Below are 54,486 nucleotides of genomic sequence, written 5' to 3'. Positions count from 1 at the left end.
CAGAAGTTCGCCAACCCGATCGTGCGGCGTGCACTCGGCATGCTCTACGACTTCGAATGGGCCAACAAGAACCTGTTCGGCGGCAAATACGCGCGCGCGATGAGTTACTGGCAGAATTCCGAGCTTTCGGCGCTCGGTCATCCGGCAGACGACAGGGAAAAGGCGCTTCTGGCGCCCTACCCCGGCCGCGTCCCGGCCGATGTCATGGACGGCACGTACCGGCCTCCGGTCACCGATGGTTCGGGGCAGGATCGCAAGGTGCTGAAAGCGGCCTTCGATCTCCTGAAAAGCATCGGTTATCACGTGCAGGACGGGACAATGCTTGATCCCGATGGCCAGCCCTTCGGCTTCGAGATCCTGGTTGCTTCGCAGGATGAGGAGCGCCTCGCCGGCATCTATCAGCGCACGCTGGAGAAGATCGGCATCGACGTCACCATTCGCAGCCTTGACGGCGACCAGATCCAGTCGCGCAAGCAGCGCTTCGATTTCGAGGCTCTGATCGGATCGAGCGGCTTCAACAATTCGTTGTCGCCCGGCATCGAACAGCTTGGACGCTGGGGATCCGAAGCGGCCAAGGCCGAAGGCTCGTTCAATCTCGCCGGGGTCGCCGATCCGGCGGTGGACGCGGCGATCGACGCGATGTTGCGCGCCCGGTCGAAGGAAGACTATGTCGCTGCCGTCAGGGTTCTCGACCGGCTGTTGATCTCCGGCAACTACATGGTGCCGACGCAGTACAACACGCAGCAATGGATTGCCTACTGGAACTACCTGGAACATCCGCAAAAGACGCCCATATTTGGGTATCAACTGCCAAGCTGGTGGCGCAAACCGAACTAAAGGTTCAGGAGATCGAGATGAGCGAGCTGAACGCCATCACCGTCGATGTGGTGTCCGACGTCGTCTGCCCATGGTGCTTCATCGGCCAGAAGCGGCTCGACAAGGCGATATCAGCTGTCGGCGACACCGAGGTGCATGTCCGCTGGCGCCCGTTCCAGCTTGATCCGACCATTCCGCCGCAGGGCAAGGATCGCCATGAGTATATGCTGGCCAAGTTCGGCAGCGACGAACGCATCCACGAGATTCATGCCCGCATCGAACCGCTGGGCGAAGCCGAAGGTATTTCCTTCGCGTTCGGCGCCATTAAGGTGGCGGCGAACACATTGGATGCACACCGCCTGATCCGATGGGCGGGTGCTACCGGCGAAGCCGTGCAGAACCGGCTGGTGCGCCGCCTGTTCCAGTTGAATTTCGAGGAAGGCGCCGATATCGGCGACCATACCGTGCTGGTCGAGGCCGCGCGCGAGGCCGGCATGGACGCATCCGTGGTTGCCACGCTTTTGCCGACCGGGGCCGATGTCGAGGCGGTTCGCACCGAGATCGCCACCGCGTCGCGCATGGGCATATCAGGCGTGCCGTGCTTCCTGATCGAGGGCAAATACGCGGTCATGGGCGCTCAGGATGCGGATACCTTGGCCGATGCCATCCGCCAGGTGGCGGCTGCCAAGGCGCGCGGCGAACTGGAAGCGGTCGGCTGAGAGCAACCACTCCTTCCGCATGCGGAAGGAGCAGGCGTCACTTCACTGTCACCTTGGCCTTGCTGATAAAAAATCCATGGCCGTTTGTCGCCGTGCAGGTCAGCCCCTTGGTTGACGACTGGCACGAGAACGGCCCTGCGCTCCAGCTGTTGCCGTAGGCGAGCCTGGTGACATCGCTGCAGCAGGGTTGCTCGCCGGGGTTCTTGATCAGCGTTGCCGGCCCCTTGGGACCCAGGATGATGGTGACATAGCTCGGCTCGACCCGTGAGCAGCTCAGTTCCGGGCCGCCGTCCTGTGGCTCATAGGTGCTGGTGCCGCCCTTCGCCGTGTAGATGCAGCCAATGTTGCCGGACGGCGTGTTGAACTCGATCTGACCCTCAGCGCCCGCCGGGATGTTCTGCTCGGCGGCATGCGCCAGGGGCAGCCCGGCGAACAGGGACAGGATTGCGGCTGCGCGTACAAGCATTGGGAAGCTTCCTTGTTGGAGAACCGGACATGCATGGGTGCCGACAGTACCCGGCAAGGTTCAATCCCGATCGAAGGAATTGTCAAACGCGGTTCCTGATCTGACCCAACGAGGCAGGATGGCGCCGCCCGACGAAGTGGTGATCGACAGCTACGACGCTGCCGCAAAGACCATTTCCGGTCACTTCTCGGTCTCCGGCAAGGACGATGACGGCAAGCCGGTGAGCTCACGAACGGCACATTTTCAGGCGTTCAGATCGGTCCGCGGTAAGAAAATGGGCCGGCCCATACGATTTCAAGCTCACAAAACTGTGTAAAAAGATTCCCTTGGGGAAACTTCGTCGACAACCCCGTTCGCGCCGACAACGGTTTGAAATCAATGGCGATATTCTGATTTTTTCGATCGATCCGACGGCGGTTCCGTCCTGCGATCTGTTGCTTCACCGCAACGGCCGCCAGGCTAATCCGTTTGGCCAGCTTTAAAAATTAATAGAAAATGATCAATTGGTGTTACCATCCGTAACAAAACGAAAAAGGTTTGGGCGGGATCGTGATTCGGATCGGCAGACGATCGCAGGAGTCAGTACCGGATAGACTACACCGCGGCGCCGCAGCGCCGTCGCATTTGACGCCGGTATCCTCGATGCGCAGTTTCTGGGGGCTGATGAAGGCCTACTGGTTCTCTGAGCGCTGGAAGGAAGCCTGGACGCTTACTATCGTCATCGCTCTGCTGACGGCGCTTTCCAGCAAGGCCGGCGTCTGGTTTGCCCTGGCATTGGGCGAGTTGGGCAATTCGATTGCCTTCTTCCACGATGCAGCCAACACCAGCCCGCTGCAGGCAATTCTGACCAATGCCGGCATATTGGTTCTGTTGGTCGTGCTCAAGGATGCCGGCTTCACCGGCGTGCGTGGTCTTGTCTCGGCAACCCTGCACCGAAAGTGGCGTGGCTGGCTGAATAGCCAGTTCAACAAGGCTCTGCTCGACGGCAATCATACCCACTTCCATGCTCAGCATGGTTCAGCGGCCGGCGGTATCGTCGCGCCCGACAACATCGACCAGCGCATCCAGGAATCGATCAAGGACATGACGGGCGGGGCGATCGGTCTCGCCATGGGCGTTCTGGGTGTCGCGACCTCGCTCTATTTTATCGGCGAAAATCTGATCGGATCCTCGGTTGAGGTCAAAGGACTAGAGTTCCTCGGCGGTTATGGCAGCGCAGTGCTGGCCTTCCTCGCCGTCGCCATTTACGTGCCGCTGAACACTTGGATTGCGGTCAAGCTTGGCCGCTTGCTCGAGCGGCTCAATATCCGCATGCAGCAGGCCGAGGGCAGCTACCGCAGTGAACTGACGACGTTCCTGCGCCGCAGCTTCCATGTCGCCGCCTCGCATGGCGAAGATGTGCAAAAGTCGATGCACGACAAGCTCTACGTCGATATCGACAAGACTTGGGGCAAGCTCAATGTCGTCAACAGTAGCTACACGTCGTTCGAGCTGATCTACAACTTCCTCGGCGCCCGGATCGTCGCCTATGGTCCCGGTTTGGTGTCGTTCATACACAATCGCTTGGACTACAAGGGCTACATAACCGGCTCTGAAATGGTCGCCCAGCTGATCAGCCAGTGCTCGTGGTTCATCCATGTCATGCCCGCCATCGCCACGCTGCGCGCCAACAGCCAGCGTGTGACGGAACTGGCGAACGCGATCGAGAACGTCCAGCATCCGCAGGCGTTCTACAGCCAGACCGGTCAGTCCGACTTCCATTATGCCAGCCAGAACCCGGTTTTCGGCCTCACCATCCAAAAGCTCGAACTGGCGCATCAGGGCGAGGACGCCACGCCGTTCCTCAGTGCTGCCAATTTGCGCTTCCGGCGCGGCGAGTGGACGTTCCTGAAAGGCGAATCGGGTTGCGGCAAGACTTCGCTGATCAAGGCGATCAACGGCCTGTGGCCCTATGGCCATGGCACCATCGTCTTCCCCGAGGGGGTGAAGAGTTTCTATGCCGCCCAGGAGGTCAAGCTGCAGCAGGTGACGCTGAAACAGCTGGTCTGCCTGCCGGGCTCCGAGCACGACCATAATGATGCGCAGGTCGCGGCGGCGCTGTACAAGGCCGGGCTTGGCGACTTCATCTCGCATATGGCCGACGAAAGCCGCGAAGGCAAAAGCTGGGACCAGGTTCTGTCGGGCGGCCAGAAACAGAAGCTGGTGGTGGCTCGCATCGTGCTGCAGCAGCCGGGGCTGCTGTTCCTCGACGAGGCGACCGGCGCGCTCGACCCGGAGGGCAAGATTGCCTTCCACCAGGCCATCAAGGACAACTGCCCCGATGTCACGGTGATCAGCGTCATGCACGAGGCGGTGGCGCCGAGATCGCTGACCGGCAGCGAATTCTATCACAGCATCGTCGCGATCGCCGACGGCGTCGCCACCAAGAAGCCCCTGGTTCCGACCCTGCCTGTCGAACTCACCACCATTCTCGCCCAGCCAAGGCCGCCCGTAGAGGACAAATGGCTGCGCTTCCCGCGCCGGCTGAAGCAGAAGTAGCGACGCCTGAATCTCGGCCAGCCGCGTCATGCGGCGGCCGCTGATCACAGTCTCGCGATCAAAGCCATTCGGCACTCTTTTCCCGCCTCACTGCGATTGACTCGGCAAGGCGCGCTCCTATGTTGCGCCGGCTTGCAGACAGTCAAACGCGAACCCGCAAGCGGAAAGGTCACCGCGCCATGCCTGGCGATAGTCACAGTCGAACGCAACCGCCGTCCGCCTAGACGTGACCTCTGATGGTTCATGTCCTGCCGGACGGCAAGGAGTGAGCCATGAACGAATTTACCCCCGTAGCGAGCGACGAGGCCGTCGCGATCGCCCGTATCCTAGCCAACGATCACGTCGCCGACATTGTCGAGGCCCTGAACAGGGAGCCGCGAGAAGCCGCGACGGAACTGCTCTGTGAAGTCACCTTCGAGCGGCTGGTCGAGATCTTCGACCAGCCTGAACTCGACGGCGCCTCCGAACTCATGGAGGCGCTGCCGCGCGCCAAGGCGGACAGGCTGCTCGCCGCCATGTCGGTCGACCGCGCCGCCGACATCCTGCGTGAGCTGGAGGAGCCGGCCCGGTCCGAGCTGCTCGGCGGGCTTGCGCCGCCGCTCCGCGTCACGCTGCTTGCCATTCTGGGCTATCCCGAAGGCAGTGCCGCGTCGATCATGACGACGGAGTTCGTCAGCGTGCCCTCGGACTGGACCGTTGGCCGCACGCTCGACTACATCCGCAAGGTCGAGCGGACGCGCGAAACCGTCTACGCGATTTACATCGTCGATCCGCAAACGCACCTCCTGGTGCGGTCGACCGGCCTGCGCCGGCTGATCACCGGCGAGCCTGAGGACTCGATCATGACGGTGGCGCCGGACCGTGCGCCGGTGACGGTCACCCCGCTGACCGATCGCGAAACCCTGGCGCAGACGATCTCGAAATACGATCTGCTTGCCGTCCCGGTCGTCGACCACGGCAAGATCCTCGGCATCGTCACCATCGACGACATCATCGACGCGATGGTCGAGGAGACGACCGAGGACGTGCATCGTTTCGGCGGCATGGAGGCCCTCGACGAGCCGTACATGAAGATGAGCTTCCTCGCCATGATCAACAAGCGCGGCGGCTGGCTGTGCGCGCTGTTCCTCAGCGAGATGCTGACGGCCAACGCCATGCAGAGCTATGAGGGCGAACTGGAGAAGGCGATCGTGCTGACGCTGTTCATCCCGCTGATCATGAGCTCGGGCGGCAATTCCGGTTCGCAGGCGACCTCGCTGGTCATCCGGGCGCTGGCGTTGCGCGAGATCGGTCTTGGCGACTGGTGGCGGGTGGCGCTGCGCGAACTGCCCACCGGCCTGGTGCTCGGCGCCATGCTCGGTGTGGTCGGAATCGGCCGCATCGCGCTCTGGCAGTATATGGGCTTCTACGACTATGGGCCGCATTGGCCGCTGATCGCCACCACGGTCGGCGCGGCATTGGTCGGCATCGTCACCTTCGGCTCGCTGTCGGGCTCGATGCTGCCGTTCGCCTTGAAACGCATCGGCTTCGATCCGGCCAGCGCATCGGCCCCGTTCGTCGCCACGCTGGTCGATGTCACCGGGCTGGTGATCTATTTCTCGGTGGCGCGGGTGATCCTGCGCGGCACGCTGCTGTAGCAAACCCAAGATATCCGCCGTGGCAAGGGCCTTGCCGCGGCGGAGACCCGCAGTCCGGTATCTGCCCGTCAATCCAGGCGCCGGCCGTCCTTCACGCGATAGGTCGGCTTGTACATGGTGACCAGTTCTTCCGCCGCTGTCGGATGCACCGCCATCGTGCGGTCGAAATCGTCCTTGGTCAGCCCGACCTTCAGCGGAATGCCGAGAAGCTGCGCCATTTCGCCGGCATCCGGGCCTAGGATGTGCGCGCCGAGCACCTTCTTCGACGCGCCATCGACCACCAGCTTCATCAGCATCTTCTCGTCGCGGCCGGACAGCGTGTGCCGCATCGGCCGGAATGTGGCGCGGTAGATCTCGATGTCGGGGAAGCGCTTGACGGCGTCATCCTCCGACAGGCCGACCGTACCGATTTCGGGCTGTGAAAAGACGGCGGTCGCGATCGTCTCGTGGTCGGGCGCCGTCGGATTTCCCTTGAAGGCGGTTTCGATGAAACACATTGCCTCGTGGATCGCCACCGGCGTCAGCTGCACGCGGTTGGTGACGTCGCCGATCGCCCAGATGTTGTCGATGTTCGTGCGGGAGTATTCGTCGACAGCGATCGCACCGGTCCTGGTCATCTCCAGGCCGATGCCTTCCAGGCCCATATTCTCGGTGTTCGGGATGCGGCCGATGGCCAGCATCACCTGGTCGACCGTCAGCACCTTGCCGCCGGTGACGAGTGCGTCGAGCCGGCCGTCCGGCCGCTTGCGGATCCATTCGGACACGGAATGGCAGAGGATGTTGATCCCCTTCTTTTCCATCGTCTCGTGCAGCATGCGCCGCAGGTCCATGTCGAACCGGCTGAGGATTTCCTTGCCGCGGTAGACAAGCGTGGTGTCGACGCCGAGGCCGTGGAAGATGTTGGCGAACTCGACGGCGATGTAGCCGCCGCCTTCGATCATGATCGCCCTTGGCAGCTTCTTGAGATCGAAAGCTTCGTTGGAAAAGATGCAATGCTCATGGCCGGGCAGCGCCGGGTGCGCCGCCGGGCGGCCGCCGGTGGCGATCAGGATCTGGTCGGCGGTGACGGTGCGATCCTCGCCGAGGAGATGCACGACATGCGGGTCGACGATCATGGCGCGCGAGTGAAACGCCTCGCCGCCGGCGCCCTCGACATTCCTCTGGTAGATCGCCTCCAGCCGGCTGATTTCGCGGTCCTTGTTGGCGACCAGCGTCGGCCAGTCGAAACTGGCCTCCGGCACCGTCCAGCCATAGCCGGCGGCGTCGGCAAAATGCTCGGGAAATTGCGAGGCATAGACATAGAGCTTTTTCGGCACGCAGCCCCTGATGACGCAGGTGCCGCCATAGCGGAATTCCTCGGCGATGCCGACGCGCTTGCCGAGGGACGCCGCGACACGCGCCGCCCTCACCCCGCCCGAGCCGCCGCCGATGACGAAAAGATCGTAGTCGTAACCGGCCATGACGCGGCTCCTCAAGCTTCAGAAATCCAGTGACAGGTAGGCCGCAAGTCATCAAAAGAAAAGCCCGGACAAGCCGGGCTTCGTCGATGGCCGCTAGAGCATGATCCCGAAAAGTGGAATCCGGTTTTCGGAGAGGATCATGCTCAAACAAAGAGCTAGAGCCCCAGCCCGATACCATCGGATGGAACAGGCTCTAGGCCGTTTGGCAACGCGCGATCAGTTCTGCGTGTCGTCGGCCGGGGCCGAACCGTCGGCGGGCGCGGCGCCATCCGCAGGCGCGGCAGGCGCTGCCGGCGCCTTTGCCTTGGCGGACGCGGCCAGCGTTTCGCCGACCTGCTGGGCGAGATCGCGGGCGAGGCCGTTCTGCCAGATGTCGGCTGCCTTGACCAGGTCGCGGGTCACCGCCGGACCGCTGTCGAGCAGCTTCTTGCCCGAATCGGAATTGTAGAAGGCGGCGATATCGGTCAGTTCCTTTTCGGAGAACACTTTCGCGTAGGCGAGTGCCGCTTCCTTCTCGAGGTCGGCGCGGCGCGAGGCCAGCGCGAGCGCCTTCTCGTTGATGGTCGTGCCGATCAGCTCCTGCATGTCCGGGTTCTTCTGGATCAGCTGCGATTCGAGCGCGGCCGCCGCCTGCGGCAGGATGTTGTCGAACGGGTCGGTCGCGTGGATCGCCGCGACCGCCGCTCGTGCGGCCTTCAGGTGCGATTCCGTGACATCCTGCGAAAACGCCGGCGAAGAGAAGGCGAAAACGGCCGAGGCCGCCAGAACGGCGCAAAGGCTGCGAACCCGGTTATGCAACATCATGATCGGTAGAACTCCCTGGTTTTCGGGCGGCATGGACAGTTTGGATACCGTCGCCGCCGGCGATGATGGCCGCTGACGCCAGCCCGATGAAAAGACCATGCTCGACCACGCCTGGAATGGCGTGGAGAGCATTCGAAAGCGCTCTTGTATCCGGAATGCGGCCAAAAGATGCATCGAGGATAAAATGGCCGCCGTCTGTAACAAAAGCCTGCCCCCCCGTCATCCTCAATATGACTGGACCGGAAAGGCCGAGTTTTGCGGCCGCCGCGCCGATCGCGATTTCGGTCGCGCGCAGGCCGAATTGATTGACTTCGATCGGCAGTGGAAAGCGGCCGAGCGTGTCGACCATCTTCGACCGGTCGGCAATGACGATCATGCGCTGCGAAGCGGCCGCGACGATCTTCTCGCGCAGCAGCGCGCCGCCGCCGCCCTTGATCAGGGTCAGTTCCGGATCGACTTCGTCGGCGCCATCGACGGTGAGATCGAGTTCGGGCGTTTCCTCTAGCGTCGACAGCGGCACGCCAAGCTCGCGGCACAGCGACGCGGTGCGCTCCGAAGTCGGCACGCCGATGACGGTCATGCCGGTGGCAACCTTCTCGGCCAGCAGCCGCACGAACTCTTCGGCGGTGGTGCCGGTGCCGATGCCGAGCCGCATGCCGTCGCTGACATGGGCAAGTGCCGCCCGTGCGGCTTCGACCTTCAACTGTCTTGCATCCATGCCGCTTGCTGCCCCGGAACCCAATGCATGTCGCCCAAAGTGGCCCCGGTTTTGGGGCAACGACATGCACAAAACAAAGACCTGAAGCGCGCCGCCTGAATCCGTTCAAACGCGGCGCGCTTCGGCGTTTGCGGCTCCTAGCATTTTTGCTCGCCTGGTCAAAGCCCTTGGGCGCGGCCTGGTGACGCGATGTGCGGGCAGCCTCAATAGGAATTATTTCCTGAAGACAGTTGACCTGTTGATGGCAGCTATGCTACATATTTGACCAAGGTGCTGATTTGCGCCAACGACCCGCCGCTATGGCGGGTTTTTCATGTCTGGCGCAAGTCGCGAGGTCCGGTGGGCCTGCCTGCTTGAACGAGCTTGCCCCGGCCCGCTTACCCAGCGGGCGCTTGCCTTGACGCGCCGCAGCCGCTATCGCCTGCCACTTGTACAAATCCGCGCAGGACAGACCATGAGCCGCCCGATCATCGTGTTCGACCTCGACGGTACGCTGATCGATACAGCGCCGGACCTGCTCGACAGCCTGAACCACAGCCTAGCCGCCAGCGAACTCACGGCCGTCGACGAAGCCGGCTTCAGGCGCTTTGTCGGTCACGGTGGCCGGGTGATGATCGAACGGGCGCATGCGGCCCAGCAGCGATCGCTTGATGTCGCGGAGCACGACCGGCTGCTGAAACTCTTCCTCGACCACTACACCGACAACATCCCCGGCAAATCTCGCCCCTACCCCGGTGTCGTCGAGGCGATCGCCCGCTTCGAGAACGCCGGCTATCTCCTGGCCATCTGCACCAACAAATACGAAGCCAACTCGCTGGCGCTGATCGAGGCGCTTGGCCTGACCAAACATTTCGCGGCAATCGCCGGCCAGGACACGTTCGCGTTCCGCAAGCCCGACCCGCGCCATCTGATCGAGACCATCAAGCTCGCCGGCGGCGATCCGCATTGCGCGCTGATGGTCGGCGATTCGCAGACCGACATCGACACCGCCAAGGCCGCCGGCATTCCGGTCGTGGCGGTCGATTTCGGCTACACCGACCGCCATGTGCGCGAATTCGAACCCTCGGCGGTGATCTCGCATTTCGACGCGCTGGCCCTCGATCTGGCGCAAAGGCTGATCGCTGCCGCTGGAGGCTGAGCGGAAGGCCGCCGGCGCCACCTCGCGGACAGGTGTCAAGGACGACAAATCGAACCTTGTCAGAACGCCGGACACCGCCTTGACTTCCCGCACCGGCCTCCCTTATATCGCGGCTCGCTTGGCCTTCGGGCAACGAGCGGGCGATTAGCTCAGCGGGAGAGCACACCCTTCACACGGGTGGGGTCGCAGGTTCAATCCCTGCATCGCCCACCAAAATCCCTAGGAAAGTCAGCAGCTTACTAACGTGTTGGCCAAAATCGTCGATCTAAGCCTTTTTCGTTTCGCCACTATGTCGCCACCAATTCGGCGATTGTTTTCGACACCGGCGTCGGGAACTGAGCAGCTGGCTTCGCCTCTTTTACGGCGGTATTCCGTCCCGAAGGCCCGAAATGCTCCGCTCGTTGGTAGGCTCCAACACCTATAATCGATTCCTTGATTGCCAGCCGTTTGCTTCTGCGCGCCAGGAGTGAGGCTCTGCAAGGCGTAGCCTTCGGTAGCGCCTCAACGTCCGCCCATCTCTGTGCTACATTGCAGTTTCAACACGCACAGGAAGTGTGCCGAACACGGGCTGGAGCCGGAAGTACCGCCGCGCTTTCGTTACTGGATTGACCCGCGAGGAGGATCAAGCATGTCTGACCGCGCCGACGTAGGCCCTCTGCAACTGGGCGAACGAGCACCTAATTTCGTACTCGACGCAATTACTCGCGAGGGCAAGATAGCTATCGACGATTTCCGCGGCGAGAAGCCAGTGCTGGTTGGGCTGTATCGAGGTCTGCATTGTCCGTTTTGCAGGCGTCATATCGCGACGGTTTCGCTGCTCACACCAGCCCTTAACGCAAAGGGCATCGAATGCCTCACGGTGGTGAACACGCCCATCGAGCGGGCGCGCCTTTATCTCCGGTACCATCCGATGGTTGGTTTGCTTGCTGCATCCGATCCGGAGCGCGTTTCACACCGCGCCTTTGGATTGCCAAATATGCAAATAACTGAGGACGAGAGCGCATTGCCGCACAAGGTCTCAATGAGCGATGTGAAGGCGATGCGGCTCAACGTGCCGGGCGAAATGCCTGAGCCGATGGATCCGTTTGCCACGCTCGAATATCTGAACAAAAAAGACAATTACGATATCACTGAAGCGGACCAGCAAATGATGGCGACCGGCGTGGGCCAACTCACCGGCCAGTTCCTGCTCGACCGCAACGGCGTCGTTCGCTGGACGTTCTCCGAGGTTTTCGACGGCGGCTTGGGCGCCCACCCGAACTCTGAGGCGATGATGTCGGTCGCGTCGCATATTGGTCAGTAGCGGCGCAGTTGCGGACATCGGCTGCACGGATAGCAGGTTTTATGCAAACCGTTAGTTCGAGCCGGGGTCGCCACGCTTCGGCGAGGTGCCGGCGGCAGCCTCCCGCTGGCCGCGAGCCGGTGAAAAAGGTGCTGGAGCGAAGCGCCTGATCACGCGACAAAGGCGCCGGTCTAGCTGCGATCAGCGCTTCATCGAGTGCAGGATGGCCTGCATCTGTTCTTCCAGGTCGAGTTCACCCCGAGCCTCAACGGCCAACAGGTACTCGGCCTTAGCCCGGCGGTCGCCTCGGCTGATCGCAGGATAGGAGCAGATGGCCAGCAATGCGTCCTGTTCAATCCGGTCTGCCCTCTTGCGTTCGTCGCTGCTACTGCCCGCTTGATGAACAACCCTGTGAAGCCCGACATAGGTGGCTTCATGGGCTCCGATCAACGCCCGCAATTCGGGTGAGGCCCCTTCCCCTTCACCAAGCGTCGGTTCAACGACCGAGGCCAAGGCGGCGAACGCAAGAAGTGTACGGCGGGTGACTTCGGGCATGCCTCATATCCCTGCTGTCTGATCATGCAGGCACACCATAGCACCGGCGCAACGGTTCGGAGAGATGCTCTGGCACGCGACCACATTGTCTGCTGACAAAATGTATTCGCAGCTCGCCCTCCTGGGGCTGGCCGGTTGAGGGTCCTGAAAAGCGCGTTGGGGCCCCACCCTCGCCTGCCGATTAACCCGGGGGCGGAGCGATCAGTGGGACGACAACATCGCCCGCCGGGTGCCTTCGCGCTGTCAACCTCACCCCAGCGGCGAGTGTGGCCTTAAGTCGCAACAACTGGCTTCCGAAAGCAGGGCCTCGGGCTTCATTGATGCTGCGACCAACACCATATGGTGATCCACAGCCCGCCAAAACGAGAAAAGCTCGCCCCGACGCTGTCGCACCGCGGCCGTCAGCCGGCAATGGCTTTTGAACCAGGAACCTGAAAACCATGCCTGAAAATATCAGACTAACTTCGAGAGACGTCCCCCTCATTCAGCTAGGCCTCCATCAGTGCCGCTTCCCGGTGAGCGAAGACCCGACAGTACCCGGCGGTTACCGTTTTTGTGCTGGGTCAACTTCGCCGGATCGCGTCTATTGCGATCACCACCACGGCATCGTGACCGCCGTCGACCCTCGTCGAACCCGTTCAGGTCTCCACCCTGCTCAACGACGCGCCGCGTAAGTTCAGCGGGCGGCGGCCCCTCAAACAGGTAGCAAGGGCTCGCGTGCTGCGCTCCACATCAGTTGGGGACAATTGCACGAGCCGCGGAACCATCCGCTTTGTACTGAATCGCTGGAGCATCGTCGGCCCACAAAGCCGCCGCCACGCCCGCCTGCTGATAAACCCGGCGGGTGTGGGCCACATCTGCTCGAGATCCCAGAACGAAACCTCGATGCGGTCGTCGGCGCAGTAGACCGTTTAGCGTTCAGGCTCCAGCGCCCTGGCTTCTGCACGGGACGGAGACGGCCGGGATGGAGCGCCGACAGTGCAAGCAAGGCGACATGACGCGTGCGCATATAGACCCCCGATGAACCGCCAACACTTGGCCGCAAGCGCGACAATGGAGAGATTCAGCAGAATTTCAGAAATCTTCCGGTACGCGACCGTTCCTTGGCTTCATTGTTCTGAAGAACGAACCGGATGAGGTCGAACATGTCGCTGAATGAGAACACGCGCCAAGCCGCCCGGCAGGAACTCCTGGAATTTGCGTCCAGCGTCATGGTTGGGTCCCCTTGTGCGCCCATGCCTGGAACAATGTTCGAAATGCTGGAGATCATCGCCATGGAGAGGCGGATGACTTCCAGCCAAGGCGAAGGCAGATCAAATTCCTCTGATCCCTTGACGTCCGAGCCGATTGAGACCCCAATCAGGCAGCGTTTGGTCAAGCTGATCAGATCGGCATTCAATGTCGCAAGAAAACGGTGGGCACATACTGGCACTTGGCAGTTGCGAGCTTGATCTTGCCCGCGGGCTGCTTGTCCGCGACGGAAAACCTGTTGCTCTGCGCTCCAAGGCGTTTGATCTGTTAACTTATCTCAGCAGGAATGTCGGGCGTGTCGCGACCAAGTCTGAACTGATGTCAGCGGTATGGCCCGATGTCTTCGTGACCGAGGACTCACTGACGCAAGCAGTCAGGGAGTTGCGAAAGGCGCTGCAGGACGAAAGCCAAACCATTATCCGCACGGTTGCCAAACGCGGCTACGTCCTCTCTCTTCTCGATACGCCAAAGCAAGAGCGCTCTGGACAGCCGAGCGTTGCGGTACTGCGTTTCAGAAATGAAGGTGCGCCGGACGACACGCCTTTGGTGGACGGTTTCGCCGAGGACATTGTCAATGCGTTGGCTCGCTTCGGAACGGTCGTCGTGCTGGCGCGCAATTCCGGATTTGCATTTGTCTCGGATTCCGCTTCCGATTGGCATGCCGTTGGCGACAGCCTTGGCGCAACCTATCTGGTCCGCGGCAGGGCGACGACCCGCGCAGACGGCATGCGGGTCACCGTCAGTCTCATGACCGCTTCGACGGGTGAAGTCCTCTGGAGCGATACCTTTTCTGCTTCTGGCGGCCAGATCTTCGACATGCAGGAAGAAATCGCCAGGCGTGTGGTGAACCGGCTGGTCGCTCGGCTTGACGACGCGGGTATCAAGCAGGCAACCCCGAAGCCTCCCGATAGCCTGGCCGCATATGAGCTTCTCCTGCGTGGACTGGCCCGGCTGCGCGGTTATGGCGATGACGACAATCAGGCCGCGCGCGATCTCTTTCAGGCTGCGGTCGACAAGGACCCGACCTATGCCTTGGCGCATTCCTACACCGCGCTCGCCGATCTCATTATCGGCGGCTATGCCGAGGCATCCCCGGCGTTGCTTGCTTCATTGATCGACCGCGCGGAGTGTGCGGTGACCCTGGCGCCGGAAGAGCCACGCTGCCATCGCGTGCTTGCCCAGGCTTTGATCTCTGCCCGTCGGTTCGAAGCGGCGGAACATCACCTTCAACGCGCGTTCGACCTCAATCCATTTGACGCCGATACGATTGTGCAAATGGGGTACTTGCTCACGATGAGAGGCAGGCCTCTTGAAGCACTCGCGGCGATTGACAGTGCGATACGGATCAACCCGATCCATCCTGATTGGTACCACTATGATCGCGCCATCGCCCTATACTCGGCTGGAGATTACAAGGCCGCGCTTGTCAGTATGTCCAAGGTCCCCCCGAGGACCCCCTGGCGACTGACAAGGCTGGCGGGGTGTCACGCTCAACTCGGCGAACTGAAGGAAGCTCAGCGCATTATGGCAGAGGTCAAGCGGATAGCGCCTGATTACTCGCCACTTGAGTTTGCGCAAACCGGAATCGCCTTCGAGCATGCGAGTGATGTCGAACACCTCATTGCCGGCGTCGCCAAGGCACTCGCAGCGTATGAGGACCAGAGCTAGGGCCGCCACCCGGGCCGACGTGGACGCCAAGAAGAAATTCTTCGGACTGGATGGGGCATGCATTCCAGCGGCGGAACTAACCGGCATGGCAGCGAGTTTCTGTCCCGACTAAACTTGAGGGAAAAGCCATGTCCAGATTTCTGCTGGCGACGAGCGTCGCCGTTCTTCTCGCCGGCGGGCCGGCCCTGGCCGCGGACGACAAGCCGCTGCCGCCGCCCAATGCCAAGAAATTGTCGGAGATCCTCGCCAAGGTCGAGCAGCGCGACGGCTTCCGCTATGTCAAGGAGGTCGACTGGGATAGCGACGCCTATGTCGTCACCTACTATACGTCCGACAAGGCCAAGGTCGAAATCACCTACGATCCCGTGACCGCCGAACCGAAATAGGTTTTCTTAGGCAGGCGTCCTTATCCGACGCGAATGCGCTGGTCTGTTCTCGGCCGTGTCAATGGCCAGGGTTTCGCCTACAGGACAATCGATTCAAAACCGACGACAGTTTTCGACTTATTACGCAGATCACCAATTGTCGAAGTCGGCGCCGCCCCTCATCGCCCTGCCGGGCACTTCTCCCCGTATAGTGACGGGGAGAAGGGGCTGACCGCAACGCAGGCTCCCTTTTTGCAGCACTGACAATTGGCGAAACCATCGATGAGAGCGCCCCTCTCCCCGTCACTATACGGGGAGAGGATGCCGGCAGGCAGGTGAGGGGCGGCACCAGCGTCCGCAAAAGGTGACGGGACGAATTCGAAAGCTGAAACGATTGCCCTCGCCTCGTCCAAAATTGTCCATTCTTGCGGTATGACATGCATGCCAGGGGCAATCCTTGGCTTTGGGGGCTATCATGCGATCCGTTCGAACCCGTTTTTCGGCCGTGCTCACCATCCTGGCCGGCGGCATCCTTGGCATCGCTCCGGCGCGCGCCGACGGGCCATCCTTCGACTGCGGCAAGGCAAGCCTGCCGGCTGAAAAGGCGATCTGCGCCGATCCGCAGCTGTCGGCCATCGATCTGCTGGTCTCCAAGGCTTACAAGGGGTTCGAGCCGGCGTTCGGCGGCGACAAGCGCAAGATCGCCCGCGGGCTGATCGCCGACCGCAATGCCTGCAGGAGCGACACCGCCTGCATCGTCAGCGCATTGAACAATGCGCTGCAGACCTATGGCGTTGCGCCGTCATGGGTGCAGGATTACAACGTCGCGCTGATCGGCAAGAAGGCGCTGGAAGCCGCGGCGCGGAACCCTGGCGGGGCCGACCAGCCCCTGCCCTCGGCAATCGGCCAATGCGCGTCGACCCATGTCGAAACGCTGACCACGCGGCTTGGCGACGATCCGCTGGCGACGGCCAGTCCCGAGGCAGGCAGCGCCGGGACATTCACCAATGGCGGCACCGCCGTCTCCTACGATCGCGACCCTGGCCTGGCTGCCGCGAAGGTCGGCGAACCGGTTGTGATGTGTCTGATTTCGATTCCCAGGGATTGCCCCAAGGACGATGAGCGTGGCCGCGTCTACTACGGCATCGATCTCGCCGCCAAGGGATCATGGGCGCTGCCCGACTCGCAGCATCTATGCGGCGGCGCCTGATTTAGTCCTGCTTCGTGTTCGGCGACAGCTTGCCAAGGGTGCCGCTTCGGCGGTAGTGGGTCAGTTTGAAATTCAGCGCTTTCCAGCTAGAATGCGGGCTTCCCGCATCAAGGATGGCCAATTGCGCCCAAGGAAGGCGATAAGTTCGCGGGCTTGATCTTCGGTTATGCCGGTTTCATTGACTAGACGGCGCACGACAGAATCGTCCGGCTTGCTAGGCGCCTTGCCCTGTTCGTCAGTCATCATCATGTCCCTTGACGACCCAACGACAGCGACAGCGCATGGTTCCTTCGCGGAATTGACTCGCTATCCTGTCCGAAAGAGTACAATTCCTCGTCGCTCGATCTAGCAAGGCAACGAGCGCTTGAAAGAGTCGATCACGCTTTCGCCCTATCAGGGAGACGCGCGGTGACCAATCGTGGCATGGCCGACGACGTACAGTTGGCGACACTTACCAGATTTGGCACGTCGCCTGATCGCCCTTTTCAGCGGCGGCATCGACAGTCCAGACGAGATTTGGATGGCGCTGGACAGCATCGCAAAGGACGCGAAGCCCGTTCACATGCCAGGAAACCGATAGTCGCTACACCTTTTTTTAGGGTCCGCGAACCATCGGTTTTTCGGCATCCTTCGATCAGCGCTACGATGTCGGCGATCTCCCACAGCTTGCCGGTGACGCCAGCGGCTATCGAGGGGTCATGCGCAGCGAAGCCATGGATGCGCAACAAAGTTGTAATACATGAAATGCATCGCAACCGCGTTGGTGTGCGCTTCGACCTTTCTTTGATGAGCCGTTGGTCAGGCGGATGAAGCGACGCATGGCCCACTACCGCTTCGGCCCTCCCCTTGCCTCAGTCTCGCTTTGATGGCTGACTGCGGCCCATAGGCGCCGCATGGGGGGATGGGCATGGCGACGGCGAAGCATTTGCTGAAGCGCATATTGATGATGTTAGCCGGCTACTTTGTGGCGGTGCTGGTCGGCCTGATCGCCGTCGCGGCGATCTATGCCGCGCTCAGTTCCTTGCCCAACGCGCCCGCCTATTTCGACGTCATGGGCGTCTCGCCGATCGCGGTCCTTGTGGTGCCGCCGCTCGGTATGTTCGTCTATTTCCTGACCTTGGTCGTGACGGCGCTGCAGACGCTCATCTTCGCGCTGATTGCCGAGTTCTTTTCGTTGCGCAATGTCCTGCTGCACATGGTCTTCGGCGCCGCGGCCGCGGCCGGCGGCTTCTTCCTGATCTGGCCGAGTACCGTGGAGGATATGGATCCGGAGCGCTGGGCCGACATCGGCATCATTGCCGCTGCCGGCCTTGTCGCCGGCCTCGTCTATTGGCTGATCGCCGGGCGCGAGGCGGGTTTCCGCCGCCCGCTGTTAGAACGTTAGAGCCATTCCAATTGTGAAACGGTTTTCCCGGGAAAACGCGCACCGCTTTCCCGGGGAATTAGCGTCAAAACAGAGATCAGCTCGAAGGCGAACGCACCGCCTCGGTGGCGTCCAATGCCTGCTTCAGCCGCGTGTCGCGATCGTAGACGTCGCCGAAATATTCGACCTTGCCGGACATATCAGGCCAGGCGGTGAAATAGGCGACATAGACCGGGATCTTGCGCGTCACATCCTCGGTCGAATGCCCGTGCTTCAGCTTCTCGGCGATATAGTCGACCGAGGTGCCGAGCACGGCGGCCGCCATGCCGCGCGGATCCTGCAGCCGCACGCAGCCATGGCTGAGTGCGCGCATGTCCTGCTTGAAGAACGATTTCTGCGGCGTGTCGTGCATGTAGATCGCGTGCTTGTTGGGGAACAGGATCTTCAGCTCGCCCAATGCATTGGCTTCGCTCGGCTGCTGGCGCACACTGTAGGGAATGTTGGCGCCATAGGCGCCCCAGTCGACCGCCGACGAAGGGATGCGCTTGCCGCGCGAATCGGTCACCTCGTAGCCGGCCCGGTCGAGATAACCGGGGTCGTTGCGCAGCCTGGGCAGCATCTCGTTGACGATGATCGACTGCGGCACGCCCCAATAGGGATGGAAGTCGACCTGCTTGATCTGGTTGTAGAAGAAGGCGGTCTGGTTGGTGGTCCGGCCGACGACGACACGCGTCTTCAGCTTTTCCTCGCCATTGTCGATATAGCTGGCGGTGAAGGCCGGCTGGTTGATGAAGACACGCGGGCTGCCGAGATCGGAAGGCAGCCAGCGCAGTTCCTCCAGCGCCACCTCTACCTTCAGCAGCCTGTCGGCCTTGGATGTCCCGGCCAGCGACTCGACGGTGCGCGGCCCGATGACGCCGTCGCCCTTCATGCCTGCCTTCTGCTGCACAGCCTCGATGACCGGAACCAGTTCCGGGTCATAGACTTCGCTGCTGGCCAGCCTGGACAGGATCTCGCCGTAGGCGCCGCCCATTTCGTCGTCGAGATTGCGTGCGATCAGGGTCAGCAGCTTCGGCAGTTCCGGGCTGGTTTCGCCCGGCTTCAGCAACAGCTTGGGGTCGACGACGATTTCGTTTTCGGCGCTGGCCTGCAACGCTTCCAGTTCGACACGCAGCGCCTGGTATTCCGCATTCTGCGGATGCCGCGATTCGAGATAGGTGCGCACTTGCTGGGTGTGCGCCAGCGTTTTCAGCACGCCTTCCAGGTCGATCGGCTTGGCCGGAAAATCATAGTAGCCGGTTATGCGGTTGGGCTCGACGCGGCCGTTCTGGGCATCATGGGCATAACGCAGCACGCGCGCCGACAGCGCCATCTCGAAGCGGACGAGCTCTTTCAGCTGCGCATTGGCGTCAGCCGGCGAGGCGCTGGCGGCGGGCACGTCGACCGTGTAGTCGGCGGGCGTGAGGCCGTAGCTTGAAGCCTCGCCGAGCACCCGCACCGCGTCCTGCGCGCGGCTGTTGGGGCTGGTTCCAGTCACCCAGATGAAATCCGGATTGGCCGAGTAATAGGCGATCAGCGCCTTGGCGATGTCGGGCTCGGCATAGAGTTCGTAGTCGCTCAAGCCGGCAACCGCATCCCGAAAAGCGGCACCCGTGGCTGACGGCACGAAGGCGGCGTCCTGCGGCGTTGCCGGCAGTGGTGCCGCGGCCAGCGCCGAAAAGTCGATGCGAACCAGCCGATCGGCCTTGTAGGTGTAGTAGGATGGGCTGCTGATTTTCGTACCGCCACCGCCCGGTGCTTTGGGCTTGTGCTTCGGCGGCGGAGGCGGAAATTCGCCTTGCGGAGCGTGCTTGATGCCACCGCCGAAAAGCATTTCGAAGAGCCCTTGCGCTCCTGCCTGTGGCACACCGAAGGCCAGTGTTGCCGAGATCGCCACCAGCGGCATCACGGTTGCCTTGTTTCCGAGGAATTTCATGAATCACCCGCTCCGGTTGTCACCGGTTCCCATTCCGCACCGCTAGACGATCTCGCTCACCGCATGGCGGATGTAAGGCGCGACTATACTGATTCATACTGATTTCGTTAAGCTTCCATAAATTTTGGGACGCTTGTTGCAGAACGGTTTCACAACATGGTGACGCCGGAGCGGATGCGGCACCGCTCCGGCCGGCGCGATGGCTGCCTGGCAAACGATGGCCGGCACGGACAGGGCGTGACAAACGCTGGCCATTGTGCTGGAAACTCAAAAGCCAGCCAAATGCGCGGTCGGGAGGACAGGCCTGTGAAGAAGGGGTATCGCGAACTGCTGGATGAGGCGAATGCCGAGATCGAGGTGGTGTCGCCGGAGGAAGCCGCCGGGCTGCTCGACGATGAAGACACCATCTTCGTCGATCTGCGCGATCCGCGCGAGGTGGAACGCGACGGCAGGGTTCCCGGCGCCAAACATGTCACCCGCGGCATGCTGGAATTCTGGATCGACCCTGAAAGCCCCTATCACAAGCCGTTCTTCGCCTCGGGAAAGAGCTTCGTCTTCTTCTGCGCCGGCGGCTGGCGCTCCGCGCTTGCCACCAAGACGGCGCAGGACATGGGGCTGTCGCCGGTCAAGCACATCCTTGGCGGCTACACCGCCTGGAAAGCGGCCGGACTGCCGGTCGAACCCGGCGGGAAGAAGAAATAGCCTCGATGGCTGCTCAGTGCAGCAGCGACGGCTCCTGGTGCTCGGCGACGAAGCTGACCGCGCGTCCGACCACACCCTTGTCGGCAAGAATGCGGCGGTGGCCGAGCCCATCGGCCCAGTAAAGCCGCACATGGCCGCCGGCGCCGGCATAGCGTGTTGCGTGATCGGCCGGCACCTCGCGGTCATCCGGTGCGTGCATCACCAGGGTCGGCACCGGCGCATGCGCGAGCTGGCGGTCGCCGGTGAATTCGTGCAGCGGCCGGCCGGAAAGATGTTCGACACGGTCCGCCATCGCGGCCTGCGAGCGCGGGCCGACATTGAGCATGCGGCTGAAGTCGGCGAAGATCGCCGGCAGGGAACTTGGCGCCGCGATCAGCACCAGGCGTCCTGCCACCAGCGGCGGGATGTTCTTGACCGACCCCGCGATGGCATTGGCGGCGACGGCGCCGCCGAAGGAATGACCGACCACCGCCACGAATGGGCCGAACCATTCGCCGGCAACCCGCACCGCATCCACGGCATTGACCATGTTCAGCCGTCGGCCCTGCGACTGGCCGTGGCCCGGCAGGTCAAGCGAAACGACCCTGTAGCCGGCGGCGCGATAGCCTTCGATCAGCGCCCGCATATATTCGGTGCGCGAACGCCAGCCATGCACGACAAGCACCGTGCCTGCCGCAGCCCTGCCCGGCTCCGGACGGAATTCGTGCACCATGACGCAGCCGGTTGCGGTCTTCAGCCGGTGATGGCGTGCCTCGGTCATGAACGCGGCCGCACGGTCGACGGCGCGGCGCTCGCCATCGCTGAGCGCCTTCACGTTCGGCGTGCGGCAGAACAGTTCGAAAGCCGCGCGCCCGGTCAGGCGCGGCGCAATCCGTTCGGCCGCACCAAACACACCCCGGATGACCTTCAGCCCGATTGATGCCATAGTGAGAATCCATCCATACGTTCAAGCATGAACATAATAGTTCAAAGATGAACAATAAACAAGAGTTACCTTGGGACAACCCGCGTTTTCGCAACTGGGTCGCGGTGGCGCGCGCCTGCCATGTGCTTGAGCGCACGCTGGCGGTGAAGCTGGCGCCGCTCGACCTGAAGCCGGCGCAGCTCGACGTGCTGATGAACCTCTACCGCCACCCCGGCATGTCGCAGCACGACCTTGCCCGCAAGCTGCTCGTCGGCCGCTCCAACATCACCATGCTCTTGCCGCAGCTGGAGGCGCGCGGCCTGCTGCGCCGTGAAGGCGACGAGAAGGACAAGCGCATCCTGCGGCTTGCCCTGACCGAAGCCGGCGAGGCGTTGCTGATGCAGGCGCTGAAAGTGCATATGGCGCTGATCGAGAAGGCGATGAGCCAGTCGACGCCGGAACAATGCGACATGATCGGCGAGCAGATGCGCAGGATCTATGAGGTGCTGAAGGACGCTTGACCGCCCTTACAGCCCAGCGTTTGCCTACCACATCGTCTTCTTCGCCCGCTCCGGCCATTCCTTGTCGTAGGTCTCGGCGTCGATGTTCTTGCGGCTGGTGATTTCCAGGATCTGTCCGGGTGTCGGCAGCGATTTGGGATCGACATGCCTCGTCGGGTTCCACAACTCGGAGCGGACGATGGCGCGGGCGCATTGGAAATAGACCGAATCGATATCGACGACGGTGACCGAGCGCGCTGCCTTGCCGTCGACCGTGAAAGACGCGCACAGCGCTGTATCCGTCGTGATATGGCCCCGGCCGTTGATGCGCAGCGTCGTGCCGGAGCCCGGCACCAGGAACATCAGGCCGACGCGCGGATCGCGAATGATGTTTCTCAGCGAATCGGCGCGGTTGTTGCCGCGTCGATCCGGCATCATCAGCGTTTTCGGATCGACGATGCGCACGAAGCCGGCGAGATCGCCGCGCGGCGAACAGTCCAGCCCCTCCGGTCCACTGGTTGCCAGGGCGACGAAGGGCGAGGCCCGGATGAAGGCGGCGTATTCTGGAATGACGTGGTCGAGTTCCTTGACCAGCGAAGCCTCGCCTGGAACGCCATAAAGCGCCTCGAGCTGCTCGACCGTGGTGATGACGGACATCTTCTTCGTCTCCAAACCTTTGCCGGCGCTACTCCAGATCGACGACGTTTTGACGACAGTGACGGGATCGGTCTAACGGTCCCGGCTCAATCCCTTCTCCGCGAGCTCGGCGAGATAGGCATTCCAGCGCGCATCCTTCTCGTGGCCGAGCGTGTGCAGGTAATTCCAGGTGAAGATACCGGTGTCGTGGAAATCATCGAAGGTGATGCGCACGGCATAGTTGCCGACCGGCTCGATCTTGAGGATCGCCACATTGCGCTTGCCGGGAACCGTCACCCGCTGGTCCGGCGAATGCCCCTGCACTTCGGCCGATGGCGAAGCGACACGCAACAGCTCCGCCGGCAGTTCGAACGGCCGATGATCGGGAAAGGTGACGGACAGCAGTTTGCGGTCCTTCGAGACCCTGAGTTCCTTCGGTGCGGTCATGGTGTTCGATCCCGTAGCAATCCACCCTTCCCTACGCTGCTTCGCCAGAAGGGAAAAGGCCGTTTGAGATGAGCCGACATGCGATGTCGGCCAGGGAATGTTACCAAAGATCGAGAAGCTGTATCTTGAATGGCCGGCCGGATCGTATCACATAGCGATATATAACGATGCCGTTCCGGCCAAGGGAAGCGCTTGAAGCATGGACATGATCGATCCTTTTGGTCGCACGATCAGCTATCTCAGAGTGTCGGTCACCGACCGCTGCGATTTCCGCTGTACCTATTGCATGGCCGAGGACATGGCCTTCCTGCCGAAGAAAGACCTGCTGTCGCTGGAAGAACTCGACCGGCTGTGCACGGTCTTCATCGAAAAAGGCGTCAGGAAACTGCGCCTCACCGGCGGCGAGCCGCTGGTTCGCAAGAACATCATGCACCTCGTGCGCCAGCTGTCGCGGCATCTCGAAAGCGGCGCGCTGGAAGAACTGACGCTGACCACCAACGGCTCGCAGCTTTCGCGTTTCGCCGCTGAACTCGCCGAATGCGGCGTCAGGCGCATCAACGTCTCGCTCGACACGCTCGATGCCGACAAGTTCCACAAGATCACCCGCTGGGGCCATCTCGACAAGGTCATGCAAGGCATCGATGCAGCACTTGCGGCCGGGCTGAAGGTCAAGCTCAACGCGGTGGCACTGAGGGATTTCAACGACGCCGAACTGCCCGACATGATGCGCTGGGCGCATGGACGCGGCATGGATCTGACGGTTATCGAGACCATGCCGATGGGCGAGATCGAGGGCGACCGCACCGACCAGTACCTGCCGCTGTCGCTGCTGCGCGCGTCGCTGGAACGCCAGTTCACGCTGACCGACATTCCCTTCAAGACCGGTGGCCCGGCCCGCTACGTGCATGTCGCCGAGACCGGCGGACGGCTCGGCTTCATCACGCCGATGACGCATAATTTCTGCGAAAGCTGCAACCGCGTCCGGCTGACCTGCACCGGCACGCTCTATATGTGTCTCGGCCAGGAGGATGCCGCCGACCTGCGCGCGCCCTTGCGCGCCTCCGAAGGCAACGAGCTGGTCGCCGCGGCAATAGACGAGGCCATCGGCCGCAAGCCGAAAGGCCACGACTTCATCATCGACCGCCGCACCAGCCGCCCCTCCGTTTCGCGGCATATGAGCGTCACCGGCGGCTGATTTTTCCGGGAAACTGATGCAGGATCGCCTCCGGATCATTGGCTTCGAGGCGGGATATGCTGAGTCGTTCGTCACTTCTGGCGGTTGTCGCAACAATCGCGGCGACCAATGCAGTTGCCGCGCCCTTCACCTATGTGAACGAGCGTTTCGGCACCGCCTGCACCTTTCCCGACGACATCTTCATCGACCGCCAGCCCGAACCGGAAAATGGTGACGGCCAGGTATGGCTGAGTGCCGACGGCGCCAGCCTGATCTGCTCGGGCATCCTCAACATCGACGATGACACGCCGAAGGGTTTCGTCGCCACCGCGAAAGCCAGCGATGAAGCGGGCTACAAGGTCACCTACGGCAAGGCCGGCAAGGACTGGGCGGTGCTGTCCGGCTTGAAGGAAGGCAAGATCTTCTACGAGCGGCGCCTGTTCGGCAGGGATGGCGTCATCCGCACGGTCTGGATCGATTACCCGCCGGCCCTGAAGTCGAAATACGATCCGCTGGTCGGCGCCATCGCCGGCAGTCTCAAGGGACCATGAGCATTTTCGGCCACACCGCGGACAAATCTCCCTCCGTGAATGTTCGCCTGATTTACCGGTGGTATTTTCCCGCTTAGCCTCCGTCGCGTAGCGGTCTTTCGCTCTGTGGGGGAATACACCATGCGCAAACTTCTTCTTTCGTTCGCATTGCTTGGCCTCGCGGCCCTGCCCGCTGCGGCCCAGTCGATCGGCGGCACCTATACCGTCGCCGGCACCAATTTCGACGGCTCGGCCTATGACGGCGAAGCCACCATCACACTGACCAGCGGGACGACGTGCACGATCCACTGGGAGACAGGCGGCTCGTCCTCGGACGGTATCTGCATGCGCAACGACGACGCCTTCTCGGCCGGCTATGTGATGGACAAGGAGATCGGCCTTGTCGTCTACAAGGTCGAGGATGACGGGTCGCTGCACGGCCTGTGGACCATCGCCGGCAAGGAAGGCAACGGGGCCGAAGTGCTGACGCCGAAGAAGTAAGGTCTGCCGCCATGGCGGACGATATTCTGGGCTACGGAAAATTCCGTGGCCCAGCCCTTTGGTATTGCTGTTTCATATCCGGCTGCTACAGGCTTGCTGCAAAGCAGAACCGGTAGTCGTCTTGCCCCTTTCTCCAAATCTTCGCGGCGCGTTGTTCATGGTGGTGGCGATGGCCGGCTTCACCCTCAACGACGCCATCACCAAATACTCGTCGCAGTCGATGAACATGGCGCAGGTCATGCTGATCAGGGGAGCGTTTGCCACCCTTTTCGTCAGCTCACTTGCCTGGCAGCGCGGTGCCCTTGTCCGGCTGCGCTCGATGCTGGACCCAATGGTTGCGCTGCGCGTCCTCGGCGAAGCCGGCGGCACGGTGACGTTCCTGATCGCACTCTCCCATTTGCCGATCGCCAGCGTCTCGGCTGTCCTCCAGGCGCTGCCGCTGGCGGTGACGATGGGCGCGGCCCTGGTCTTCAATGAGGGCGTCGGTTGGCGGCGCTGGCTGGCCATCGCCATCGGATTTGCCGGTGTGCTGGTCATCGTGCGGCCCGGCTTCGAAGGGTTCAGCGTCTACTCGCTGGTGGCGCTGGCGTGCGTTGCCTGTTGCGCGGTACGCGATCTTGCCACCAAGCGGATCCCCAAGGCCATTCCGACGCTGCTGGTGTCGACCGCCACAGCGCTTGCCATGACAATCCTGGGAGCCGCGTTGCTTTCGCCGATGGGTGGCTGGACGCCGATGACGGGGAAAAGCACAGCCTTGCTGGCACTGGCCGCGGTGCTGGTGCTCATCGGCTACCAGTTCATCATCATGGCGATGCGGGCGGGTGACATCTCCTTCATCGCGCCGTTCCGCTACACGGCCCTGATCTGGTCGATCCTGCTTGGCCTGTTCATCTTCGCCGACGTTCCCGATCTGCCGATGGTCATCGGTGCCACGATCATCATCGGCTCCGGCCTCTATGCGCTGTACCGCGAGCGAGTAGTCGGCCGGCGCAAGATCGTCGCCGAAAGCACCGGGCCGACCATGGTCCCGGATGGAATCTAGCCGAACATCCCGAAGGTTCTTGTGATTTCCGACGGCTGGCGTACAGGCTCGATGGCATGAAGCGCGATGTTGCGGGGATCATTCTGGCCGGCGGCCAGTCCAGACGAATGGGCGGTGGCGACAAGAGCCTGTTGCCGCTTGGCGGTGGTTGCGTACTTGACCAGGTCGTGTTGCGCTTTGGCCCGCAGATCGGATCCCTGGCGCTCAGCGCCAACGGTGACGCCTCGCGGTTCTCACGCTACGAGCTGCCGGTGCTTGCCGACACGGTGACCGGCTTTGCCGGGCCGCTTGCCGGAATCCTGTCCGGCCTCGAATGGGCGGCCGCCAAAACGGCTTGCAAGGCGATTGTCACGGTTGCCGGCGACACGCCCTTCCTGCCGCTTGATCTTGTCGAACGGCTGGCAGGCGCCGCCGATCAGCGTCCATGTTTGATTGCCGTCGCTTGCTCGGCCGGCAAGCGGCACCCGACCTTCGCACTGTGGCCGACGGACTGTCGCGGCGCCTTGCGGCACTTTCTGGTCGATGAGGATATCAGGCGGGTTTCGGCCTTCATCGACCGGCATGATTTTGTCGAGGTGGAATTCCCGCTTCCGCAATCCGCGGGCCAACCGGTCGACCCATTCTTCAACGTCAACGAACCTGACGATCTCGTTCAGGCCGAGCGTCTGTTGCGGAGCATGAAACCATGAACAGACGCGTCTTCGGAATCACCGGCTGGAAGAATTCCGGCAAGACGACGTTGACCGAAAAGCTGGTCGCCGAGCTTGTCCGGCGCGGCTGGAAAGTGTCGACGGTGAAACATGCCCATCATGACTTCGACATCGACAAGCCGGGCGCCGACAGCTTCCGCCACCGGCAAGCCGGCGCCACCGAAGTCGCGATCGCGTCCGGCAATCGCTGGGCGCTGATGCATGAACTGCGCGGCGAGCAGGAGCCGACCCTGGAGGCGATTCTGTCGCGGCTCGCGCCATGCGATCTGGTGCTGGTCGAAGGCTACAAGCGCGAAGCCCACCGCAAGATCGAAACCCGCCGGCTGGAAGCAAAGGACCGCACGCCGCTTTCGGTGGGCGATCCGAACATCGTCGCCGTCGCCGCCGATTTTGCGGCCGAAGGCGAGCTCTTGCCGGTGTTCGATCTCAACGATGTGAAATCAATAGCCGACTTCATCGAGCGGACCACCGGGCTCGTTGCTTGAGAGCTAACGCAGCGGCAGAATAGCCTTGCCCATTTTTGTGGTTTTGCAGTTGCTTTTTTCTTGGAAAGAATGGGAGTATCGCCCCAGCGGGCGGTCAAAAGCACCGCCCCACAGAGCCGTTTTGGAACGACGGCCGGGACCATAAAGAGAGGACTATCATGCGTATTGCACTGCGTATCGCGCTTGCCGCATCGGCTGCGCTGCTGACGCTCGGCGTAGCCCAGGCCCAGGAAAAGACCCTGAGGATCGGCACCGAAGGCGCCTATCCGCCCTTCAACAACCTCACCGCCGATGGCCAACTCGTCGGTTTCGACATCGACATCGCCAAGGCGCTTTGTGACGAGATGAAGGTCAAGTGCACCTTCGTCGCCCAGGATTGGGACGGCATTATCCCCGCCCTCCAGGCCGGCAAGTTCGACGCCATCGTCGCCTCGATGTCGATCACGCCGGAGCGCAAGGAGAAGGTCGACTTCACCAACAAATATTACAACACGCCGTCGGCCCTTGCCGTGCCTAAAGACAGCACGCTGAAAGGCGTGACCAAGGAAGACCTCGCCGGCAAGAACATTGGTGTCGCCACCACCACCACGCATTTCAACTATGCCTCGAAGACTTACACCGACAGTACCGTCAAGGGCTATCCGAGCAGCCCCGAGGAGCAGGCAGATCTTGCCAATGGTCGTCTCGACGCCATCGAGGACGATATCGTTGTGCTGCAGCAGTGGCTGGACACGCCCGATGGCGCCTGCTGCAAGATCCTCGGCCAGCCGTCCCCGCAACCGGTCGAGATCTTCGGGCCGGGCGCCGGCATTGCGGTACGCAAGGGCGAGACCGATCTAGTCAACAAGTTCAATGCGGCCATCGACGCCATTCGCGCCAATGGAAAGTATAAGGAAATCAACGACAAGTACTTCAAGTTCGACGTCTACGGCGCCGAGTCCTGATAATATAAAAGGCGGCAGGAAATTTCCCGCCGCCTTTCGCTCTTCTGTGATCGCCGTGGAGACAAGACCCGTCAATGCCAGCCCAGAGCTTATGGACACTTCTCAGTTGGGGACCCGATGGCTGGCTTGACGATATCGCTTATGGCGCACTGGTCACCGTGGCGCTTGCGCTCGCCACACTGCCGATTGGGCTGACGATCGGCTTTTTCATTGCATTCGCCAAACAGTCCGAAGAACCCTCGCTGCGCCTTGCCGCCAACATCTACACCACGGTCTTCCGTGGCCTGCCGGAACTGGTGACGCTTTTCCTGTTTTTCTTCGGCATGCCGATCCTGCTGCAGCATCTCATCCGGTATTTCCGGCCCGAAGCGACCATCGACGTCAACGGCTTCGTCGCCGGTATGATCGTGCTTTCCCTGATCTTCTCGTCCTACGCCAGCGAGGTTTTCCTGTCGGCCTTCCGGGCCATACCGAAAGGCCAGTATGAGGGTGGCTATGCCATCGGCCTTTCCAACTGGCTGACCATGCGCAAGGTGATCTTGCCGCAACTGCTCCGCATCGCTTTTCCCGGACTTGAGAATTGCTGGCTTAGCCTGCTCAAGGACACGTCGCTTGTGTCGGTCGTCGGTCTCGCCGAGACGCTGCGCAATGCCGGTGTGGCCGCTCGCGTCACCAAGCACTCGTTCCTGTTTTACAGTGTGGCGGCCCTGGTCTTTCTCGGCCTGGCAATCGTGTCGTCCTTCGCCACCAACGCCATCCTGCGCTCGCTCGGCCGGCGGGAGGCACAGCGATGAGCGCCACAGCGACGATGGTCGAGCGACCACCACCCCGGGCGCGGGGCTGGCCGCGTCCCCGCATCGCAGGCTACGCGCTCGTCTGCCTGTGGCTAGCCTTCGGGCTGGGCATCGTTGCCTATCTGGTTCTTGCCTGGAATCCAGCCTTCTTTGCCAAGTATGCACCGGCCTATCTGAACGGGCTCGCGGTCACCCTGTCGCTGGTCGCGATAGCGATGGTGCTTGGTGCGATACTGTCGGTTCCAGTCGCTTACGGCCGCATGTCCAGCAACCGGATTCTGTCCGCCCTTGCCTACTGCTATGTCTACTTCTTCCGTGGCACGCCACTGCTGGTCCAGACTTTTCTTGTCTATTACGGCGTTGGCTCTTTCCGGCCTCAACTCAGCGAATTCGGTATCTACCTTCCCGTCATCAGCGATGGGCTGACTGTCGCCCGATTCACGCTTTGGGATTTTTTCAAGGACGCCTTCAACTGCGGCGTCTTTGCCTTTGCGCTCAACACCGCCGCCTACCAGGCCGAAATCCTGCGCGGCGCCATAGAGAGCGTGCCCAGGGGCCAGTGGGAAGGTGCTGCGTCGCTTGGCCTGCACAAATTGCAGACCCTGCGCAAGATCATCCTGCCGCAAGCATTGATCGTCGCCTTGCGGCCTTATGGCAACGAACTCATCCTGATGATCAAGGCTTCGGCCATCGTCGCCATCATCACCGTCTACGACCTGATGGGCAATGCCAAGCTCGCCTTCGCCAACTCCTTCGACATTCAGGCCTATATCTGGGTCGCCGTCGTCTACCTTGTCATGGTCGAGATATTGCGCCATGGCATTGAATGGATCGAACGCCGGATCACCATCCATCTGAAACGCTGACTGATTCCGAACTTGCCTGCACCAGTCGATCAGGCCACAGGCGTCTTGACGAATTGAGCGCAGAGCCTAATGCATGTCGCCCAAAAGTGGCCCCGGTTTTGGGGCAACGACATGCATAAAAACAAGACCTAGAGCGCGTCGCCCGAATCCGTTTCGACGCGACGCGCTTTAGAGCTTTCGCAGCAAATTCCGTTTCCGTCTGAAGGGCAAGTTCATGGCATCTGTGGCATTTCTCGGTCTTGGCGTGATGGGTTACCCGATGGCCGGGCACCTCAGAAACAAGGGGGGCCACGACGTCACCGTCTATAACCGCACCGGGGCCAAAGCCGAGCAATGGGTTGGCCAGCATGGCGGCCGCCTCGCGCTGACGCCGGCTGAAGCCGCCAAGGATGCTGATTTCGTCTTTTCCTGCGTCGGCAATGATGACGATCTGCGTTCGGTAACGACAGGTCCGGAAGGTGCCTTCCAAACGATGAAGAAAGGCTCGATCTTCATCGACAACACCACGGCCTCGGCCGAGGTCGCGCGCGACTTGGCGGTGGCCGCGCAGGCCGGTGGCTTTTCGTTTCTCGATGCGCCGGTCTCCGGTGGCCAGGCGGGCGCCGAGAACGGCGTGCTCACCGTCATGGTCGGCGGCGAGCAGGACGCTTTCGACAAGGCCAGGCCGGTCATCGACGCCTATGCCCGCATGGTCGGCTTGATGGGGTCGGCCGGAGCTGGCCAGCTCACCAAGATGATCAACCAGATCACCATTGCCGGCCTCGTGCAGGGGCTGGCCGAAGGCATCCATTTCGGCAAGAAGGCCGGGCTCGACATCGAGAAGGTGATCGAGGTGATTTCCAAGGGTGCGGCCGGTTCCTGGCAGATGGAGAACCGGCACAAGACGATGAATGCCGGCAAATATGATTTCGGCTTCGCCGTCGACTGGATGCGCAAGGATCTCGGCATCTGCCTGGCCGAGGCCGACCGTAACGGCGCGAAACTGCCGGTGACCGCACTTGTCGACCAGTTCTACAAGGATGTGCAGGCGATGGGCGGCAAGCGCTGGGACACGTCCTCGCTGCTAGCGCGCCTGGAAAAATAGGGTTCGCGATGACCGAGCTTTCGCCCCAATCCAGTGCCGACGAAATCGTCGCGCATCTACGCGCGATCGGCTCGGAGGAGAATCGCCTTGGCATGCTGCGCTACGGCATCAAGATCGAACGTGCGCTTGGCATCCCGCACGGCGTGCAGCGGCAGATTGCCAAGAAAATCAAGCGCAACCATGAGCGCGCGTTCGCGCTGTGGCAGACAGGCATCATGGAGGCGCAGTTCATCGCTTCCGTCACGGCCGACCCGAAGCGGTTTTCTGCCGCGGATGCACGGCAATGGGCGTCGCGCTTCGATTCCTGGGATATCGTCGATGGCGTCTCTGATCTCTTCGTCGACACGGACGCCTGGAAGGAACTGATCGTCGAGTTCGCGGCCGATGAACGGGAATTCGTTCGACGCACGGCTTTTGCCATGATGGCCTGGTCTGTCGTCCACCGGAAGAAAGAGCCGGAGGCGACCTTTCTCGCCTTCCTGCCGATCATCGAAGCGCATGCCACCGACGGCCGCAACTTCGTGAAGAAGGGCGTGAACTGGGCCCTTCGCTCGATCGGCAAACGATCGATGGATATGCACGGCGCTGTCCTTGCTGTCGCCGAAAGGCTTGCGCAATCGACCGACAAGACCGCGCGCTGGATCGGCAGGGATGCTGTGAAGGAACTATCGGATGCCAAGACGCTCGAGCGCCTCGCCGCCACGAAAGGCTGACAGACGCAAAATCCGCTTCGCGGAGGTGACGCGCTCGACACGCGCCGATTTCGAAAACCTGTTCGAACAGCCGGGCGCGCCGAAATATTGCTGGTGCATGGCCTGGCGCCATCTGCCCAGCCGCGAGCATGTCCAGAACGACGAGAAAAAGCGGGCCATGATGGCGCTTGTCGACTCCGGCACGCCAGTCGGTATCCTGGCCCATATTGACGGCAAGACCGTCGGTTGGTGCTCGGTCGCGCCACGCCAGACCTATCGCAGGCTTTCCCGGCAGCAGGACGACAGCGAGGCCGGCGTGTGGTCGATCGTCTGCTTCTATGTGCCAAGGGCACTGCGTGGAGGCGGGTTGGCTGCCGCGCTGCTCGACGCGGCCATCGACCATGCCTTCGCCGAGGGCGCCAGCACGATCGAGGCTTATCCGGTCGACCAGGCGTCGCCGAGCTACAGCTTCATGGGCTTTCGCGACATGTTTGCGTCGCGTGGGTTCCGCGAGACCGGCATGGCCGGTTCTCGCAGACATGTGATGCGGCTCGAGCGTTGACCTCATTGACAGCGGCGTCTCTACTCGGGTCCAAAGGAAGCGGCCAATGAGCAACCATATCAGATCAACCATAGCGCTCGCAGCTGCGCTATGTGTGTTCATTGCCACGGATGCCTCGGCCGAAACCGCGCACATATTCTGGAAGGATCTGCGCCCGGCGACGCAGGTCGCAGCCGAAAACGTCGGACTGCCGATGATCGCGGCAAAAATGCCCGACCATGGCGAGACATTGTCCTTGAATCTGCAGGACAAGACCGTTCAGTTAGCCGGCTATGCATTGCCGGTCGACCGCGACGGCGACCTGGTCTATCAGTTCCTGCTGGTGCCGTGGACGGGCGCATGCAGCCACATGCCGACGCCGCCGCCCAACCAGATCGTTCTGGTCACGCCGGCTCGGCCCTACAAGATGTCGGAAGCCTACCAGCCGGTCTCGGTTACCGGCACACTGAAGCCGGATATGGAGAAAAGCCAGCTGTTTATCCTCGATGGCGTCAGCGTCATCCAGTCCGGCTACACCGTGCGCAAGGCCGATGTGGTGGCGGCCGACAGCGTGCCGGACACGATCACGCTGCCGGTGAACTCACCCTGGAGTTTCCTCAACAAGAAAAAGAACTGAGCGGTTCCTTCAGCTCAAGCGGCGTTGGCGCCCGATTCCTTGTCCAGCACCATGTAGTCGAGCGGAATTTCGGTCGTGTACTTGATTTGCTCCATGGCGAAGGACGACGACACGTCGCGGATCTCGATCTTGGCGATCAGCCGCTTGTAGAAGGCGTCGTAAGCGGCAATGTCGGGCACCACGACGCGCAGGAGATAGTCGACATCGCCACTCATGCGATAGAACTCGACCACTTCGGGAAACTCCTGGATGACCTCGGAAAACCGCCGCAGCCATTCATGGCTGTGCGAATTGGTGCGGATCGACACGAAGACGGTGACGCGCACATTGACCTTTTCATGGTCGAGGATGGCGACGCGCCGCTTGATGACGCCCTCTTCCTCGAGCTTCTGGATGCGCCGCCAGCAAGGTGTCGTCGACAGCCCGACTTTCTTGGCGACATCGGCGACCGCGAGTGTCGCGTCCTCCTGCAAAAGGCGGAGAATTTTTCTATCGAGGCGGTCCATCTTTTTCTCTCCGGGGGGAATAGATTGGCTATATTCGGCCTTATAGGAACCTTTCACAAGAAAGAAATTCTGCCGATCGGGCAAAAAGCGAGTGATTTCTTGCTGAAAGATCAATCGAGGCGATAGCGGATTTCCGATCTCAGGAATGGCAGCAAATCCATTTCAAACCATGGATTCTTCTTCAACCAGCCGGTGTTGCGCCACGACGGATGCGGAAGCGGCAGCACTTTCCGGCTGCCGGACGCGTCCCATATGGCACGCCAGTCCATCACCGTTTCCGTCAGCGAGGGCCGGCGCGCGGCACCCATGTGCCAGGACTGCGCGTAGATGCCGATCGTCAGCACCAGATCGATTCGTGGCATCAAGGCCATCAAAGGCGCACGCCAGGCTGGCGCACATTCGCGCCTTGGCGGCAAGTCGCCACCCTTGGCATCCTGGCCGGGAAAGCAAAAGCCCATCGGTACGATGGCGAATTTTTCGATGTCGTAGAATTCTTCGCTTGTCACCCCGAGCCAGCTGCGCAAGCGGTCGCCGGAGGCGTCGGTGAACGGCATGCCCGTGATATGCACCTTGGTTCCCGGCGCCTGGCTGGCGATCAGGATGCGGGCGCTGGACGATGGCCGCAGCACCGGGCGTGGTTCGTGCGGCAGCGGCTTGCCGACAGGGTTTTCGACGCAGATGCGGCAGGCCCGAACCGTCGCGGCGAAGCTCTCGAGCGCATACTCGTCGACCATGATCGCGTCCGAAAACCGGCTTCCACTTTTCGGGATCATGGTCAGGCGGCGGCGCTCGGTCGGCTGGAAACAGCCTGATGCCAGCGCAACACATTGGCGCATTCGTCCGGCACCTTGATGCGTGCCGGCTTCATGAAGTCGACGGCGATCAGGCCAGTGATGTCGGCAATCGAATAGCTGTCGCCGGCGATGAACTCCCGGCTGCCCAGCTCATCGTCCAGCAGCCTGAGGAACTCCACGGCCTTCGGCTTGTTGGCCTCGCCCCATTCGGGAATCTGCGGAATTTCCCATTCCTTCATCGCCGGATGGATGTGACGGAAGGCCTGCGCGACGCAACTGAGCAGGTTGAACTCCATCCGTCTTTGCCACATCTCGACACGCGCCTTGCCGAGCGCGCCACGCCCGAACAATGCCGGCTCGGGATGCAACTCCTCGAAATAGCGGCAGATGGCGACGGATTCGGTGAGGACGGTGCCGTCGTCGAGTTCCAGCACCGGCAGGCGTTGCAAAGGGTTGCGCGAACTGACCGCTTGCTGCTTGTGCTCCAACGCGCCCATGTCGACGGACACCAGAGGAACCGCGATCCCCTTCTCGGCCAGGAAAACGCGAACCCGCCTCGGATTGGGTGCGCGGCCGCCATCGAACAACTTCATTCCATCCTCCCGGTTTCCCAACAACCATTAGGGTTCAGCCCCTTACGGGCTTCACCAGAACCGAAAAATCTCGCGCATGGCATCGCCGATCGACGCCAGCGTACCGTGTTTTCGCTCGACGACTTCGCCGTGATGGCTGTCGCGCCAGTCCCGCGGCTGGTCGAATGTGCCAGCCCAGATACCGGCCTTTTCTGCGCGGGCGATAGCTTCCTCGCTCTCGAAGTCGCCAAAGGCAACCGCCCAGCCCGCCTCCACCTGCGCACGGTTGAGGTCCTTGCCGCCGGCGGTGCAGTCGCCAAGCAGCCGGCCGTAGCGATCACGCTGCCAGCCGGTACAGGAGACGGGTCTGCCGGCGATCAGGCGCACCAGCGACTGGCGCGCCAATGCGCCGCAGGCATAGTCGGCGCCATTCCTGCGGCAGGTCTGCGTATACTCTGGGGCATCGATGCCGCGCATGCGGATGCGCTCGGCGCCAAGCGTGATCGAATCGCCATCGTTGACGATTGCCGCACCTACCGCCTTGCGCGTCTCCACCCGGTCGAGGCGGGCGGCCAGCAGGATCAGCAGCCCGAGAATGATGACGGTGAGCCCGCAATCCATCAGCTGGCGCCATGGGCTTCGGGGTGGTGCAACGTATCGCCGGCGCGGCCTCGGGCCCCATGAACGGCTCATATGGCAAACGGTTGGTTAATCATTCGAACGTAGCTTAACACATTGAAACCGCTGCTCGCATAAATTGAAGTTTCATGCCCTTGCAACGCTCGAACACAGCGGACAAGTTCATTGTGGACCGCAGGAAACCTCATCGCAACAGCGATGTCGCGCGCGCGGTGCGCAAGACGCGTGACCGTCTCTCGCAGCAGGCCGGCAATCCCGATTTCGATCGCGAACTGCTGAAGCTCCATGCCCGCGCGATGACCAGCGGCGCCATCGCCATCCCGCTGCTCGTCCTGACGATCGCGGCAGCCGGCCGGCTTGCCGGCGTCGGCAACGAGATCGGTCTCTGGGCGCTGTTCACACTGACCTGCTACACCGTCGTCACCTTGATGGCGCGGCGCATAGAGCGCACTGAAGCTTCCGAGCTCAACCCACTGCAAACGCAAAGAGAATTCCTGATCGGCCATTTCCTTTGCGGTCTCGGCTGGGGGGGGTTCGTCTGGCTCGGCTGCGGCGCTTGCCAGGTCGACCAGTTCCATGTCGTCAAGGCGGTGGTGCTGCTCGTCGCCATGGCGGCGACCGCTGTCATGACCTCCTCTCTGGGTGGCGCCCTCTTGGCGACCTTTGCCGTTCCAGTGGCGCTCTACGCCTATGCCGGCGTCAAGCTGTGGATGCCGGTCGGGGCGATCATGGCGGGGCTGCTGGTCGTGTCGCTGCCCTTCTTCGCCTATGTGGCCCGCCACCTCAACCGCGCGTCCCTGATGCTGTTGTCGTTCCGCTCCGAAAAGGATGCGCTGGTCGCCGAACTGGAGACGGCGAAATCGATGTCCGACGAAGCGCGGCGGCGGGCGGAAGACGCCAATCTGGCGAAATCGCGGTTCCTCGCTTCGATGAGCCACGAGTTGCGCACGCCGCTGAATGCCATCCTCGGCTTCTCCGAGGTGATGTCGAACGAAGTGCTCGGACCGATGAGCAATCCCACCTATCGCGACTACGCCCATGACGTGCACGAATCCGGCCAGCATCTGCTCGACCTCATCAACGAGATCCTCGACCTGTCGCGCATCGAGGCCGGCCGCTACCAGCTCAACGAGGAGCCGGTGATGCTGCTCAACATCGTCGAGGATTGCTGTCACATGATGGAATTGAGGGCGCGCAACAAGGATATCCGCGTCGTCCAGGATTTCGAGCACGAGTTGCTGCGCCTGTTCGCCGACGAACGGGCGGTGCGGCAGATCACGCTCAACCTTTTGTCGAATGCCATCAAGTTCACCGCCACCGGCGGCGAAATTCGCGTTCGCGTCGGCTGGACGGCAGGTGGCGGACAGTACATTTCGGTCAAGGACAATGGTCCGGGCATCCCCGAAGAGGAAATCCCGGTGGTGCTCTCGGCCTTCGGCCAGGGTTCGATTGCCATCAAGAGCGCCGAGCAAGGCACCGGGCTTGGCCTGCCGATCGTGCAAGGCCTGCTTGCCATGCATGGCGGCGAGTTCGAACTTCATTCCAAGCTGCGCGAAGGCACCGAGGCGATCGCCATCTTCCCGCTGAGCCGGGTGATGGAGGAACTCCCCGCGCTGCCGACCGCGGCGGTCGCCGCGCGGCGGCGGTAGATGTCGCCCGGATGCGGCGTGCCTGGCGCCTAACCCCGAACGGCCGCCGCCATGCCTGAACTGGTCAGCGCCGCCGCCTTGACGAGAGCTGCGGCAAGAGCGGCCCCTGCCCCTTCGCCATGGCTGATGCCCAAATCAAGCAACGGGCGAAGACCGAGGCGCTCAGTGGCCCGGACATGGGCGGGCTCTGGCGACAGGCTGGCAAGAAGACAATGGTCGAGCGCGGCGGGGTTGGCGGCATGCAGTACCGCCGCGGCGGCCGTTGCCGCAAGTCCGTCCAGCAGCACCGGAATCTTCTGCATCCGTGCGGCGAGGATGGCGCCGGCAATCGCCGCGAACTCACGGCCGCCGACCCGGCGCAACGCCTCCAACGGGTCGCCGAGATGGCCGCCGTGAAAGGCCAGCGCCGCATCGACCACTTCAGCCTTGCGAGCCTGCATCGCCGCATCGGCGCCGGATCCGGGGCCGACCCAGTCGGCGCCCCTGCCCCCGAACGATGCTGCAAACAGGGCAGCAGCAACGGTGGAATTGCCGACGCCGAGATCGCCGAGGCAAAGCAGGTCGGTGCCGCCCGCGATCGCTTCCATGCCGAAGGCCATGGTGGCGGCGCAGCCGCGCTCGTCCAATGCGGCATCCCCGGTGATGTCGGCGGTCGGGATGTGCAGGGCAAGATCGAAAACCTTCAGCCCGAGATCGTTGGCAATGCAGATCTGGTTGATCGCGGCGCCGCCGGCGGCGCAAAGCTCGACCGCGTTGGCGGTCGCCGCCACCGGCCGCGGCGAAATGCCGTGCCGGATAACGCCGTGATTGCCGGCAAAGACCGCCATCAACGGTCTTGTCACCGCGGGTGGAGCCCGCCCGCTCCATGCGGCGAGCCAGGCGGCGATGTCCTCGACACGGCCAAGTGAATTGCTGGGTTTGTCGGCCTTGGCAAACAGCGTGCGCACACGGGCCTGCGCCGTCGTGTCGGCCGCCGGCAGGTTGGCCAGCAGGTTGCGAAAATCGTCGAAAGGCAGCGCACTGGTCATATCGTTGGCGGTCATTCCCTGGAGTTGGTGAGCGGCATAGCCGCCTTGCGCGGTTGGCACAACCTCCTGGATCATGCCGTTGCATTTGCCGCAAAGATGGCCGCGAAGGGCGCAATCGCGAGGGCTTGCATTGGCTTTGCGGTTGCACCATGTGGAGAGGGAACAAGGGATTCCGCATGGAACCCTTTAGAGAAAGTCATGACGGCCATCGAATCCCCGTGCATCCTGGTCTGTTCGATCGACATGAAAACCGGCTTCTGCTTCGGGTGCGGCCGCACGCGCGAGGAAATCGGCGCCTGGATCGGAATGACGCCGGAGACGCGCCGCGGCGTCATGGCTGAATTGCCTGCCCGGCTGGAAACGGTCGAACGCCGGCCGCGCCGGGAAACGCGCCGTGCCCGCATGACGCGCGAACGCGACGCGCTTTCGTGAGGCGACTACACAGATGAACCGCCTGTTCTGGATACTGATTGCCGCGATCGGGGTGGGAGCAATCCTGCTCATGCTCAACGATTCCGCCGGCAGCACGCTCGGCGTCGAGAATTACGATTTCGGCCGGCTGATCTGGCTTGGCGCCTTCGGCGCTCTGGTCGGCGCCGGCCTGCTTCGCTCGGGCAGGCCGTTGAGCGCCATGGCCCGCAACCTCGGTGCCTGGGCGGCAATCGCGCTCGCGCTGATCGCCGGCTACCAGTATCGTTACGAACTGCAGGATGTCGCCAGCCGGGTGACGGCAGGCCTCGTTCCCGGCAGCCCGCTGGCGCTCGGCGTCGAAGACGGCCACGCCACGGTGACGCTCGACAAGGCGGACAATGGCCATTTCGAAGCGCGCATCCTGGTCAACGGCAACCCGGTCCGGGCCGTGGTCGATACCGGCGCGACCAGCACCGTGCTGACGTCCGAGGACGCCCAGGCGGCCGGATTCAATCCAGCGGCGCTCAACTACACCATACCGGTTTCGACCGCCAACGGCATGGCGCGCGCCGCGGCCGTGAAGACCGATCAGCTGGCGATCGGCGGCATCGTGCGCAAGGACATGCCGGTGATGGTCGCGGCACCCGGCATGCTCAGCCAGAGCCTGCTTGGCATGAACTTCATCGGCTCCTTGTCGGGCTTCGACGTGCGCGGCGACCGCATGATCCTCCGGGATTGACCCCGACCCGAACGCGTCAGGCCGCTTCGGCCGCCGCTGCGCCGAACTCGACGGCTGCGAAGGCCGTCTTCAGCACGTCCGGTCCGGCACCCGGCCGGGTCGCGTCGGTGGACAGGATCTGGCGATAACGGCGCGCGCCGGGCAAGCCATGGAACAGGCCGACCATATGGCGGGTGACATGGCCAAGCCGCCCGCCCTGCTCGATATGGCGGGCCGCGTACTCCGCCATCGCATCGATCAGCGCGGCGTAATCGAACGGGTCGGACTTGACGCCGTAGAAGGTGGCATCGACGCCGGCCAGAATGCCGGGCGTGTGGTAGGCGGCGCGGCCAAGCATGGCGCCGTCGATATGGTCGAGATGCGCCCGCGCCTCTTCGATCGACTGAATGCCGCCGTTGATGCCAATGAATTCGTTTTGTTTTCTGGCCTTCAGTCGATAGACGCGGCCATAGTCGAGCGGCGGGATGTCGCGGTTCTCCTTGGGACTCAGCCCTTCCAGCCACGCCTTGCGCGCATGCACCCACAGCGCGTCGGCGCCAGCGTCGAAAACACCTTCCGCCAGCGCATCGAGCGCCGGCTCGGGGTCCTGCTCGTCGACGCCGATGCGGCATTTGACGGTGACGGGAATTCTTACCGCCGCCTTCATCGCCGCGACGCAGCCGGCGACAAGGTCGGGCACCTTCATCAGGCAGGCGCCGAACGTGCCCGACTGGACGCGGTCGGACGGGCAACCGACATTGAGGTTGATCTCGTCATAGCCGAATGCTTCGCCAATGCGCGCCGCCTCGGCAAGTTTTCCGGGATCGGAGCCGCCGAGCTGCAGGGCGACCGGATGTTCCGCCGCATCGAAGCCGAGCAGCCGCTCGCGGGCGCCCTGGATAACCGCGTCGGCCACCACCATTTCGGTATACAGCAGCGCACGGGTCGTCAGCTGGCGATGGAAGAACCGGCAATGCCGGTCCGTCCAATCCATCATAGGTGCAATAGTCAGTCTATGATCTTGATTTTTCAGCATTTTTTCTTTAACATCAAATCGTTAGACGATGCCGAGTGCACACGAATTTACGACAGAATACGACCTTTTTCGCCACCTTTCGATCCCTCAGTGCACACCGTGCCCACACGAAAAAATGGCCACCTATACAAAACTCTCGTCCGGCTCCTGGCGTCCTCCAAGTCCGTCGCAGGGGTCGATACGTCAGCGAGACCTTCTTGCGTCGGGACGATGCACGGCGCTGGGCAACCGATGCCGAGCGCCAAATCGATCGTGGTGAGGCGCCGAGCAAGTCCCGTATAGCGCGACTAAAAACTTTCGGCCAACTCATCGACCTTCATATCGACGACATGTGCGATGTAGGCAAGTCCCCTCTCCGCTCCAAGGCTGCAGCCCTCGATATGCTGCAGAGGCATCTTGGGAAGTGCAGCATCGCGGCGCTTGATCGCGAACGGCTCATTCGCGTTGGTCGTGATCGAGCCGCCCAAGGTGCCGGACCGATGACCCTCGGTATCGACATCGGCTTTGTAAAACTCATTCTGGCTCATACCGCTGCGGTTCATGGCCTGCCCGTCAAGGTCGAACCTGTTGATCTCGCGCGTCTGGCGAGACGTTTGGCGTAGTAAGTTTTGCGCTCGCAACCTACGCAAATTGGGCGTATCGTTGCCATATCGTCGGTTGCTAATACGTGAGCCGGCGACTGAGAGCGCAAGACTCCCGCAGCGGACTGGGCGCGCTAGAATCCACAACTACTCGTCGCGCCCACCAGACCATCTGCCTCTGCCGAAACCTCTTTTCCTCGGTTCCGGCCAGAATTGCCGTTTGCGATTTTCGGAAGAGGAGCGTTCGGATGCAGATCATGCAAACCCGCCGCCGATTCCTGGCCGGCGCTGCAATGGCAGGCGCTGCCGGTATCGTAGGTCTTCCGGAGTCACTCCACGCGGAACCGCCGCTGGAAACGACCACGGTTCGTCTGCCGCGTTGGGTTGGTGGTTCCTACTGCTGGGCAGGCGCTTACATCGCCGCGGAACTGATGCGTGCAGATGGCCTCACAGACGTTCGCTATGTAGAAAGCGATAGGAGCGTCGACCAATCGGAGTGGATCGCACGCGGTGAATCGGAGTGGATCGCACGCGGTGAGACGGATTTCTCTGTGAACTTTCCGCCGAACCATATCGCGTCGATCGATGCCGGGGTGCCGATCAAGGTGCTAACCGGGCTGCACTCGGGATGCCTCGAACTGATCGCCAAGGAGAGCATCCGCAGTGTCACGGATCTGCGGGGCAAGAGGGTGGGCGTGGACGGTTTCAACAACTCGCGACACGTGTGGCTGACCCTCATGTCCGCCTATGTCGGGCTCGATCCCGTCAACGATATCCAGTGGGTCTTGACTGAGAACGTCAAGCCCACGGAACTCTTCGTCCAAGGGAAGATCGACGCATTCCTCGGGACGCCGCCCCAGCCGCAGGAGTTGCGCGCCAAGAAGATCGGCCACACGATCCTCAGCAATGCCGTCGACCGCCCCTGGTCACAGTATTTCTGCTGCATGATCTCCGCGACGACGGACTACGTGAACAGGTATCCGGTGGCGACCAAGCGGGTCTTGCGATCCATCCTCAAGGCGGCCGACCTCTGCGTGTCGGATCCGGAAAGGGTGGCGCAGCAGATGGTCGATCGCGATTTCGTCCCGTCGTATGATTACGCGCTCCAAACGCTGAAGGATATCCGGTACGACCGCTGGCGGGACTTCGATCCTGAAGACTCCCTGCGGTTCTACACACTCCGCATGCAGGAGACGGGCATGATCAAATCGAGCCCGCAACAGATTATCGCAGACGGAACGGACTGGCGCTTCCTCGACGAGTTGAAGCGTGAGCTGAAAACCTGATCCCACCTGTCTCAAGGGGAGATATGGATATGCAAATCATCCAGAGCCGCAGGCGCTTCCTGGCCGGTCTTTCGGCAGCCGGCACCGTGGGAATTGTCGCAACCCCGAGATTGGCGTTTGCCGAGCCGGAGCCCGAGACGACCAGTGTCCGGCTGGGGCGGTGGGTCGGAGGCGCCTACTGTTGGGAGTCGCTCTACCTCGCTGGCGAACTGCTCCGCGCCGGCGGCATGACCGACGTCCAGTACGTGCAAGGTGATCAGAAGTACTTCGACAACAGCGAATGGATTGCAGCGGGTGAGACGGACTTCGACTTCAACATGCCGACGATGCACATACGCAGCGTCGAGGCCGGGGTGCCCGTCAAGATCCTGGCCGGCGTGCATTCCGGCTGCTGGGAGTTGCGGGCGAACGATCGCGTCAACAGCATTGCCGATCTAAAGGGCAAGCGGGTGGGGGTCTGGGCGATGAACGACCACCCGCTGGTGTTTCTCCAACTGCTAATCAACTATGTCGGGCTCGATCCCAACCACGATGTTGAGTGGGTCGTAGGCGTCCAGGAGAACGGCTCGCTCATGCAGAACTTCATCGACGGCAAGGTCGATGCCTTCCTGGTAGACACCAGCCAATACTCAGAGGTTCGGAACAAGAAGGTAGGCCACACGGTCTTCAGCAATCTTATCGACCGGCCTTGGTCGCAGTATTTCTGTTGCATGCTCGCCGGCCGGACCGACTATGTCGACAAGTATCCGGTCGCCACCAAGCGCGTGCTGCGGGCCATCCTCCAGGCTGTCGAATTCTGTGTGTCGAACCCGAAATCGGCCGCCCGCGCGGTGGTCGATCGAGGGTTTCTGCCGAGCTACGACGTTGCGCTGACCACTTTGCAGAACACCGGGCACGACAGGTGGCGGGAATACGACGCTGAAGACTCGGTGCGCTTCTACGCGCTGCGCCTCCTGGAGACAGGCATGATCAAGTCGAGCCCGCAGGAGATCATCGCCAAAGGGACGGATTTCCACTTCTTCGAAGAGATCAAGCGCGAACTGAAGACGTGAGAGGCGCAGCGCGAAGGACCGCTGAAGAGGAGGACGTCATGCACATCATCCAGAATCGCCGCCGCTTCATGGTCGGCCTCGCGGCGGGTGCCGCGGGATTAGTCGCAGCCCCGAGGCTGGCGCTCGCCGAGCCGGCGCCAGAGATAACGAAAGTCCGGTTGCCGGTGTTCGCCAAGGTCTCGGACTGCCAATCGCCGATGTATGCGGCCACCGAGCTTCTGCATGCCGAAGGCTTGATCGACGTTGAGTTCGTGTCTTCGGGCACCGGCCCGGATTCGTCGGACTGGATCGGCCACGGCGAGATCGACTTCGACTGGAACTACCCGCTCGCGCATGTGCTTAACATCGCAAAAGGCGCGCCGATAAAAGTCTTGACCGGCTTGCATGTCGGCTGTCTTGAGCTGATCGCAAACGATCGGGTCGTTGGCATCCCTGATCTGAAGGGTAAGACGGTCGGAGTGGATGGCACCACCATCCAGTATCTGTTGCTGAATGTGATGTCTTCCTATGTCGGCCTTGATCCGGCAAAGGATTTCGAAACTCTCGTAACCCCCGATGCGGTTCAAAGCCTCGCGGAGGGTAAGATCGATGCGTTCCTCGGCGGACCGCCCACGCCCCAGCAGGCGCGCGAGCGAAAGCTCGGCCATGTACTTGTCAGCACGGCGATCGACAAACCATGGTCGCAGTATTTTTGTTGCATGCTCGCGAGCACCGCAGATTACGCAGGACGTTACCCTGTGGCGACTAAACGAGTCATGCGCGCCCTACTCAAGGCCGTGGACCTCTGCATAACCAATCCGGAAGCGGTTGCGAAAAGTGCGGTCGATATAGGCTACGCCAGCGACTACACGCTTCAGGCTATCCGTTCCGACATACACTACGACAAATGGCGCGAATATGACCCCGAGGACTCCCTGCGTTTCTACGCGCTGCGTATGCAGGAGACAAATGCTGTCACGATGAGGCCGCAGGAGGTCCTGGACCGCGGCACCGACTGGCGTTTCCTTAAAGAGCTCAAGCGCGAGATGAAGACGTGAGCCGCTGGCCGACGCGCGCGTTGCTGCTCCTCGCCCTCGTCGCTGCGCCTGCGCACACCTCTGCGCACGAAGCGTCAGCGCATGCCGGGGACAATGAGCGCCTGCCGATGATGGGCGCTGCACCGGATTTCACGCTGATATCGCAGGACCACAAGCCGGTGTCGCTGCGCGACTTCCGCGGCAAGGTGGTCGCCATTGCATTCATCTATACGTACTGTACCGACGTCTGCCCGATGCTGACCGCCCATATGGCCAGCGTGCGGGAGAAGCTGGGTTCTGCGTTCGGGTCGAAGATCGACTTCGTTTCGATCACCGTCGACCCGGAGCGCGATACGCCCGATGTCTTGAAGGAATATGCGCAGAATTTTGGCGCCGACCTGAAGGGCTGGTCGTTTCTTACCGGTGATCCGGCGGTCGTCCATGAGGTGGGACGGAAATACGGGGTCATCGCGAATAGGGCGGCGAACGGAGATGTCGACCATACCTTGTTGACATCGCTCATAGACCCCAAGGGCATGTTGCGCGTACAGTATCTTGGCGTCCGGTTCGATCTGGAGGAGTTCCGGGGTGACCTTCTCAGCCTCTTGGACGAATCCAAATAGCGTAACGACCCGGCTCGTTGGCTGGGTTGCCCGGCTGCCGGCTCGCGTCCAGACCAAGCTCTTGATCGCGTTCCTGTCGATTGTCGGCCTGTTGATCGTGCTCGGGGGCGTCGGGTTGCAGGTGCTGAGTGGGGTCAATGATCAAACAAACGAGCTGATCAAGCTGCAGCGCCGGATCGCAGCCTATCGCCAGGTCCAGCACGACACCACGAACCAGCTCTACAGCATCTCGACCGCCCTTCTGCTTCAGGACGAGCGGATGCTGGATGCAGCGCTGCGCCAGCTCAACCAGTTTGGCTACGACCTCGATCGCATGGAGTTCGTCGCCGAAACCGAAGCGGAGGTGCTGGGCCAGGTCCGGCAGGAGTACGGACGGCTCGCGGCCGGCGTGACGCACGTTGTGGAGCTTTTCCGCGCCGGTCGCACGGAAGAGGCGCGCAAGATCCAGCTGGATGAGATCATTCCGTCGGCCGACCGCCTTGAGCGGCTGACGAACCAGCTGGTCAACATATCCGAAGCCGACATGGTGGCGGCGATCGAAACGACCGAGGGGGCATACGGCACCTCTCGACTGATTGTGGTCTCCTTTGCAGTGGGCAGCATCCTGCTGGCGCTGGGGCTTGGCTACATCATCTCCTGGTCGTTGATCGAACCGGTGAAGAAGATCGAGACGCGTCTCAGCCAGATAGCGGCCGGCGACTTCGCCCAACAGGTTGTCGTCGCCAACCGCGACGAACTGGGAGCGCTTGCGGACAACGTCAACCAGACATCCGTGCGGCTGGGGCGACTGTATCAAGAGGTGCAGGCGCGCACGGCCGAGCTTGCACGCTCGGTCGGCGAACTGGAGGCGCTCGGGGAAGTCAGCAAGGCGGTCAATTCGACGCTCGATCTCGACACTGTGCTGAAAACGATCGTCGCCAAAGCGGTCCAGTTGTCGGAGACGGATGCTGGCACCATCTACGTGTTCAGCAGCACGCGGCAGCAATTCCGTCCACGCGCAAACTTCGGTATGAGCGATGAGCTTATGGCCGCAGTCTCACACCAGACGATCGGGCTGGCCGATATGGGGATCGGCGACGCACCCGGGCGCTGCATGCCGGTGCAGTTTCCCGACCTCAGCGAGGAGACCTCATCCTTCCTTGTAAGAAAGACGATCGTCGAAGCCGGATATCGCGGTATCCTGATCGTTCCGCTGCTGAGGCCCAACAAGATCGTCGGTGCACTGGTCGTCAGGCGCCACAAGCCAGGTGCCTTCCATGAGCAAGTTGTTCACCTGCTGGAGACCTTCGCAGCCCAATCGGTGCTCGCGATCCAGAATGCCAAGCTGTTCCGCGAGATCGAGGAGAAAGGCCAGGAGCTGGAGGCAGCTAGCCGCCACAAGTCCCAGTTCCTCGCGAATATGAGCCACGAGCTCAGGACACCGCTCAATTCGGTCTTGGGCTTCACAGAACTGCTGGTCGACGGCATCTACGGGGAACTCCCGGACAAGGCAAAGACGACCGTCGCGCGCGTGCAGGCAAACGGCCGTCACCTCCTCGGGCTCATCAACGACGTACTCGACCTTTCCAAGATCGAAGCCGGCCAGCTCACGCTGGCGATCGAGGACTACTCCGTCGCGCAGATTGTTCGGTCGACCGTTACCGCCGTCGAGCCGCTGGCACGAGCGAAGGGCCTTGAGCTTTCAACGACTGTTGCCGAGAACCTTCCAATCGGCCACGGGGACGAACGCCGTTTGACGCAGGTCCTCCTCAATCTTGCAGGCAATGCCGTCAAGTTCACCGAAACGGGTGCGGTCGACATTCTTGCCGATGCGGTCGACGGGCACTTCGAGATCACCGTCCGAGACACCGGTCCCGGCATCGCGTCCAAGGACCAGGCTCTCATCTTCGAAGAATTCCAGCAGGTCGACAACAGCAGCACCAGGCAGAAGGGTGGCACGGGTCTTGGCCTGGCGATCTCGAAGCGCATCGTCGAAATGCATGGCGGAACCATAGATGTCGAGTCTGTGATCGGGTCAGGCTCGACATTCCGTCTGAAGGTACCAATCCGGGTGAATGAGGACGTGAGGGCCGCATGAGCAAACGAATCCTGATGGTGGAAGACACCGAGGACAACCGCCAGATCATCCGCGATCTCATTGCTACCACCGAATACGAACTGATCGAGGCGGCGGACGGCGCCGCCGGCATCGCTGCAGCCCTAGCGCACAGGCCAGACCTGATCCTTATGGACATTCAGCTCCCGGTGATCGACGGGTATGAAGCGGCACGCCGCATCAAGGCCGACCCGGCGCTCCGGCACATTCCGATTATCGCCGTCACCTCCTACGCGTTGTCGGGCGACGAGGCGAAAGCCCTTGCTGCTGGGTGCGATGGTTACATTGCCAAGCCATTCAGTCCGCGCCAGCTGCTTTCCGAGATTCGCGGGTTCCTTTCTTGAGGGAGGCAGCACCTTGCACGATCCGCCTCGCATTCTCGCGGTCGACGATACTCCGGAAAACCTCGAGATCCTGCGCATGCGCCTCGAGGCGAATGGCTACGAAGTTGCAACCGCCGCCGATGGTGAAGAGGGGCTTGCGAAAGCCCGCGAACTCACGCCGGATCTGATCCTGCTCGACATCATGATGCCGAAGCTCGACGGCATCAGTGTGGTACGCATGCTCAAGCACGATCAATCGCTCCGATCGATCCCCGTTATTCTGGTCACCGCGAAAGCCGACACGCGCGACGTGGTCGAGGGACTGGACGCCGGTGGCGACGATTATCTGACAAAGCCCTTCGAGCACAGGGCGCTGTTAGCGCGGGTGCGCTCGATGCTGCGCCAGAAGGCGCTTCACGACACTGTCGCGAGCCAAGCCAAGCGCCTTGAGGACCAAGCCGCGAGACTTTCCGACTGGAATCGCTCGCTCGAGCAAACCGTGGCTGAGCAGGTGACGGAGCTCGATCGAATGGCGCGACTTAGGCGGTTCCTGCCCGAACAGGTCGCCGACCTCATCGTTGCGGCGGGCAATGGAGATGCGCTCTTGCAGAGCCATCGTCGCGAGGTGACCGTTGTCTTTTGCGATTTGCGCGGCTTTACGGCCTTCGCGGAGACGGCCGAACCCGAAGCAGTCATGACCGTTCTTGCCGAGTATCATTCCTGTCTTGGTGAACAAATTGTCCGGCACGAGGGGACTCTCGAGCGGTTCGTGGGCGACGGGATGGTCGTGGTTTTCAACGATCCACTGCCATGCGCCGACCACAGCGAGAGAGCTGTCTCAATGGCTGCTGCGATGCGCGACGCGATTGACGAGCATTCAGAGCGATGGCGCAAGCGGGACTATTTGCTTGGCTTTGGGATCGGCATTGCCAGGGGCCACGCAACCATCGGGCGCATCGGTTTTGATCAGCGTTCGGACTATGCCGTCATCGGCACTGTGTCGAACCATGCCGCCCGATTGTGCGAGGAGGCCAAATCGCGCCAGATTCTTGTTAGCCAACGGGTCCTCGGAGCTGTCGAGTCGCTGGTCGAATCCGTTCTTGTTGGCGAACTGACGCTGAAGGGTTTTCGCCGCCCGATGCCAGCCTATGAAATCGTGCGGTGGATCGGTCGGCCGAGCTAGCTAAAAGATACCGGGCCTTGGCCAGGCGATCCCCTTCCCCAAACGCGGCATAGCCGCAGATGGCGAGCTGCGCCGTCTCCTCCTGAAATCTTGGGTTTTGTGGCAGACTCGTAGCGCAAGGGGCGCTTCCGTGCACGTTTAACGGCAATCAAACTGAATCCCGAAACAGCCCACTCACCGCTGGCAATCCTGCGGCGCTCGGAAAAACCGTAGCAAGGGTTCGGCCGGGAAGGCGAAGATGCTCGCTCAACACGGCCTTGTTGATCGCAGATCGGTCACCACGGCCAGATCGGTTCCCCCGCGAAGTTGGCTGGGTGCAAGTCCAGGCCACTGATTGCCGACACGGCCGCCGGCTACACGACCGCCCATCAGGAATGTGACGCTGGCCACCCCATGATCGGTTCCGCCGTCTGTGTTGAGCGGTACCGAACGGCCGAACTCGGTCACGACCATGACAACTGTTCTGTTCCAGGCCGCCCCACACGCTTCTGCAAACGAAACAAGCCCATCGGCAAGTGCCTTCAATGCTCGCGCCAGACGCGCGCCCTGGCTGATGTGCGTATCGAACCCAGGTAATTCGAGCATCGCGATCCGAGGACCGCCCTCCGTTGCAAGTGCCTGGGCCGCACGGGTTGCTGCGCAAGTGAACCTGGCCGCTTGGCCTAAGCTCCGCTGCTCGACCGGATCTTCCAAACATCTCGGACTGCGCATTTGAGCTTGCTCAGGAGAAAGCAGGGCTAAGTCCAGCAGCGGATTGCCCCGGGCCAAATCGCAAATCAGGTCGATGGAGCGGTCGGCCGGTCCGGTCCGCCATGGTTCACTTTTTAAGGCTAGCGCGGCAAGTCCAGGCCACCCCGTGGGGTCGTCAAAGTCGCTACCGAACAAGGCAAATTCCGAGGCAGCGTGAGATCTTTCCACTCCTGCAATGGCTGTCCCAGGTACGATCAGCAACTCACCCGCATCAAAGAAGGGCAGAAGCGGCGCCAGCACTGGATGAAGCGCAAAAAGCCCATCCAGCTTGAGTGTCCGGATACCCCCCCTCTTCATTCATAAGCTCCGGAGCTTCGCGCACGGTTGCCAACTTGGGATCCCCGAACGGAGGGATCGCGGCAACACAATCGAGTCCACCGCGGAGGAGTACCAGTAGGAGTTTCGTCTCACCGGCCGACGGCTTAGCCCTTGCCGCAATTGGGCAAAGCATCGAGGAGAGTAGAAGCCCTTGCAGGGCTGTCCTCGGGTCAGTTGCATTTTGGGTGCTTGGGTGTGGTAGTGTCCGACTTACCCGCCATCGAGGCTTGGCTGCCGGCTGGACTGTGCCTACTCGGATACCCAGAAGCTGATAAATCGGGCATCGCCCCGGCAGATTCGAATGGCCTTGCGACAGGGCCGACACTGCAGGATGCGCTCTTTCGGGGTTTTTGCGAAGTCGTGGAGCGCGATGCTACTGCGATCTGGTGGTACAATAGGTTGGTGCTGCCGCGGATCGAGCCGGCGTCACTCGAAAATGAACTGGTTCTGCTGTATGCGACGTGGCTGCGGTCGCAGTTCCGCGAACTGCGCCTCCTTCGCTTGACGCTCGACCTGCCTATCCCAGTTGTTGCAGCGATATCCCATCACGTGAGCGGTCGCGACGCGGCTTTTGGCTTCGGAGCGGGACCGTCCATGGCAGCTGCCACGGTGAGTGCAGTCGGTGAACTTGCGCAATGTGAGCGAACCTTAGGCTACTTAAAAGGCGGGTCAGTCTGTCAGGTACGCATGGCTTTACGCCTGGAGCTTTACAGCTATATCGATGGCACGAAAAAACCGACGTTTTTCGACACCCTCACTTGGTCGGTGGCAAAGCCGTTCCGCCATCTTATGGTGAGCTCGATGTTGATTGGAGTTTTGCCTCGACGTCTGCCGCAAACACGGCCTAGGCATTTTCTCGATTGACCTAACGCAACAAAATGGCAGGTCACTTGCTCGAGTCTTTATACCTGGACTTCGCTCAACTAAGCCACGATTCGACGGCGGCAGGCTCTTTGACGTTCCAATTCAACTGGATTTGAAGTCGCCAAGGACTGGATCAATTCACGAGGCGCCGTTTCCAATCTGAAGCCTACTCGCGAAATTGGCTGCTTGCCACCACACGGCTCGCGCGGTCCGCGTGGGACACTGAGCGGCATTCTTGCCCTTGCTCTAGCGAGCGCGAGGCGACGACCGATGGAACCTCGTTCGGCATCTCTTCAAGGATTTTTGCGACCTGCCAAATCGAGGCCGCACCGGTGGCCAATCGGTTCAGCGAGAAAAAAAAAGCCAATTTTTCTGCACCAATTTGTGACGTTGGGCGGCTTGGCTCGCCTCGGGGTACCAAGCGCCCCAGGCAAACTGGACGCCAAGGCGGACAATGAGGTTTACGGATACCCCGGCGAACATCCGCATTAGAGCGGCCAATATCGTCGGCAGAAGAGCGTCCGAAAAGGGCTGTCGGCGGCTCCTTCGTGGGAACGAAGAAAGAAGAGAAGCAGAACTTTCGTGTGCTCTTTTTGCACACAACAGCCCGTAACTAGCTGATTATGTTTATGTATCTGCCCCATCCATCATAGGGGCGACCGAAAGGCGGACGCTCTTATAGTTGTTTTCCAGCATTCCTTGTGACTTTGGCGCTGCTAAAGGTTCGAATTGCCGCTCACATAAGCGATTTGGCGGCATTTTCCTACCCGCAACGTCACCTCTGCCCAGGCCGCGCCTCCAGATACCGGTCGGCGCGCGACGACTATTTAGAGTATCGCAGCGCGTTTACCAGCGCAGTCAGTGCGGCAGGCTGATGCTGGCGACTGGGGTAATACATGAAGAAGCCGGGAATGGGGGGCGTCCAGTTCTCCAGCACTCGAATGAGGCGGTGCTCAGCAACATGCTCCGCAACCTGCTCTTCATATGCGAGCCCGAGGCCGGCTCCGGTGAGCGCCGCCTGAATCACCATGTTGGTATCGTCGATTATGAGCGGGCCGTTCACACCGATTGTGATCGCCTTGCGTCCCTGCTCGAACTGCCAGCGATACGGACCGCTCGGAAGACGCAGGTTTAGACATCGGTGATCATTTAGATCCTTGGGCTTCCGAGGAATGCTCCGTGACGCAAAATAGCCGGGCGATCCCACCACCGCCAAACGCAACTCCTGCGAGACGCGCACCGCGATCATATCCTTTTGAACATACTCGCCGAGTTGAATACCCCCGTCGAACTCGCCCGCGACGATGTCTACGGGACCAGTGACGGTGACAACGTCAAGAACGACGTCAGGGTAAGCCTCGGCGAATGCTGAGAGCCTCGGCAACAATACCATCACCGCAGCCGACCGTGACATTACGATTCTAAGGCGTCCCGCAGGTCGGTGGCGAACGCTTCGGGCTTTGTCCAGCGCACGAGTAATTTGCTCAAGCGCCGGAGACAAGTCCTTCAAAAGCGCTGCGCCCGCAGCGGTTGGCGCTACACTCTTGGTAGTCCGAGCAAGAAGCTGGAACTCGAGTCGCTGCTCAAGTCTGCGGATTGTGTGGCTCAGGGCGGACTGGGAGACGCCCAGCTTCGCTGCCGCACGTGTAAAGCTCCGCTCATTGGCGACGATCGCAAACGTGGCGAGTTCATTCAGCTCATTTCCCATGATTTATGAATCCCACTCATGACTCTATCCTGTAAAACATACCTAGTCTCATAAGCGCCCTTGTCCTAGGTTTTGACCGACAGAAAGTCTGACCCGTCACGCGATTGCCGCGTGTATGGAATGGTCAGACGTAACAACGAGGTGACCCATGGATACCGATGTTCGCGCCCTGCGCACCCTGGCGCAGACCTATTTTGACGCCGCCTATGAAATGGATGCTGAGAAATTTGCCTCCCTATTTCATCCCTCGAGCTCCGTTACGAAGATCGCCGACGACGGCGACGTGGGCGTGACGCCGGTTGCGATGTGGCTAGCAGCCGTCCGCGACACGAAAGCTCCAAAACAACAAGGCGTGGAGCGTGACGACAAGATCCTGTCAATTGACGTCGAAAGAGACCTCGCGCTTCTGAAGGTGAAATTGCGGGTACCGCCACGCCACTTCACGGACCTGTTGTCATGCTTGAAGGTCAACGGAACCTGGAAGATCGTTCAGAAGGTGATGACTTCGAAAACGTAATGGCTTCAGTGCCGCAATAGAAAATTGAATCACCCGGCCTGGCAGGTTACCCGTGAAATTTCTGTCTCAAAGCGCCAACACCATGGCCTGTGCTTCGGGATCATCGACGGTTTGGTCGCTCTCCGACGGATATGTCGACCTGCCGGCCCAATTGCTCAGATGTCCGAACGACAAAATATGTACGCAGAAAGTATCGCCTCAGCGGGAAGAGTCGCTCGTTCGACTTTCGGTCAACTGTTTGTTACTCGATCGCTCCGGCAGCGACCGCGTTTTGATAGATTGTGGAGCGGGGGGAAGCTGGGACCCGTCTATGGGCCACCTCGAGGAGGCCATGTGCGAGGCAGGCATCGACACGTCATCCATCACGATGGTCGCTCTCACCCATGCCCATGGCGACCACATCAACGGTCTTCTTACGCCTGACGGGCGGCGGACATTTAGAAACTTGAGCAAGATCGTGATTGGGGAGGACGCCGTTGAGGATTTCCTCGCCGAGCCACGACTAAAGGATTTTCGGCCACTCCTGGCCCCAATTCGCGGAGGCGACCGGCCGGACGACCATTTGCTGGCTGTTGCGATACCTGGGCATGCTCCGGGCCATATGGGTTATCTCCGCAGCACTGGCGAGGACGATATCTTGTTCTGCGGCGACCTGATCCACGTTCCTGGTGCACAGTTTGCCCGTCCCGAGCTTACTTGGGCCTATGACGCTGACGAGTCCATGGCGAGGGCTAGCCGGATCAAGCTGCTTCAAGACGCGGCGGGTGCACATACTTGGCTAGCCGGCGCTCACCTAGGGCGACCAGGCATCGGCAGAATAATCAAGGAGGGGCATGGATATGCATTTATTTCGGCCGTGTAGCCGCCAGTTGCTGAACGAAGATGGAACGTACTGGCGAGACCATTTGCATGCGACCCCAACCTTATTACTTGACGGTGGGCGGCTTGTTAGGGTGTTGCAGTCAGGCTGTGACGGGACCGGTTTTTGGTTAGGTTTTATAGTCTCCTGCGGAATCACTCGGGCAAGAGCGGTTTAGAAGTCGATGGTACTTCTGACTCCCACAACAAGGGCGTTGGGGATGGCCTGACTGGTCGCGTCATCCGCAGCTCCTCCGCCCGGATGGACAATGTACTGGAGATCCGGCTGAATATTCCACCATGGCGCGGCGACGAAGTTGTAGTTCACCTCGAATATGGTCTCGCCGGAACGTAAAGGATACGCTGTGCCTGTTTCGGCCGCAGTGTCTCTATCAAGATCCGATGCCGCATGGCTGATTCCCGAATGACTGATGCCAACGGTCAGCGTATCGTCTTTGCGCGCCGGCAAGAGGCCGGTAAAGGCCAGCCCTGCGTCGACACCCCACGCCACCAGATTCCGGTCAGAAGGCGCAAACTGTCCGCGCAAGAAGCCACCGACTTTGGTGCCATTTCCCTCAAACAGCGTCCGGTCGACCAAGGCGTAGACACCCCAGTTTCCCGAATGCATGACCGGACCCAAGGCTTGAGGCGACGCGAGCGACACGACACTGCCCGAACTGCTCAGGCCATATCGCTCATCGGCAAACGTGCTGGTATGATACCAGCCGCCGAGCTTGTAAGACACCGATGGCCCGTCCGCGGCGCCGTCCGGATTGAGCTCATAGGCCAGCTCGCCCATCAGCAG

At 61.5% G+C, this 54,486-nt stretch carries 61 protein-coding genes and 1 tRNA gene (2 of these 62 running past the window's edge); 41 read left to right on the top strand and 21 right to left on the bottom strand.

The window, feature by feature from the left end; genetic code table 11:
• Both ACFSQT_RS34610 and ACFSQT_RS34605 read left to right on the top strand, forming a co-directional pair.
• On the top strand, positions 1–837 hold the end of the coding sequence (locus ACFSQT_RS34610) for an extracellular solute-binding protein (protein ID WP_379026507.1). Its footprint begins 984 nt before the window's first position; 837 of the gene's 1,821 nt are visible here — the last part of the coding sequence; its start codon lies beyond the left edge, outside the window; its stop codon occupies positions 835–837.
• A gap of 17 nt (positions 838–854) precedes the next feature.
• Complete coding sequence (locus ACFSQT_RS34605) at positions 855–1,535, top strand: DsbA family oxidoreductase (RefSeq protein ID WP_379026505.1); 681 nt, start codon at positions 855–857, stop codon at positions 1,533–1,535.
• A gap of 37 nt (positions 1,536–1,572) precedes the next feature.
• On the opposite strand, the gene ACFSQT_RS34600 is transcribed toward ACFSQT_RS34605, so the two are convergent.
• On the bottom strand, positions 1,573–2,001 hold the full coding sequence (locus ACFSQT_RS34600) for a hypothetical protein (RefSeq protein WP_379026504.1): 429 nt from the start codon (positions 1,999–2,001) through the stop codon (positions 1,573–1,575).
• A 118-nt stretch (positions 2,002–2,119) separates the two neighbouring features.
• Here ACFSQT_RS34600 and ACFSQT_RS34595 point away from each other — a divergent pair, with 118 nt between their 5' ends.
• From ACFSQT_RS34595 to mgtE, 3 genes are all read left to right on the top strand, one after another.
• Entirely contained in the window at positions 2,120–2,317 is a 198-nt protein-coding gene (locus tag ACFSQT_RS34595) for a hypothetical protein (RefSeq protein ID WP_379026502.1), read from the top strand.
• A gap of 326 nt (positions 2,318–2,643) precedes the next feature.
• Positions 2,644–4,539 (top strand): ABC transporter ATP-binding protein/permease, encoded by a 1,896-nt coding sequence (locus ACFSQT_RS34590; protein ID WP_379026500.1) that lies wholly within the window; start codon positions 2,644–2,646, stop codon positions 4,537–4,539.
• Positions 4,540–4,811: 272 nt separating this feature from the next.
• Positions 4,812–6,176, top strand: a complete 1,365-nt coding sequence (gene mgtE, locus ACFSQT_RS34585) for a magnesium transporter (RefSeq protein ID WP_379026498.1) — start codon at positions 4,812–4,814, stop codon at positions 6,174–6,176.
• 68 nt (positions 6,177–6,244) lie between these two features.
• On the opposite strand, the gene gor is transcribed toward mgtE, so the two are convergent.
• From gor to rpiA, 3 genes are all read right to left on the bottom strand, one after another.
• Complete coding sequence (gene gor / locus ACFSQT_RS34580; RefSeq protein ID WP_379026496.1) at positions 6,245–7,636, bottom strand: glutathione-disulfide reductase; 1,392 nt, start codon at positions 7,634–7,636, stop codon at positions 6,245–6,247.
• Positions 7,637–7,852: 216 nt separating this feature from the next.
• Positions 7,853–8,440, bottom strand: coding sequence for a DUF2059 domain-containing protein (locus ACFSQT_RS34575; protein ID WP_379026494.1), 588 nt, complete (start codon positions 8,438–8,440; stop codon positions 7,853–7,855).
• A complete protein-coding gene (gene rpiA, locus ACFSQT_RS34570) occupies positions 8,427–9,158 on the bottom strand; it encodes a ribose-5-phosphate isomerase RpiA (RefSeq protein WP_379026492.1) in 732 nt (243 codons plus the stop codon). Before rpiA ends, ACFSQT_RS34575 begins: the two co-directional genes overlap by 14 nt.
• 454 nt (positions 9,159–9,612) lie before the next feature.
• On the opposite strand from rpiA, the gene ACFSQT_RS34565 reads away from it, so the two are divergent.
• The 3 genes from ACFSQT_RS34565 to ACFSQT_RS34555 all read left to right on the top strand — a co-directional run bounded on the left by ACFSQT_RS34565 (position 9,613) and on the right by ACFSQT_RS34555 (position 11,599).
• Complete coding sequence (locus ACFSQT_RS34565) at positions 9,613–10,296, top strand: phosphoglycolate phosphatase (RefSeq protein ID WP_379026490.1); 684 nt, start codon at positions 9,613–9,615, stop codon at positions 10,294–10,296.
• Between the two features lie 138 nt (positions 10,297–10,434).
• Positions 10,435–10,509: transfer RNA gene (locus ACFSQT_RS34560), tRNA-Val, on the top strand.
• 415 nt (positions 10,510–10,924) lie between these two features.
• Positions 10,925–11,599 carry a peroxiredoxin-like family protein gene (locus ACFSQT_RS34555; protein WP_379026488.1) on the top strand — a complete coding sequence of 225 codons (675 nt, stop codon included), beginning with the start codon at positions 10,925–10,927 and terminating at the stop codon, positions 11,597–11,599.
• Between the two features lie 180 nt (positions 11,600–11,779).
• Here ACFSQT_RS34555 and ACFSQT_RS34550 read toward each other — a convergent pair whose 3' ends face one another.
• Positions 11,780–12,133 (bottom strand): hypothetical protein, encoded by a 354-nt coding sequence (locus ACFSQT_RS34550; protein ID WP_379026486.1) that lies wholly within the window; start codon positions 12,131–12,133, stop codon positions 11,780–11,782.
• Between the two features lie 440 nt (positions 12,134–12,573).
• Here ACFSQT_RS34550 and ACFSQT_RS34545 point away from each other — a divergent pair, with 440 nt between their 5' ends.
• The gene (locus ACFSQT_RS34545) at positions 12,574–12,807 is read left to right on the top strand and encodes a GcrA family cell cycle regulator (protein WP_379026484.1); all 234 of its coding nucleotides are present in this window, start codon (positions 12,574–12,576) and stop codon (positions 12,805–12,807) included.
• A 389-nt stretch (positions 12,808–13,196) separates the two neighbouring features.
• On the opposite strand, the gene ACFSQT_RS34540 is transcribed toward ACFSQT_RS34545, so the two are convergent.
• Positions 13,197–13,532, bottom strand: a complete 336-nt coding sequence (locus ACFSQT_RS34540; RefSeq protein WP_379026482.1) for a hypothetical protein — start codon at positions 13,530–13,532, stop codon at positions 13,197–13,199.
• Here ACFSQT_RS34540 and ACFSQT_RS34535 point away from each other — a divergent pair.
• From ACFSQT_RS34535 to ACFSQT_RS34525, 3 genes are all read left to right on the top strand, one after another.
• A complete protein-coding gene (locus ACFSQT_RS34535) occupies positions 13,532–15,052 on the top strand; it encodes a winged helix-turn-helix domain-containing tetratricopeptide repeat protein (RefSeq protein WP_379026480.1) in 1,521 nt (506 codons plus the stop codon). The two genes, ACFSQT_RS34540 and ACFSQT_RS34535, sit on opposite strands and share 1 nt — an antisense overlap.
• Positions 15,053–15,180: 128 nt before the next feature.
• Positions 15,181–15,438 carry a PepSY domain-containing protein gene (locus ACFSQT_RS34530; RefSeq protein WP_379026478.1) on the top strand — a complete coding sequence of 86 codons (258 nt, stop codon included), beginning with the start codon at positions 15,181–15,183 and terminating at the stop codon, positions 15,436–15,438.
• A gap of 454 nt (positions 15,439–15,892) precedes the next feature.
• The gene (locus ACFSQT_RS34525; protein WP_379026476.1) at positions 15,893–16,627 is read left to right on the top strand and encodes a lysozyme inhibitor LprI family protein; all 735 of its coding nucleotides are present in this window, start codon (positions 15,893–15,895) and stop codon (positions 16,625–16,627) included.
• Between the two features lie 72 nt (positions 16,628–16,699).
• On the opposite strand, the gene ACFSQT_RS34520 is transcribed toward ACFSQT_RS34525, so the two are convergent.
• A complete protein-coding gene (locus tag ACFSQT_RS34520; RefSeq protein WP_379026474.1) occupies positions 16,700–16,870 on the bottom strand; it encodes a hypothetical protein in 171 nt (56 codons plus the stop codon).
• Positions 16,871–17,528: 658 nt separating this feature from the next.
• Between ACFSQT_RS34520 and ACFSQT_RS34515 the strand changes: the two genes are divergently transcribed.
• Positions 17,529–18,011 carry a hypothetical protein gene (locus tag ACFSQT_RS34515; RefSeq protein WP_379026472.1) on the top strand — a complete coding sequence of 161 codons (483 nt, stop codon included), beginning with the start codon at positions 17,529–17,531 and terminating at the stop codon, positions 18,009–18,011.
• Between the two features lie 76 nt (positions 18,012–18,087).
• Here ACFSQT_RS34515 and ACFSQT_RS34510 read toward each other — a convergent pair whose 3' ends face one another.
• The gene (locus ACFSQT_RS34510) at positions 18,088–19,965 is read right to left on the bottom strand and encodes a L,D-transpeptidase family protein (protein ID WP_379026470.1); all 1,878 of its coding nucleotides are present in this window, start codon (positions 19,963–19,965) and stop codon (positions 18,088–18,090) included.
• A 306-nt stretch (positions 19,966–20,271) separates the two neighbouring features.
• Here ACFSQT_RS34510 and ACFSQT_RS34505 point away from each other — a divergent pair, with 306 nt between their 5' ends.
• Positions 20,272–20,667: a rhodanese-like domain-containing protein gene (locus ACFSQT_RS34505; RefSeq protein WP_379026468.1), complete on the top strand. Its 396-nt coding sequence runs from the start codon at positions 20,272–20,274 to the stop codon at positions 20,665–20,667.
• Positions 20,668–20,680: 13 nt separating this feature from the next.
• On the opposite strand, the gene ACFSQT_RS34500 is transcribed toward ACFSQT_RS34505, so the two are convergent.
• Positions 20,681–21,592: an alpha/beta hydrolase gene (locus ACFSQT_RS34500; RefSeq protein ID WP_379026466.1), complete on the bottom strand. Its 912-nt coding sequence runs from the start codon at positions 21,590–21,592 to the stop codon at positions 20,681–20,683.
• Positions 21,593–21,639: 47 nt separating this feature from the next.
• On the opposite strand from ACFSQT_RS34500, the gene ACFSQT_RS34495 reads away from it, so the two are divergent.
• Entirely contained in the window at positions 21,640–22,092 is a 453-nt protein-coding gene (locus ACFSQT_RS34495) for a MarR family winged helix-turn-helix transcriptional regulator (RefSeq protein WP_379026464.1), read from the top strand.
• 24 nt (positions 22,093–22,116) lie between these two features.
• Here the strand turns inward: ACFSQT_RS34495 and ACFSQT_RS34490 are convergent, their stop codons facing one another.
• Positions 22,117–22,728 carry a pyridoxamine 5'-phosphate oxidase family protein gene (locus ACFSQT_RS34490; RefSeq protein ID WP_379026462.1) on the bottom strand — a complete coding sequence of 204 codons (612 nt, stop codon included), beginning with the start codon at positions 22,726–22,728 and terminating at the stop codon, positions 22,117–22,119.
• Positions 22,729–22,800: 72 nt separating this feature from the next.
• Positions 22,801–23,154 (bottom strand): gamma-butyrobetaine hydroxylase family protein, encoded by a 354-nt coding sequence (locus ACFSQT_RS34485; RefSeq protein ID WP_379026460.1) that lies wholly within the window; start codon positions 23,152–23,154, stop codon positions 22,801–22,803.
• A 199-nt stretch (positions 23,155–23,353) separates the two neighbouring features.
• Between ACFSQT_RS34485 and moaA the strand changes: the two genes are divergently transcribed.
• The 13 genes from moaA to ACFSQT_RS34420 all read left to right on the top strand — a co-directional run bounded on the left by moaA (position 23,354) and on the right by ACFSQT_RS34420 (position 33,154).
• A complete protein-coding gene (gene moaA / locus ACFSQT_RS34480; RefSeq protein ID WP_379026458.1) occupies positions 23,354–24,349 on the top strand; it encodes a GTP 3',8-cyclase MoaA in 996 nt (331 codons plus the stop codon).
• Between the two features lie 56 nt (positions 24,350–24,405).
• A complete protein-coding gene (locus ACFSQT_RS34475) occupies positions 24,406–24,879 on the top strand; it encodes a hypothetical protein (RefSeq protein ID WP_379026456.1) in 474 nt (157 codons plus the stop codon).
• Between the two features lie 120 nt (positions 24,880–24,999).
• Positions 25,000–25,359: a hypothetical protein gene (locus ACFSQT_RS34470; protein WP_379026454.1), complete on the top strand. Its 360-nt coding sequence runs from the start codon at positions 25,000–25,002 to the stop codon at positions 25,357–25,359.
• A 121-nt stretch (positions 25,360–25,480) separates the two neighbouring features.
• Positions 25,481–26,401: a DMT family transporter gene (locus ACFSQT_RS34465; protein ID WP_379026452.1), complete on the top strand. Its 921-nt coding sequence runs from the start codon at positions 25,481–25,483 to the stop codon at positions 26,399–26,401.
• A gap of 56 nt (positions 26,402–26,457) precedes the next feature.
• Positions 26,458–27,090: a molybdenum cofactor guanylyltransferase MobA gene (gene mobA, locus ACFSQT_RS34460; protein WP_379026450.1), complete on the top strand. Its 633-nt coding sequence runs from the start codon at positions 26,458–26,460 to the stop codon at positions 27,088–27,090.
• Positions 27,087–27,596, top strand: a complete 510-nt coding sequence (gene mobB / locus ACFSQT_RS34455; RefSeq protein ID WP_379026448.1) for a molybdopterin-guanine dinucleotide biosynthesis protein B — start codon at positions 27,087–27,089, stop codon at positions 27,594–27,596. Before mobA ends, mobB begins: the two co-directional genes overlap by 4 nt.
• Positions 27,597–27,754: 158 nt before the next feature.
• A complete protein-coding gene (locus ACFSQT_RS34450) occupies positions 27,755–28,540 on the top strand; it encodes an ABC transporter substrate-binding protein (protein WP_379026446.1) in 786 nt (261 codons plus the stop codon).
• 74 nt (positions 28,541–28,614) lie between these two features.
• The gene (locus ACFSQT_RS34445) at positions 28,615–29,334 is read left to right on the top strand and encodes an ABC transporter permease (RefSeq protein WP_379026444.1); all 720 of its coding nucleotides are present in this window, start codon (positions 28,615–28,617) and stop codon (positions 29,332–29,334) included.
• Entirely contained in the window at positions 29,331–30,200 is an 870-nt protein-coding gene (locus tag ACFSQT_RS34440) for an ABC transporter permease (protein WP_379026442.1), read from the top strand. The genes ACFSQT_RS34445 and ACFSQT_RS34440 overlap by 4 nt, the downstream gene beginning before the upstream one ends.
• Positions 30,201–30,414: 214 nt before the next feature.
• The gene (locus ACFSQT_RS34435; RefSeq protein ID WP_379026441.1) at positions 30,415–31,284 is read left to right on the top strand and encodes an NAD(P)-dependent oxidoreductase; all 870 of its coding nucleotides are present in this window, start codon (positions 30,415–30,417) and stop codon (positions 31,282–31,284) included.
• Between the two features lie 8 nt (positions 31,285–31,292).
• On the top strand, positions 31,293–31,997 hold the full coding sequence (locus tag ACFSQT_RS34430) for a DNA alkylation repair protein (RefSeq protein WP_379026439.1): 705 nt from the start codon (positions 31,293–31,295) through the stop codon (positions 31,995–31,997).
• Positions 31,957–32,538, top strand: coding sequence for a GNAT family N-acetyltransferase (locus ACFSQT_RS34425; protein ID WP_379026437.1), 582 nt, complete (start codon positions 31,957–31,959; stop codon positions 32,536–32,538). The genes ACFSQT_RS34430 and ACFSQT_RS34425 overlap by 41 nt, the downstream gene beginning before the upstream one ends.
• 46 nt (positions 32,539–32,584) lie before the next feature.
• On the top strand, positions 32,585–33,154 hold the full coding sequence (locus ACFSQT_RS34420; protein WP_379026435.1) for a DUF3299 domain-containing protein: 570 nt from the start codon (positions 32,585–32,587) through the stop codon (positions 33,152–33,154).
• A 14-nt stretch (positions 33,155–33,168) separates the two neighbouring features.
• Here ACFSQT_RS34420 and ACFSQT_RS34415 read toward each other — a convergent pair whose 3' ends face one another.
• The 4 genes from ACFSQT_RS34415 to ACFSQT_RS34400 form a co-directional block, all read right to left on the bottom strand.
• On the bottom strand, positions 33,169–33,660 hold the full coding sequence (locus ACFSQT_RS34415; protein ID WP_006205209.1) for an Lrp/AsnC family transcriptional regulator: 492 nt from the start codon (positions 33,658–33,660) through the stop codon (positions 33,169–33,171).
• A gap of 110 nt (positions 33,661–33,770) precedes the next feature.
• Positions 33,771–34,496: a uracil-DNA glycosylase family protein gene (locus ACFSQT_RS34410; RefSeq protein WP_379026433.1), complete on the bottom strand. Its 726-nt coding sequence runs from the start codon at positions 34,494–34,496 to the stop codon at positions 33,771–33,773.
• Positions 34,436–35,047, bottom strand: coding sequence for a glutathione S-transferase (locus tag ACFSQT_RS34405; RefSeq protein ID WP_379026431.1), 612 nt, complete (start codon positions 35,045–35,047; stop codon positions 34,436–34,438). The genes ACFSQT_RS34410 and ACFSQT_RS34405 overlap by 61 nt, the downstream gene beginning before the upstream one ends.
• A gap of 51 nt (positions 35,048–35,098) precedes the next feature.
• Positions 35,099–35,719, bottom strand: a complete 621-nt coding sequence (locus ACFSQT_RS34400) for a thermonuclease family protein (protein WP_379026429.1) — start codon at positions 35,717–35,719, stop codon at positions 35,099–35,101.
• Between the two features lie 74 nt (positions 35,720–35,793).
• On the opposite strand from ACFSQT_RS34400, the gene ACFSQT_RS34395 reads away from it, so the two are divergent.
• Positions 35,794–37,314 (top strand): sensor histidine kinase, encoded by a 1,521-nt coding sequence (locus ACFSQT_RS34395; RefSeq protein WP_379026427.1) that lies wholly within the window; start codon positions 35,794–35,796, stop codon positions 37,312–37,314.
• Between the two features lie 29 nt (positions 37,315–37,343).
• Here ACFSQT_RS34395 and ACFSQT_RS34390 read toward each other — a convergent pair whose 3' ends face one another.
• The gene (locus tag ACFSQT_RS34390) at positions 37,344–38,342 is read right to left on the bottom strand and encodes a nicotinate-nucleotide--dimethylbenzimidazole phosphoribosyltransferase (RefSeq protein ID WP_379026511.1); all 999 of its coding nucleotides are present in this window, start codon (positions 38,340–38,342) and stop codon (positions 37,344–37,346) included.
• Positions 38,343–38,540: 198 nt separating this feature from the next.
• Between ACFSQT_RS34390 and ACFSQT_RS34385 the strand changes: the two genes are divergently transcribed.
• Together ACFSQT_RS34385 and ACFSQT_RS34380 are read left to right on the top strand one after the other, a co-directional pair.
• Positions 38,541–38,774, top strand: coding sequence for a DUF1289 domain-containing protein (locus tag ACFSQT_RS34385; protein WP_379026425.1), 234 nt, complete (start codon positions 38,541–38,543; stop codon positions 38,772–38,774).
• Positions 38,775–38,787: 13 nt separating this feature from the next.
• Positions 38,788–39,492, top strand: a complete 705-nt coding sequence (locus tag ACFSQT_RS34380) for a TIGR02281 family clan AA aspartic protease (protein ID WP_379026423.1) — start codon at positions 38,788–38,790, stop codon at positions 39,490–39,492.
• Between the two features lie 16 nt (positions 39,493–39,508).
• Here the strand turns inward: ACFSQT_RS34380 and dusA are convergent, their stop codons facing one another.
• Entirely contained in the window at positions 39,509–40,507 is a 999-nt protein-coding gene (dusA, locus tag ACFSQT_RS34375; RefSeq protein ID WP_379026421.1) for a tRNA dihydrouridine(20/20a) synthase DusA, read from the bottom strand.
• 287 nt (positions 40,508–40,794) lie between these two features.
• Positions 40,795–41,049: a hypothetical protein gene (locus tag ACFSQT_RS34370; protein WP_379026419.1), complete on the bottom strand. Its 255-nt coding sequence runs from the start codon at positions 41,047–41,049 to the stop codon at positions 40,795–40,797.
• A gap of 287 nt (positions 41,050–41,336) precedes the next feature.
• Between ACFSQT_RS34370 and ACFSQT_RS34365 the strand changes: the two genes are divergently transcribed.
• The 7 genes from ACFSQT_RS34365 (at position 41,337) to ACFSQT_RS34335 (ending at position 48,666) form a co-directional block, all read left to right on the top strand.
• On the top strand, positions 41,337–42,374 hold the full coding sequence (locus ACFSQT_RS34365) for an ABC transporter substrate-binding protein (RefSeq protein WP_379026417.1): 1,038 nt from the start codon (positions 41,337–41,339) through the stop codon (positions 42,372–42,374).
• A 110-nt stretch (positions 42,375–42,484) separates the two neighbouring features.
• Entirely contained in the window at positions 42,485–43,426 is a 942-nt protein-coding gene (locus ACFSQT_RS34360) for an ABC transporter substrate-binding protein (RefSeq protein WP_379026415.1), read from the top strand.
• 38 nt (positions 43,427–43,464) lie between these two features.
• Positions 43,465–44,463 (top strand): ABC transporter substrate-binding protein, encoded by a 999-nt coding sequence (locus ACFSQT_RS34355; RefSeq protein WP_379026413.1) that lies wholly within the window; start codon positions 43,465–43,467, stop codon positions 44,461–44,463.
• Positions 44,460–45,065, top strand: a complete 606-nt coding sequence (locus ACFSQT_RS34350) for an SCO family protein (protein ID WP_379026411.1) — start codon at positions 44,460–44,462, stop codon at positions 45,063–45,065. The genes ACFSQT_RS34355 and ACFSQT_RS34350 overlap by 4 nt, the downstream gene beginning before the upstream one ends.
• Positions 45,066–45,126: 61 nt before the next feature.
• Complete coding sequence (locus ACFSQT_RS34345; protein ID WP_379026409.1) at positions 45,127–47,142, top strand: ATP-binding protein; 2,016 nt, start codon at positions 45,127–45,129, stop codon at positions 47,140–47,142.
• Positions 47,139–47,504, top strand: coding sequence for a response regulator (locus ACFSQT_RS34340; protein ID WP_379026407.1), 366 nt, complete (start codon positions 47,139–47,141; stop codon positions 47,502–47,504). Before ACFSQT_RS34345 ends, ACFSQT_RS34340 begins: the two co-directional genes overlap by 4 nt.
• Before the next feature lie 13 nt (positions 47,505–47,517).
• The gene (locus ACFSQT_RS34335; RefSeq protein WP_379026405.1) at positions 47,518–48,666 is read left to right on the top strand and encodes a response regulator; all 1,149 of its coding nucleotides are present in this window, start codon (positions 47,518–47,520) and stop codon (positions 48,664–48,666) included.
• A gap of 246 nt (positions 48,667–48,912) precedes the next feature.
• Here ACFSQT_RS34335 and ACFSQT_RS34330 read toward each other — a convergent pair whose 3' ends face one another.
• Complete coding sequence (locus ACFSQT_RS34330; RefSeq protein ID WP_379026403.1) at positions 48,913–49,713, bottom strand: DUF1501 domain-containing protein; 801 nt, start codon at positions 49,711–49,713, stop codon at positions 48,913–48,915.
• Positions 49,714–49,935: 222 nt separating this feature from the next.
• Here ACFSQT_RS34330 and ACFSQT_RS34325 point away from each other — a divergent pair, with 222 nt between their 5' ends.
• On the top strand, positions 49,936–50,598 hold the full coding sequence (locus ACFSQT_RS34325) for a YcaO-like family protein (RefSeq protein ID WP_379026401.1): 663 nt from the start codon (positions 49,936–49,938) through the stop codon (positions 50,596–50,598).
• Between the two features lie 823 nt (positions 50,599–51,421).
• Here ACFSQT_RS34325 and ACFSQT_RS34320 read toward each other — a convergent pair.
• Positions 51,422–52,306: a LysR family transcriptional regulator gene (locus ACFSQT_RS34320; protein WP_379026399.1), complete on the bottom strand. Its 885-nt coding sequence runs from the start codon at positions 52,304–52,306 to the stop codon at positions 51,422–51,424.
• 148 nt (positions 52,307–52,454) lie between these two features.
• Here ACFSQT_RS34320 and ACFSQT_RS34315 point away from each other — a divergent pair, with 148 nt between their 5' ends.
• Both ACFSQT_RS34315 and ACFSQT_RS34310 read left to right on the top strand, forming a co-directional pair.
• On the top strand, positions 52,455–52,823 hold the full coding sequence (locus ACFSQT_RS34315) for a nuclear transport factor 2 family protein (protein ID WP_379026397.1): 369 nt from the start codon (positions 52,455–52,457) through the stop codon (positions 52,821–52,823).
• A 52-nt stretch (positions 52,824–52,875) separates the two neighbouring features.
• Entirely contained in the window at positions 52,876–53,685 is an 810-nt protein-coding gene (locus tag ACFSQT_RS34310; protein WP_379026395.1) for an MBL fold metallo-hydrolase, read from the top strand.
• 171 nt (positions 53,686–53,856) lie between these two features.
• On the opposite strand, the gene ACFSQT_RS34305 is transcribed toward ACFSQT_RS34310, so the two are convergent.
• Positions 53,857–54,486, bottom strand: partial view of a carbohydrate porin gene (locus ACFSQT_RS34305; RefSeq protein ID WP_379026393.1) — the end only. Its footprint extends 702 nt past the window's final position; only the last 630 of its 1,332 coding nucleotides appear in the window; its start codon lies off the right edge, out of view; it ends in the stop codon at positions 53,857–53,859.

Origin of the sequence: Mesorhizobium calcicola (assembly GCF_042682105.1) — a bacterium.
GTDB lineage: Bacteria > Pseudomonadota > Alphaproteobacteria > Rhizobiales > Rhizobiaceae > Mesorhizobium > Mesorhizobium calcicola.
This window is presented reverse-complemented; position numbering and strand designations above follow the sequence as displayed.

Coding starts and splice junctions, on each gene's coding strand:
- ACFSQT_RS34500 (WP_379026466.1), bottom strand. CDS start 21,592: ATGGCATCAATCGGGCTGAAGGTCATCCGGGGTGTGTTTGGTGCGGCC.
- ACFSQT_RS34400 (WP_379026429.1), bottom strand. CDS start 35,719: ATGAGCCGTTCATGGGGCCCGAGGCCGCGCCGGCGATACGTTGCACCA.
- gor (WP_379026496.1), bottom strand. CDS start 7,636: ATGGCCGGTTACGACTACGATCTTTTCGTCATCGGCGGCGGCTCGGGC.
- ACFSQT_RS34390 (WP_379026511.1), bottom strand. CDS start 38,342: ATGACCAGTGCGCTGCCTTTCGACGATTTTCGCAACCTGCTGGCCAAC.
- ACFSQT_RS34565 (WP_379026490.1), top strand. CDS start 9,613: ATGAGCCGCCCGATCATCGTGTTCGACCTCGACGGTACGCTGATCGAT.
- ACFSQT_RS34440 (WP_379026442.1), top strand. CDS start 29,331: ATGAGCGCCACAGCGACGATGGTCGAGCGACCACCACCCCGGGCGCGG.
- ACFSQT_RS34495 (WP_379026464.1), top strand. CDS start 21,640: ATGAACAATAAACAAGAGTTACCTTGGGACAACCCGCGTTTTCGCAAC.
- rpiA (WP_379026492.1), bottom strand. CDS start 9,158: ATGGATGCAAGACAGTTGAAGGTCGAAGCCGCACGGGCGGCACTTGCC.
- ACFSQT_RS34405 (WP_379026431.1), bottom strand. CDS start 35,047: ATGAAGTTGTTCGATGGCGGCCGCGCACCCAATCCGAGGCGGGTTCGC.
- ACFSQT_RS34515 (WP_379026472.1), top strand. CDS start 17,529: ATGGGCATGGCGACGGCGAAGCATTTGCTGAAGCGCATATTGATGATG.
- ACFSQT_RS34410 (WP_379026433.1), bottom strand. CDS start 34,496: ATGCGCCAATGTGTTGCGCTGGCATCAGGCTGTTTCCAGCCGACCGAG.
- ACFSQT_RS34470 (WP_379026454.1), top strand. CDS start 25,000: ATGCGCAAACTTCTTCTTTCGTTCGCATTGCTTGGCCTCGCGGCCCTG.
- ACFSQT_RS34605 (WP_379026505.1), top strand. CDS start 855: ATGAGCGAGCTGAACGCCATCACCGTCGATGTGGTGTCCGACGTCGTC.
- mgtE (WP_379026498.1), top strand. CDS start 4,812: ATGAACGAATTTACCCCCGTAGCGAGCGACGAGGCCGTCGCGATCGCC.
- ACFSQT_RS34450 (WP_379026446.1), top strand. CDS start 27,755: ATGCGTATTGCACTGCGTATCGCGCTTGCCGCATCGGCTGCGCTGCTG.
- ACFSQT_RS34380 (WP_379026423.1), top strand. CDS start 38,788: ATGAACCGCCTGTTCTGGATACTGATTGCCGCGATCGGGGTGGGAGCA.
- ACFSQT_RS34355 (WP_379026413.1), top strand. CDS start 43,465: ATGCACATCATCCAGAATCGCCGCCGCTTCATGGTCGGCCTCGCGGCG.
- ACFSQT_RS34535 (WP_379026480.1), top strand. CDS start 13,532: ATGTCGCAAGAAAACGGTGGGCACATACTGGCACTTGGCAGTTGCGAG.
- ACFSQT_RS34595 (WP_379026502.1), top strand. CDS start 2,120: ATGGCGCCGCCCGACGAAGTGGTGATCGACAGCTACGACGCTGCCGCA.
- ACFSQT_RS34475 (WP_379026456.1), top strand. CDS start 24,406: ATGCTGAGTCGTTCGTCACTTCTGGCGGTTGTCGCAACAATCGCGGCG.
- ACFSQT_RS34395 (WP_379026427.1), top strand. CDS start 35,794: ATGCCCTTGCAACGCTCGAACACAGCGGACAAGTTCATTGTGGACCGC.
- ACFSQT_RS34415 (WP_006205209.1), bottom strand. CDS start 33,660: ATGGACCGCCTCGATAGAAAAATTCTCCGCCTTTTGCAGGAGGACGCG.
- ACFSQT_RS34550 (WP_379026486.1), bottom strand. CDS start 12,133: ATGCCCGAAGTCACCCGCCGTACACTTCTTGCGTTCGCCGCCTTGGCC.
- ACFSQT_RS34430 (WP_379026439.1), top strand. CDS start 31,293: ATGACCGAGCTTTCGCCCCAATCCAGTGCCGACGAAATCGTCGCGCAT.
- mobB (WP_379026448.1), top strand. CDS start 27,087: ATGAACAGACGCGTCTTCGGAATCACCGGCTGGAAGAATTCCGGCAAG.
- ACFSQT_RS34490 (WP_379026462.1), bottom strand. CDS start 22,728: ATGTCCGTCATCACCACGGTCGAGCAGCTCGAGGCGCTTTATGGCGTT.
- ACFSQT_RS34590 (WP_379026500.1), top strand. CDS start 2,644: ATGCGCAGTTTCTGGGGGCTGATGAAGGCCTACTGGTTCTCTGAGCGC.
- ACFSQT_RS34600 (WP_379026504.1), bottom strand. CDS start 2,001: ATGCTTGTACGCGCAGCCGCAATCCTGTCCCTGTTCGCCGGGCTGCCC.
- ACFSQT_RS34365 (WP_379026417.1), top strand. CDS start 41,337: ATGCAGATCATGCAAACCCGCCGCCGATTCCTGGCCGGCGCTGCAATG.
- ACFSQT_RS34370 (WP_379026419.1), bottom strand. CDS start 41,049: ATGAACCGCAGCGGTATGAGCCAGAATGAGTTTTACAAAGCCGATGTC.
- ACFSQT_RS34340 (WP_379026407.1), top strand. CDS start 47,139: ATGAGCAAACGAATCCTGATGGTGGAAGACACCGAGGACAACCGCCAG.
- ACFSQT_RS34485 (WP_379026460.1), bottom strand. CDS start 23,154: ATGACCGCACCGAAGGAACTCAGGGTCTCGAAGGACCGCAAACTGCTG.
- ACFSQT_RS34555 (WP_379026488.1), top strand. CDS start 10,925: ATGTCTGACCGCGCCGACGTAGGCCCTCTGCAACTGGGCGAACGAGCA.
- ACFSQT_RS34520 (WP_379026474.1), bottom strand. CDS start 16,870: ATGACTGACGAACAGGGCAAGGCGCCTAGCAAGCCGGACGATTCTGTC.
- ACFSQT_RS34530 (WP_379026478.1), top strand. CDS start 15,181: ATGTCCAGATTTCTGCTGGCGACGAGCGTCGCCGTTCTTCTCGCCGGC.
- ACFSQT_RS34525 (WP_379026476.1), top strand. CDS start 15,893: ATGCGATCCGTTCGAACCCGTTTTTCGGCCGTGCTCACCATCCTGGCC.
- ACFSQT_RS34510 (WP_379026470.1), bottom strand. CDS start 19,965: ATGAAATTCCTCGGAAACAAGGCAACCGTGATGCCGCTGGTGGCGATC.
- ACFSQT_RS34435 (WP_379026441.1), top strand. CDS start 30,415: ATGGCATCTGTGGCATTTCTCGGTCTTGGCGTGATGGGTTACCCGATG.
- ACFSQT_RS34425 (WP_379026437.1), top strand. CDS start 31,957: ATGCCAAGACGCTCGAGCGCCTCGCCGCCACGAAAGGCTGACAGACGC.
- ACFSQT_RS34420 (WP_379026435.1), top strand. CDS start 32,585: ATGAGCAACCATATCAGATCAACCATAGCGCTCGCAGCTGCGCTATGT.
- mobA (WP_379026450.1), top strand. CDS start 26,458: ATGAAGCGCGATGTTGCGGGGATCATTCTGGCCGGCGGCCAGTCCAGA.
- ACFSQT_RS34385 (WP_379026425.1), top strand. CDS start 38,541: ATGACGGCCATCGAATCCCCGTGCATCCTGGTCTGTTCGATCGACATG.
- ACFSQT_RS34445 (WP_379026444.1), top strand. CDS start 28,615: ATGCCAGCCCAGAGCTTATGGACACTTCTCAGTTGGGGACCCGATGGC.
- ACFSQT_RS34320 (WP_379026399.1), bottom strand. CDS start 52,306: ATGGGAAATGAGCTGAATGAACTCGCCACGTTTGCGATCGTCGCCAAT.
- moaA (WP_379026458.1), top strand. CDS start 23,354: ATGGACATGATCGATCCTTTTGGTCGCACGATCAGCTATCTCAGAGTG.
- dusA (WP_379026421.1), bottom strand. CDS start 40,507: ATGCTGAAAAATCAAGATCATAGACTGACTATTGCACCTATGATGGAT.
- ACFSQT_RS34575 (WP_379026494.1), bottom strand. CDS start 8,440: ATGATGTTGCATAACCGGGTTCGCAGCCTTTGCGCCGTTCTGGCGGCC.
- ACFSQT_RS34330 (WP_379026403.1), bottom strand. CDS start 49,713: ATGAAGAGGGGGGGTATCCGGACACTCAAGCTGGATGGGCTTTTTGCG.
- ACFSQT_RS34545 (WP_379026484.1), top strand. CDS start 12,574: ATGCCTGAAAATATCAGACTAACTTCGAGAGACGTCCCCCTCATTCAG.
- ACFSQT_RS34315 (WP_379026397.1), top strand. CDS start 52,455: ATGGATACCGATGTTCGCGCCCTGCGCACCCTGGCGCAGACCTATTTT.